The sequence below is a fragment of the Ruegeria sp. C11 genome (genome assembly GCF_056537725.1).
The window spans coordinates 168,391-226,061 of the sequence record NZ_JBQFSB010000005.1; the positions used below are offsets into that span (position 1 = coordinate 168,391).

Annotated in this window: 52 protein-coding genes (1 of these 52 running past the window's edge); 16 read left to right on the forward strand and 36 right to left on the reverse strand. The window is 59.4% G+C overall.

Annotated elements, in window-relative coordinates:
- Nucleotides 1-63: 63 nt before the first annotated feature.
- Genes ybgC through ruvC form a run of 5 tightly spaced genes read right to left on the reverse strand, consistent with a single transcriptional unit; the run spans nucleotide 64 to nucleotide 3,325 of the window.
- Nucleotides 64-447: a tol-pal system-associated acyl-CoA thioesterase gene (ybgC, locus tag ACR0NA_RS11440; protein WP_480728968.1), complete on the reverse strand. Its 384-nt coding sequence runs from the start codon at nucleotides 445-447 to the stop codon at nucleotides 64-66.
- Nucleotides 447-1,067, reverse strand: a complete 621-nt coding sequence (locus ACR0NA_RS11445; protein ID WP_480728969.1) for a hypothetical protein — start codon at nucleotides 1,065-1,067, stop codon at nucleotides 447-449. The genes ybgC and ACR0NA_RS11445 overlap by 1 nt, the downstream gene beginning before the upstream one ends.
- Before the next feature lie 59 nt (nucleotides 1,068-1,126).
- Nucleotides 1,127-2,146 (reverse strand): Holliday junction branch migration DNA helicase RuvB, encoded by a 1,020-nt coding sequence (gene ruvB, locus ACR0NA_RS11450; protein ID WP_480728971.1) that lies wholly within the window; start codon nucleotides 2,144-2,146, stop codon nucleotides 1,127-1,129.
- A 7-nt stretch (nucleotides 2,147-2,153) separates the two neighbouring features.
- The gene (ruvA, locus tag ACR0NA_RS11455; protein ID WP_480728973.1) at nucleotides 2,154-2,831 is read right to left on the reverse strand and encodes a Holliday junction branch migration protein RuvA; all 678 of its coding nucleotides are present in this window, start codon (nucleotides 2,829-2,831) and stop codon (nucleotides 2,154-2,156) included.
- Entirely contained in the window at nucleotides 2,828-3,325 is a 498-nt protein-coding gene (gene ruvC, locus ACR0NA_RS11460) for a crossover junction endodeoxyribonuclease RuvC (protein WP_480728975.1), read from the reverse strand. The genes ruvA and ruvC overlap by 4 nt, the downstream gene beginning before the upstream one ends.
- A 333-nt stretch (nucleotides 3,326-3,658) precedes the next feature.
- On the opposite strand from ruvC, the gene ACR0NA_RS11465 reads away from it, so the two are divergent.
- A complete protein-coding gene (locus tag ACR0NA_RS11465) occupies nucleotides 3,659-3,871 on the forward strand; it encodes a DUF1127 domain-containing protein (RefSeq protein WP_170651385.1) in 213 nt (70 codons plus the stop codon).
- A gap of 98 nt (nucleotides 3,872-3,969) precedes the next feature.
- Here the strand turns inward: ACR0NA_RS11465 and ACR0NA_RS11470 are convergent, their stop codons facing one another.
- From ACR0NA_RS11470 to ACR0NA_RS11485, 4 genes are all read right to left on the reverse strand, one after another.
- Nucleotides 3,970-4,314 (reverse strand): hypothetical protein, encoded by a 345-nt coding sequence (locus tag ACR0NA_RS11470; protein WP_480728977.1) that lies wholly within the window; start codon nucleotides 4,312-4,314, stop codon nucleotides 3,970-3,972.
- Between the two features lie 96 nt (nucleotides 4,315-4,410).
- Nucleotides 4,411-5,289, reverse strand: a complete 879-nt coding sequence (locus ACR0NA_RS11475) for a 50S ribosomal protein L11 methyltransferase (protein ID WP_480728978.1) — start codon at nucleotides 5,287-5,289, stop codon at nucleotides 4,411-4,413.
- Nucleotides 5,290-5,355: 66 nt separating this feature from the next.
- Nucleotides 5,356-6,588, reverse strand: coding sequence for an MFS transporter (locus ACR0NA_RS11480; RefSeq protein ID WP_480728979.1), 1,233 nt, complete (start codon nucleotides 6,586-6,588; stop codon nucleotides 5,356-5,358).
- A gap of 80 nt (nucleotides 6,589-6,668) precedes the next feature.
- Entirely contained in the window at nucleotides 6,669-8,864 is a 2,196-nt protein-coding gene (locus tag ACR0NA_RS11485; RefSeq protein WP_480728980.1) for a primosomal protein N', read from the reverse strand.
- Nucleotides 8,865-8,955: 91 nt separating this feature from the next.
- On the opposite strand from ACR0NA_RS11485, the gene fsa reads away from it, so the two are divergent.
- The 4 genes from fsa (at nucleotide 8,956) to ACR0NA_RS11505 (ending at nucleotide 12,272) form a co-directional block, all read left to right on the forward strand.
- Nucleotides 8,956-9,609 carry a fructose-6-phosphate aldolase gene (fsa, locus tag ACR0NA_RS11490; protein ID WP_480728982.1) on the forward strand — a complete coding sequence of 218 codons (654 nt, stop codon included), beginning with the start codon at nucleotides 8,956-8,958 and terminating at the stop codon, nucleotides 9,607-9,609.
- Nucleotides 9,610-9,810: 201 nt separating this feature from the next.
- Nucleotides 9,811-10,518, forward strand: coding sequence for a DUF484 family protein (locus ACR0NA_RS11495; RefSeq protein WP_170651379.1), 708 nt, complete (start codon nucleotides 9,811-9,813; stop codon nucleotides 10,516-10,518).
- On the forward strand, nucleotides 10,515-11,435 hold the full coding sequence (locus tag ACR0NA_RS11500; protein WP_480728984.1) for a tyrosine recombinase XerC: 921 nt from the start codon (nucleotides 10,515-10,517) through the stop codon (nucleotides 11,433-11,435). Before ACR0NA_RS11495 ends, ACR0NA_RS11500 begins: the two co-directional genes overlap by 4 nt.
- 132 nt (nucleotides 11,436-11,567) lie before the next feature.
- On the forward strand, nucleotides 11,568-12,272 hold the full coding sequence (locus ACR0NA_RS11505; protein ID WP_170651377.1) for a CDP-alcohol phosphatidyltransferase family protein: 705 nt from the start codon (nucleotides 11,568-11,570) through the stop codon (nucleotides 12,270-12,272).
- 29 nt (nucleotides 12,273-12,301) lie between these two features.
- Here the strand turns inward: ACR0NA_RS11505 and ACR0NA_RS11510 are convergent, their stop codons facing one another.
- The 10 genes from ACR0NA_RS11510 to ACR0NA_RS11555 all read right to left on the reverse strand — a co-directional run bounded on the left by ACR0NA_RS11510 (nucleotide 12,302) and on the right by ACR0NA_RS11555 (nucleotide 24,833).
- Complete coding sequence (locus tag ACR0NA_RS11510) at nucleotides 12,302-12,769, reverse strand: alanine--tRNA ligase (RefSeq protein ID WP_170651376.1); 468 nt, start codon at nucleotides 12,767-12,769, stop codon at nucleotides 12,302-12,304.
- Nucleotides 12,770-12,845: 76 nt separating this feature from the next.
- Nucleotides 12,846-13,301, reverse strand: a complete 456-nt coding sequence (locus ACR0NA_RS11515) for a methylated-DNA--[protein]-cysteine S-methyltransferase (protein WP_480728987.1) — start codon at nucleotides 13,299-13,301, stop codon at nucleotides 12,846-12,848.
- A 100-nt stretch (nucleotides 13,302-13,401) separates the two neighbouring features.
- On the reverse strand, nucleotides 13,402-16,314 hold the full coding sequence (ileS, locus tag ACR0NA_RS11520) for an isoleucine--tRNA ligase (protein WP_480728990.1): 2,913 nt from the start codon (nucleotides 16,312-16,314) through the stop codon (nucleotides 13,402-13,404).
- A 164-nt stretch (nucleotides 16,315-16,478) separates the two neighbouring features.
- On the reverse strand, nucleotides 16,479-19,214 hold the full coding sequence (locus ACR0NA_RS11525; RefSeq protein ID WP_480728991.1) for a DUF2339 domain-containing protein: 2,736 nt from the start codon (nucleotides 19,212-19,214) through the stop codon (nucleotides 16,479-16,481).
- A gap of 108 nt (nucleotides 19,215-19,322) precedes the next feature.
- The gene (locus ACR0NA_RS11530; RefSeq protein WP_480729217.1) at nucleotides 19,323-19,805 is read right to left on the reverse strand and encodes a DUF2269 family protein; all 483 of its coding nucleotides are present in this window, start codon (nucleotides 19,803-19,805) and stop codon (nucleotides 19,323-19,325) included.
- The gene (locus ACR0NA_RS11535; protein WP_480728993.1) at nucleotides 19,805-21,127 is read right to left on the reverse strand and encodes an SDR family oxidoreductase; all 1,323 of its coding nucleotides are present in this window, start codon (nucleotides 21,125-21,127) and stop codon (nucleotides 19,805-19,807) included. Before ACR0NA_RS11535 ends, ACR0NA_RS11530 begins: the two co-directional genes overlap by 1 nt.
- A gap of 81 nt (nucleotides 21,128-21,208) precedes the next feature.
- Nucleotides 21,209-21,919, reverse strand: coding sequence for a VIT1/CCC1 transporter family protein (locus ACR0NA_RS11540; protein WP_480728995.1), 711 nt, complete (start codon nucleotides 21,917-21,919; stop codon nucleotides 21,209-21,211).
- 61 nt (nucleotides 21,920-21,980) lie between these two features.
- A complete protein-coding gene (locus tag ACR0NA_RS11545) occupies nucleotides 21,981-22,973 on the reverse strand; it encodes a YcjF family protein (protein ID WP_480728997.1) in 993 nt (330 codons plus the stop codon).
- Nucleotides 22,966-23,421 (reverse strand): N-acetyltransferase family protein, encoded by a 456-nt coding sequence (locus ACR0NA_RS11550; RefSeq protein ID WP_480728999.1) that lies wholly within the window; start codon nucleotides 23,419-23,421, stop codon nucleotides 22,966-22,968. Before ACR0NA_RS11550 ends, ACR0NA_RS11545 begins: the two co-directional genes overlap by 8 nt.
- Nucleotides 23,418-24,833: a YcjX family GTP-binding protein gene (locus ACR0NA_RS11555; RefSeq protein WP_480729001.1), complete on the reverse strand. Its 1,416-nt coding sequence runs from the start codon at nucleotides 24,831-24,833 to the stop codon at nucleotides 23,418-23,420. The genes ACR0NA_RS11550 and ACR0NA_RS11555 overlap by 4 nt, the downstream gene beginning before the upstream one ends.
- 115 nt (nucleotides 24,834-24,948) lie before the next feature.
- Here ACR0NA_RS11555 and truA point away from each other — a divergent pair, with 115 nt between their 5' ends.
- On the forward strand, nucleotides 24,949-25,716 hold the full coding sequence (gene truA / locus ACR0NA_RS11560; protein ID WP_480729003.1) for a tRNA pseudouridine(38-40) synthase TruA: 768 nt from the start codon (nucleotides 24,949-24,951) through the stop codon (nucleotides 25,714-25,716).
- A gap of 18 nt (nucleotides 25,717-25,734) precedes the next feature.
- Here truA and ACR0NA_RS11565 read toward each other — a convergent pair whose 3' ends face one another.
- From ACR0NA_RS11565 to ACR0NA_RS11580, 4 genes are all read right to left on the reverse strand, one after another.
- Complete coding sequence (locus ACR0NA_RS11565; protein WP_480729005.1) at nucleotides 25,735-26,673, reverse strand: nickel/cobalt transporter; 939 nt, start codon at nucleotides 26,671-26,673, stop codon at nucleotides 25,735-25,737.
- Nucleotides 26,658-27,272, reverse strand: coding sequence for a DUF1007 family protein (locus tag ACR0NA_RS11570; protein ID WP_480729006.1), 615 nt, complete (start codon nucleotides 27,270-27,272; stop codon nucleotides 26,658-26,660). The genes ACR0NA_RS11565 and ACR0NA_RS11570 overlap by 16 nt, the downstream gene beginning before the upstream one ends.
- A 107-nt stretch (nucleotides 27,273-27,379) precedes the next feature.
- Nucleotides 27,380-28,183, reverse strand: coding sequence for a thioesterase family protein (locus ACR0NA_RS11575; protein ID WP_480729008.1), 804 nt, complete (start codon nucleotides 28,181-28,183; stop codon nucleotides 27,380-27,382).
- Between the two features lie 15 nt (nucleotides 28,184-28,198).
- Complete coding sequence (locus tag ACR0NA_RS11580; protein WP_480729010.1) at nucleotides 28,199-29,434, reverse strand: acyl-CoA dehydrogenase family protein; 1,236 nt, start codon at nucleotides 29,432-29,434, stop codon at nucleotides 28,199-28,201.
- A gap of 127 nt (nucleotides 29,435-29,561) precedes the next feature.
- On the opposite strand from ACR0NA_RS11580, the gene ACR0NA_RS11585 reads away from it, so the two are divergent.
- Nucleotides 29,562-30,497, forward strand: coding sequence for a 2-hydroxyacid dehydrogenase (locus ACR0NA_RS11585; protein ID WP_480729012.1), 936 nt, complete (start codon nucleotides 29,562-29,564; stop codon nucleotides 30,495-30,497).
- Nucleotides 30,498-30,535: 38 nt separating this feature from the next.
- Here ACR0NA_RS11585 and gcvH read toward each other — a convergent pair whose 3' ends face one another.
- Together gcvH and ACR0NA_RS11595 are read right to left on the reverse strand one after the other, a co-directional pair.
- Complete coding sequence (gene gcvH, locus ACR0NA_RS11590; RefSeq protein WP_170651361.1) at nucleotides 30,536-30,895, reverse strand: glycine cleavage system protein GcvH; 360 nt, start codon at nucleotides 30,893-30,895, stop codon at nucleotides 30,536-30,538.
- Nucleotides 30,896-31,016: 121 nt separating this feature from the next.
- Complete coding sequence (locus tag ACR0NA_RS11595) at nucleotides 31,017-31,373, reverse strand: hypothetical protein (RefSeq protein ID WP_480729017.1); 357 nt, start codon at nucleotides 31,371-31,373, stop codon at nucleotides 31,017-31,019.
- A 174-nt stretch (nucleotides 31,374-31,547) separates the two neighbouring features.
- Here ACR0NA_RS11595 and ACR0NA_RS11600 point away from each other — a divergent pair, with 174 nt between their 5' ends.
- The 3 genes from ACR0NA_RS11600 to ACR0NA_RS11610 all read left to right on the forward strand — a co-directional run bounded on the left by ACR0NA_RS11600 (nucleotide 31,548) and on the right by ACR0NA_RS11610 (nucleotide 33,853).
- Nucleotides 31,548-32,381 carry a bifunctional allantoicase/(S)-ureidoglycine aminohydrolase gene (locus tag ACR0NA_RS11600; RefSeq protein WP_480729020.1) on the forward strand — a complete coding sequence of 278 codons (834 nt, stop codon included), beginning with the start codon at nucleotides 31,548-31,550 and terminating at the stop codon, nucleotides 32,379-32,381.
- Nucleotides 32,382-32,489: 108 nt separating this feature from the next.
- A complete protein-coding gene (locus tag ACR0NA_RS11605) occupies nucleotides 32,490-32,813 on the forward strand; it encodes a hypothetical protein (protein ID WP_480451213.1) in 324 nt (107 codons plus the stop codon).
- Nucleotides 32,814-32,866: 53 nt separating this feature from the next.
- Nucleotides 32,867-33,853, forward strand: a complete 987-nt coding sequence (locus tag ACR0NA_RS11610) for a type I glyceraldehyde-3-phosphate dehydrogenase (protein ID WP_480729023.1) — start codon at nucleotides 32,867-32,869, stop codon at nucleotides 33,851-33,853.
- Between the two features lie 58 nt (nucleotides 33,854-33,911).
- Here the strand turns inward: ACR0NA_RS11610 and ACR0NA_RS11615 are convergent, their stop codons facing one another.
- The 3 genes from ACR0NA_RS11615 to puuE form a co-directional block, all read right to left on the reverse strand.
- The gene (locus ACR0NA_RS11615) at nucleotides 33,912-35,333 is read right to left on the reverse strand and encodes a nucleobase:cation symporter-2 family protein (protein WP_480729025.1); all 1,422 of its coding nucleotides are present in this window, start codon (nucleotides 35,331-35,333) and stop codon (nucleotides 33,912-33,914) included.
- Nucleotides 35,334-35,396: 63 nt separating this feature from the next.
- On the reverse strand, nucleotides 35,397-35,882 hold the full coding sequence (locus tag ACR0NA_RS11620) for an ureidoglycolate lyase (protein WP_480729027.1): 486 nt from the start codon (nucleotides 35,880-35,882) through the stop codon (nucleotides 35,397-35,399).
- Nucleotides 35,879-37,297 (reverse strand): allantoinase PuuE, encoded by a 1,419-nt coding sequence (puuE, locus tag ACR0NA_RS11625; RefSeq protein WP_480729030.1) that lies wholly within the window; start codon nucleotides 37,295-37,297, stop codon nucleotides 35,879-35,881. Before puuE ends, ACR0NA_RS11620 begins: the two co-directional genes overlap by 4 nt.
- A 213-nt stretch (nucleotides 37,298-37,510) precedes the next feature.
- On the opposite strand from puuE, the gene uraH reads away from it, so the two are divergent.
- Nucleotides 37,511-37,867 (forward strand): hydroxyisourate hydrolase, encoded by a 357-nt coding sequence (gene uraH, locus ACR0NA_RS11630; protein ID WP_480729032.1) that lies wholly within the window; start codon nucleotides 37,511-37,513, stop codon nucleotides 37,865-37,867.
- 6 nt (nucleotides 37,868-37,873) lie between these two features.
- Here the strand turns inward: uraH and ACR0NA_RS11635 are convergent, their stop codons facing one another.
- Nucleotides 37,874-38,794 (reverse strand): LysR family transcriptional regulator, encoded by a 921-nt coding sequence (locus tag ACR0NA_RS11635; RefSeq protein WP_480451222.1) that lies wholly within the window; start codon nucleotides 38,792-38,794, stop codon nucleotides 37,874-37,876.
- A 96-nt stretch (nucleotides 38,795-38,890) separates the two neighbouring features.
- Here ACR0NA_RS11635 and ACR0NA_RS11640 point away from each other — a divergent pair, with 96 nt between their 5' ends.
- The 4 genes from ACR0NA_RS11640 (at nucleotide 38,891) to ACR0NA_RS11655 (ending at nucleotide 48,026) form a co-directional block, all read left to right on the forward strand.
- Nucleotides 38,891-40,114 carry a urate hydroxylase PuuD gene (locus ACR0NA_RS11640; RefSeq protein WP_480729033.1) on the forward strand — a complete coding sequence of 408 codons (1,224 nt, stop codon included), beginning with the start codon at nucleotides 38,891-38,893 and terminating at the stop codon, nucleotides 40,112-40,114.
- A 186-nt stretch (nucleotides 40,115-40,300) separates the two neighbouring features.
- Nucleotides 40,301-42,082 (forward strand): autotransporter assembly complex protein TamA, encoded by a 1,782-nt coding sequence (locus ACR0NA_RS11645; protein ID WP_480729219.1) that lies wholly within the window; start codon nucleotides 40,301-40,303, stop codon nucleotides 42,080-42,082.
- On the forward strand, nucleotides 42,079-46,167 hold the full coding sequence (locus tag ACR0NA_RS11650) for a translocation/assembly module TamB domain-containing protein (protein WP_480729035.1): 4,089 nt from the start codon (nucleotides 42,079-42,081) through the stop codon (nucleotides 46,165-46,167). The genes ACR0NA_RS11645 and ACR0NA_RS11650 overlap by 4 nt, the downstream gene beginning before the upstream one ends.
- A gap of 74 nt (nucleotides 46,168-46,241) precedes the next feature.
- Nucleotides 46,242-48,026 (forward strand): gamma-glutamyltransferase family protein, encoded by a 1,785-nt coding sequence (locus ACR0NA_RS11655; RefSeq protein ID WP_480729037.1) that lies wholly within the window; start codon nucleotides 46,242-46,244, stop codon nucleotides 48,024-48,026.
- Here ACR0NA_RS11655 and ACR0NA_RS11660 read toward each other — a convergent pair whose 3' ends face one another.
- The 7 genes from ACR0NA_RS11660 to ACR0NA_RS11690 all read right to left on the reverse strand — a co-directional run bounded on the left by ACR0NA_RS11660 (nucleotide 48,027) and on the right by ACR0NA_RS11690 (nucleotide 56,185).
- The gene (locus ACR0NA_RS11660; RefSeq protein WP_480729038.1) at nucleotides 48,027-48,554 is read right to left on the reverse strand and encodes a thioesterase family protein; all 528 of its coding nucleotides are present in this window, start codon (nucleotides 48,552-48,554) and stop codon (nucleotides 48,027-48,029) included. It abuts the gene before it with no gap.
- A 16-nt stretch (nucleotides 48,555-48,570) separates the two neighbouring features.
- Nucleotides 48,571-49,347 carry a cyclase family protein gene (locus ACR0NA_RS11665; protein WP_480729040.1) on the reverse strand — a complete coding sequence of 259 codons (777 nt, stop codon included), beginning with the start codon at nucleotides 49,345-49,347 and terminating at the stop codon, nucleotides 48,571-48,573.
- 118 nt (nucleotides 49,348-49,465) lie between these two features.
- Complete coding sequence (gene fdhF / locus ACR0NA_RS11670; RefSeq protein WP_480729042.1) at nucleotides 49,466-52,249, reverse strand: formate dehydrogenase subunit alpha; 2,784 nt, start codon at nucleotides 52,247-52,249, stop codon at nucleotides 49,466-49,468.
- A gap of 11 nt (nucleotides 52,250-52,260) precedes the next feature.
- On the reverse strand, nucleotides 52,261-53,964 hold the full coding sequence (locus ACR0NA_RS11675; RefSeq protein WP_480729044.1) for an NAD(P)H-dependent oxidoreductase subunit E: 1,704 nt from the start codon (nucleotides 53,962-53,964) through the stop codon (nucleotides 52,261-52,263).
- 86 nt (nucleotides 53,965-54,050) lie between these two features.
- Nucleotides 54,051-54,932 carry a LysR family transcriptional regulator gene (locus tag ACR0NA_RS11680; protein ID WP_170652544.1) on the reverse strand — a complete coding sequence of 294 codons (882 nt, stop codon included), beginning with the start codon at nucleotides 54,930-54,932 and terminating at the stop codon, nucleotides 54,051-54,053.
- 124 nt (nucleotides 54,933-55,056) lie between these two features.
- Nucleotides 55,057-55,767, reverse strand: a complete 711-nt coding sequence (locus tag ACR0NA_RS11685; protein WP_480729046.1) for a maleate cis-trans isomerase family protein — start codon at nucleotides 55,765-55,767, stop codon at nucleotides 55,057-55,059.
- Entirely contained in the window at nucleotides 55,760-56,185 is a 426-nt protein-coding gene (locus tag ACR0NA_RS11690) for an SRPBCC family protein (protein WP_480729048.1), read from the reverse strand. Before ACR0NA_RS11690 ends, ACR0NA_RS11685 begins: the two co-directional genes overlap by 8 nt.
- A 167-nt stretch (nucleotides 56,186-56,352) precedes the next feature.
- On the opposite strand from ACR0NA_RS11690, the gene ACR0NA_RS11695 reads away from it, so the two are divergent.
- A protein-coding gene (locus ACR0NA_RS11695; RefSeq protein WP_480729050.1) for a trimethylamine methyltransferase family protein crosses the window boundary here: on the forward strand, nucleotides 56,353-57,671 show its 5' portion. The gene runs 163 nt beyond the window's last position; the window shows 1,319 of its 1,482 coding nt (coding positions 1-1,319); the start codon lies at nucleotides 56,353-56,355; its stop codon lies beyond the right edge, outside the window.

Genomic DNA, 57,671 nt, shown 5'->3' on the forward strand with positions numbered 1-57,671 from the left:
TTGCCGAACGCTAACGCAGATTGGGCCGAAAAGCCAACAGAACCACCCCCATGGGCCAAATTGTTACTTCAATGCGCGAATCTCTGCCGGAAGGCGGATCGGCTTGCCCTCGCTGTTGATGCAAACCGCTGTCACAGTGGCCCGGAAAATCTCGGTCTCACCACGCAGGACAAGTTGCGCCATCGTCAGCCGAACGCCGGACATCGACACCACCTCGGTCTCGACAATCAACTCATCGTCGAACTTGGCCGGGGCCAAATATTCGGCTTCGACCTTACGCACGACCCAGATAATCCCCGCATCGCGCATGGCGTTCTGGTCATTACCCAGATTGCGCACCCAATCGGACCGGGCTCGTTCGATGAACCGAAGGTAATTCGCGTGATAAACGACCCCGCCCATATCGGTGTCTTCGTAATACACGCGGATCGGGAAGGTGTGTTTCACTATGGACGCTCCAAACGGGCAAACAGACGCAATGCATGTGAAACGTCATGGGCCACTGCTGGCAAGACCGGATCGTAAGCGGACCGAATTAACGCTGCGATATCCGGGCGCAGAACAGTTGTGTCGGCCGCAACCGCCAGAGGAGACTTTTCACGAAATGCGCTATCGCTCCAAAGCAGAACGGTCTGGACAACCTGACTCAGTGCAAGCGTCTCGGCCGGAATCTTCGACAGCTCTTCATCCATTTTCAGGAATACGAAGGCCGCTTTGATCGCGCCAACTTCGTCAAACCGAAACACGCGATACTGATTGGCCTCTGCCTCGATCAAACGTTCAACCAAAGGCCCAAGATCCGCGATCAGGCGATCAAGATCGGGCACCTCAAGAAGCTCCTGCCATTCACGGAAAAAGAAGACCATGCAATTGGCCCCCAGTTCCGGATCGGTTTCGGCCATTTTGTGCCCGGCCAGCGCCACCACCGCCTCAAAGGCGCCTTTGACGACCGATAACGTCTGATCCTCGACCCCAAAAACGATCGGCACGATTGGCCGCCCCCAGCGGGCAAACAGAAACTCACCGCTTTCGCGCGTGAACAGCGCCTCAATCTCTTCCGGTGTCACGTTGCTTCCTCTTGCCTCAAATATCCACGTCGGAGGCATAAAATCTCTGGCGCGCCGCTTCAACCAAAGAGATCGCTTTGCCTCTTGGGCATAGCCATACCCAGATGCGCCCAGGCCTTTTGCGCCAGCATGCGCCCGCGTGGAGTTCGCTGAATCAGCCCTTGCTGAAGCAGAAAGGGCTCAATCACTTCTTCCAGCGAGTCCCGGCTTTCGGATAGGGCAGCAGACAATGTTTCAATTCCAACCGGGCCGCCGGAGTAATTTTCCGCGATCAGGCGCAAATACCGCCGATCCGCTCCGTCCAGACCAAGATTATCAACGCCAAGCCGCGTCAGCGCCCCATCGGCCAGCTCGCGCGTGATCCGGCCATTACCTTCGACCACGGCAAAGTCCACGACCCGCCGAAGCAAACGACCAGCGATCCGGGGGGTTCCGCGTGATCTGCGTGCAATCTCTCGCGCACCTTCGTCGTCGGCAGGCGCGCCCAGCTTGCGCGCATTGCGGGTGACGATCTCGTGCAATTCGTCGACCGTATAAAACTGCAACCGCGTCGGAATGCCGAACCGGTCCCGCAGCGGAGTGGTCAGCAAACCCATCCGCGTGGTGGCGCCAACCAGGGTAAACGGTTGCAATTCGATCCTTACCGTCCGGGCCGCCGGGCCCTCGCCAATTACAAGATCCAATTCGAAATCTTCCATCGCGGGATAGAGAACTTCTTCCACTGCCGGATTCAGCCTGTGTATCTCGTCGATAAACAGAACATCGCGCGCCTCGAGGTTGGTCAGGATCGCAGCCAGATCGCCCGCCTTGGCCAGAACCGGCCCTGACGTCATGCGAAAATTCACCCCCAGTTCGCGCGCAATGATCTGCGCCAGCGTCGTCTTGCCCAATCCCGGCGGGCCGTGAAACAACGTGTGATCCATCGCTTCATCCCGCTTGCGAGCGGATTGAATAAATACCCGCAGATTAGCGCGCGCCTCGGCCTGTCCGATGAATTCATCCAGCCCCTGCGGACGCAATGCACGATCATTGTCTTCAGGCAGCGGCTCGGGTCTCAGGGCGGGGTCCGCGTCAACCATCAATCACTCAACCTTTCGGAGCCAGAAGTTTCAGCGCAGCGCGGATGAGGTCCGCCTCGCCCGCATCCGGCAGATTGGCCGCAGCTTCGGCCACAGCTGAGGCTGCATCGGACGGACCGTATCCCAAATTGGACAGGGCCGAAAGCGCGCCAGCCGAGGCCGCAGCACTACCAGACGCCGGTTGCGGCGCACGCCTTGGGGCCGGGGCCGCATCCACCACCTCAACAACTTCCGGTGCGGGGCCGTCCATTGCCGAGGCAACCGTGCCACCCATTGCCATGACACCCGGAGCCTTGTCCTTGAGGTCCAGCACAATCCGCTGCGCCGTCTTGGGACCCACGCCCTTGGCCGCCTTGACCGCACCCCAGTCACCCAGCGCAATGGCCCGGCTGACACCATCCGGCCCCAGCGCCCCCAGAATGGCCAGAGAAACCTTGGCGCCCACCCCCTGCACGGAACACAAGAGCCGGTGCCATTCCTTTTCGACCAGCGAAAGAAAGCCGTAGAGCTGCATCAGATCTTCGCGCACGACCATGTCGGTATAAAGGGCTACGGCTTCGCCCACCCCCGGAAGCGCGGCCATCGTCCGATCCGAGCAGTAGACCAGATATCCGACGCCACGAACATCGATCAGAATGTGATCCGCCGCCCGATAATCCAGCCTGCCGGTCAGTTTTCCGATCATGCCCGCACCTCTTTCAATCGCGTTTGTTGTGCCTTGCCGTAATAGGCGTGACAGATCGCAATCGCCAGCGCATCAGCAGCATCGGCCCCCTTGGGCTGACATCCCGGCAATTGGAGCTTTACCATATGCAGGACCTGTTCCTTTTCGGCATGACCGACACCCACAACTGTTTTCTTAACCCGGTTCGGAGCATACTCGCCCACCAGCAAGCCGGCTTTCGCCAGTGTCAGCAAAGCCACACCCCGGGCCTGACCCAGCTTGAGCGTGCCCGCCCCGTCCTTGTTCACGAAGGTCTGTTCGATGGCGGCCTGATCGGGCCTATGCTCGGCAATCACTTCGACAATCTGATTGTGCAGCGACAACAGCCTCTCGCCTAGATCGTCCCCGTCCGAGTGGCACAGTCCGTTCGCAACGTGACTCAACCGGCTGCCATGCGATTCGATGACGCCCCATCCCAGGGTTCTCAACCCCGGATCAATGCCCAGAATCCGCATTTTTTGCCTCGGCCTGCTCGGGTTTTGTGACTTTTTTCATGCACTAGCACGAAACATGAACATTTTCCAAGCAATTTGACACGAAGGCAAAAACGACACGGGTTGTTCCAACGCGACAAAACCGGTCACTTCCCGACATGGAATATCCTGAATCCGACCAAGTTTATTAAGTTCAATTTACCAATAAATTAAGGGGACTTAACGCTCGGCGAGCCTTGCAAAAATCGCATAGGACACATGCATTTTCATCTCTTGTGAAACAAATATGACATCACTAGATGCCCGTCAGATCGCAAGATCGAAACGTTGACACAAACCAGAAGGAAACAGGATATGGCTGCACTGGACACCACCCGCACCACCACTGGCTCGTTCGGCCTCGTTGGCCGTATCGGCGCAATTTTTGCATCGGTCGTAAACACCGTTGTTGAATGGAACGATGCCCGCGTAACCCGCAACGCGCTGAACGGTCTGACTGACCGCGAACTGGATGATATCGGCCTGTGCCGCGGCGATATTGATATCGTGGCCGAAGGCCGCCACTAAACGCGCCACTCACAAAGTTGCCCTGCAAAAAGGGCTACAAGAACACCGCGGGCTATTCGGCACGCGGTGTTTTTTTTATCTCCGGACAGTTTTTAGGATCAGGGCAGAACTTTGCCCAACTGGGCCGCCAAAAAGCTCGATACCGGCTCGGTCTGCATCACCCATGCCCCGGCCTTTTCGACAGGCGTTCCATCATTCAGCCGCGAGACCCGCGCCTCGTAGGATGTCGTGCCCAGACTGGCCATCAAAAATGCCTTGAAGGCAAAAAAGCATAAAACACACAAGACCAGAAACCGCATCGGGATCGCCGACCGCACACGTTGCGGTTTCATCACCACCAGACCATCCGGGCGCATCTGGGTGCGATAGCCCCGGCTCATCTTTTGATGTTTCTTTGCCAGGCGACTCACGCGCTGGTCGAATTCCAGTTGTTTCCCTGTCATGGCAGCCTCCGAAAACCGCCCCCCTACGAATCTAGGACGGTAGACAGAGAATGCGTCAAAAGAGGGGCAAAAAACCACAAAGCTCCTCAAAACGACCTAATTTAAGCCTTCTTTCCTTAAAATCAGCGTTGTCCACTCACCAATCTCACCCTTATTGACCAGATTGACGCCATTTTCGGAATAAACGGAAATGACTTCAGCCGCCTGTTCGTTAAGGATTCCCGACAGGATCGCGTATCCTTCGGGGCGCAGGTTTTGTGCAATCTCGGGGGCAAGCGCGATCAGAGGCCCTTTGAGAATGTTGGCGAATATCAGGTCATAGGGGGTATTGGATTGCAAATCCGGGTGATCGAATCCCGCCGCTTCGATGCACCGGACGGTCCCTTCCATCCCGTTTGCGCGTAAATTGGCCTCGGCAACGTCCACGGCCACCTGATCGATGTCGCTGGCGATGATATCACCATCCCAGACCCGCGCGGCAGCCATTGCCAAAACGGCGGTACCGCAGCCGATATCGGCCACCTTGGATGCCGTGAAACCACCACTCAGCAGGTGGTCCAGTGCCTTGAGGCAGCCCAGTGTCGTGCCATGGTGACCGGTACCAAAGGCCATCGCGGCCTCGATTAACAGAGGGATGCGCCCTTCGGGTAGCTTGTCGGCGTCGTGACTGCCGTAGACAAAGAACCGCCCAGCTTCGACCGGGGCCAGCTCTCGGCGTACGTGGGCGACCCAGTCCGTTTCGGGCAGCTCGGACACCACAAACGGCTTGGCCTCGAACGCAGCGGCCAGAACGGCCAGCGCGGTTTCATCCGGTTTCTCCGTGAAATAGCCGCCGACCTCCCACAGGCCCGATCCGTCTTCGACCTCGAACACGCCAACGCCGGTGGGTTCCGGGTCCAGACGCTCCATCGCTTCGCCCAGACCTTCGGCGGCCTTTTTGCCGGTCAGAGTGGTAAGCGCGGTGAATGTGGGCATGGGGGCCTCCTGTCTCAGTTGCCACAGCGCCTAGGGCCATGGGCAACAGAGGTCAAGCCATGCCACTTATTCTGCAGGCGCCGGGGTGTATTTCGACAGGATGGTTTCGTTGCCCGGCTCCGGGTGGCGCGGGATCAGCAGGGACAGGGCCAGCGACACCATCGCCATGGCGGCAGCCAAGGCAAAGACTGCACCGGGTGAGACCACCCACAGCAAACCCAGCAAGGCGGGCAGGAACACCGCGGCGATGTGGTTGATCGTGAACGCGACTGCAGCCGTCGGCGCAATATCCGCCGGATCGGCGATCTTCTGAAAGTAGGTCTTCAACGCCAAGGCCAGCGCGAAAAGCACATGATCGATCACATACAAAGTCGCCGCCAGAACCACGCCCCAGCCAAACCAGTAAATACCGCCATAAGCTGCAAAGACGATAGCCAAACCGGCATACTCGAAGATCAGCGTACGGCGTTCACCGAACACCGAAACCGCTTTGCCCAACAGCGGTGCGGCCATCATGTTAATCATCAGGTTGATCAGGTAAAGGCCGGTCAACTCGTGCACTTCGAACCCGAATTTCTCGACCATCATGAAGCCCGCAAACACTACAAAAATCTGCCGCCGTGCCCCGGCCATAAACTGCAGTGCGTAATACAGCCAGTAGCGGCGGCGCAGCACGATTTTCTTTGTCTGCGGCGTGGGTGCATCGAATTGCGGATAGGCGATCAGGCAGAACAGGGCCAACAGCACTGTCACCCCGCCTGCTGCTATGAACACGAAGTTATACGACAGATCAAAACGATCCCAGGTCAGCACGATCAAACCATACACAACCGCCGTAGCCGCCGAACCCATGGCCACCAGCCAGCCCAGTACCTGCGGAGCCCGATCCTTGGGCAGCCATTGCAACTGCAAAGACTGGTTTACCGTTTCGTAATAGTGAAACCCGATTGAGCTGAAGAGCGTGACAAACAGCAACCCGCCAAGGCTGGGGAACCACGCGGTCACAGCGGTCGCCACGCCCAGCATCATCAGCGAGATCATCGCCAACACCTGTTCGCGGATGAATATGATCACCGCAATCACGCCCACGGCCAGAAAACCGGGGATTTCCCGCACCGTGTGAAGCAGGCCGATATCCGCGCCATCGAAACTCGCCACCTCGATGACAAAGTTGTTCAACAGCGCACTCCACGCGTTGAAGGCGATGGGCATGGTCAACGCCATCACGAACAGGAGCGTCACAGGTCGGCGCCAGAACGGAAGGCTCTGCGCCTCGGAAAGCGGCATGGGTTTCAGCATGGGACTCCGTCTACGCCCATTTTCCGGCTTTGGCGAGGGGGAAGCAGATCATGCACAGCCACCCTGCGTGAATGCAGACGTCAGTAGAAACTCTGCGGGTCGATATCCACCGTCAGACGAATGTCACCTTTCAGACGCAACGGTGCGATCCAGCGTGAAATGGCGTCCTGAATGGGTGCGCCCTTGGGAGCCTTGACCAGCAGGCGCACCCGATGCCGCCCCCGGATACGCGCAATTGGTGCCGGGGCCGGGCCGAAAACTTGTGCACCGATCTGCTGCAAGGGCGCATCATTGCGCGCCATGGCGTTGCCGATGTCGAAAACCGGGCCGACCTCGGGGCCGGACAGGACGATTCCGGCCATACGGCCAAAGGGAGGAACACCCGCCGCCTGACGCCCGGCGGCTTCGGCCTTCCAGAATCCTTCTTCGTCACCCGACAGGATCGCCCGGATCACCGGGTGCTCGGGCTGGAAGGTCTGCAACAACGCCTGACCCGGTTTATCCGCGCGGCCAGCACGGCCAGCCACCTGTCGCATCAACTGGAATGTCCGCTCGGCTGCGCGCAGGTCCGCGCCGTGCAGGCTGAGATCGGCGTCGATGACCCCCACCAGCGTCAGTTTGGGAAAGTTGTGCCCCTTGGCCACCAGCTGCGTACCGATGACGATATCTGCATCACCCTGGGCAATCTCTTCGATCTTGGCCTTCAGCGCCCGCGCCGAGCCGAACAGATCGGAGCTGAGCATGGCGATTTTCGCCTCGGGGAATGTCGCCTCGGCCTCTTCAGCCAGCCGTTCGATCCCCGGCCCGACCGGTGCCAGTTTGCCTTCGACCCCGCAGGACGGGCATTCTTCAGGCATCGGTTTGGTTTCGCCGCATTGGTGGCACATCAGGCGCTTCAGGAACCGGTGCTCGACCATCCGCGCATCGCAATGATCGCACGCGATTTGCTCTCCACAGGCCCGGCACAGGGTCACAGGTGCATAGCCACGACGGTTGATGAACAGCAGCGACTGCTCACCCCGTTCCATGCGCTGCCGCACCGCTTGCCGCAGCGACGGAGAAATCCACGTCCCCGGCTGCATCTGCTCGGCCCGCATGTCGATGGGCTTCATTTCAGGCAGTACCGCCTCTCCAAAACGCGAGGTCAGATCCAGCCGCTCATACTTGCCTGCCTCGGCATTGGCCCAGCTTTCCAGCGACGGCGTTGCGCTGGCCAGAATGACGCGCGCGCCACAAATGGCCGACCGCAGAACGGCCATATCGCGCGCACTATAATGCACTCCATCTTCCTGCTTGTACGAGGTGTCGTGTTCTTCATCGACAACGACCAGACCCAGATTGCGAAACGGCAGAAACAGCGCCGAACGCGCGCCCACAACCAGTTGCGCATCCCCCTGACCGACCATCCTCCAAACCCGACGGCGTTCGGTCATGGTCGCGCCTGAATGCCATTCCGCCGGACGTGCGCCAAACCGCGCCTCGACCCGGGTCAAGAACTCAGCAGTCAGGGCAATCTCGGGCAACAGAACCAGCGCCTGCCGCCCCATTCGCAGCGCCTCTGCCACGGCCTCCAGATACACTTCGGTCTTGCCGGACCCGGTGACGCCTTTCAACAGGGTCGTGCCATAATCGCCTGTCCTCTGCCCGGCTTGCAGCCGCGCCACCGCCTCTGCCTGATCCTCGGTCAGATTCTTCCCCGGCAAATCCGGATCAAGATGCGGATAAGGCAGATCACGTGGACTGTCCTCTTCCCTTACCGCGCCTTGTTTCACCAACCCTTTGACAACCGAGGAAGTCACCCCCGCCTGCTCTGCCAGTTCTTTCAGCGTAAAGGCCAGCCCGCCATAGTCACGTAAGACCTCCAACACGCGGGTCCGCGCGTCGGTCATCCGGTCAGGTTCACCCTTACCCAACCGATATATCTTGCGCATCGACGGCGGGTCGCCCAACCCTGGCGCGCGGGTGGCCAGCCGCAGCATCGCGGGCATCGGTGTCAGCGTATAGTCGGCCACCTTGCCCAGAAACACGCGCATCTCTTCGCGCATCGGTGCAACTTCAAGCACCCGAATAACCGACCGGGCCTTGCTGAGCTCAAAGCCGCCCTGCCCCGGCCCCCAGACCACGCCCAACACCTTTCGCGGCCCCAAAGGAACCTCGACAAAAGCACCCAGAAAGCACCCGCCCTCGGGCGCTTTGTAGTCCAGCGTCCGGTCCAGCGGCTGGGTGGTCAAGACCGCCACCAGTTCGCCTTGGTCGAAATACTCCTGACTGCTCAATGCGCGCCTTTCCTTGGCAGGGGTTTCGGCAGGTGTTTCTTTGAGGTAAAGGCATCCGCAACCAAGGCCAACCCATCAAAGGACTGCCCTCATGAAATTCTTCGTAGACACAGCCGAGATCGACGCCATTGCCGAGCTCAACGATCTGGGCATGGTGGACGGTGTTACCACCAACCCTTCGCTGATCCTGAAATCGGGTCGCGACATTCTGGAAGTAACCAAGGAAATCTGTGATCTGGTCGACGGGCCGGTCTCGGCCGAAGTGGTCGCAACCGAAGCCGAAGACATGATTGCCGAAGGCCGCAAGCTGGCAAAGATCGCCTCCAATATCGCTGTCAAAGTGCCGCTGACATGGGCCGGCCTGAAAGCCTGCAAGACGCTGACCGACGAAGGTCAGATGGTCAACGTGACCCTGTGTTTCTCGACCAATCAGGCGATTCTTGCTGCCAAGGCTGGCGCAACCTTCATCTCGCCCTTCATCGGCCGTCTGGATGACATCAATCTCGATGGAATGGACCTGATCGCCGATATCCGTCAGGTCTATGACAATTACGGGTATGAAACCGAAATCCTCGCTGCTTCGATCCGCACGGTGAACCACGTGACCGACAGCGCCCGCATCGGCGCCGACGTGATCACGGCGCCACCCGCTGTAATCAAGAAGCTGGCTGATCATCCCCTGACCGACAAAGGTCTGGAAACCTTTCTGGCTGACTGGGCCAAGACAGGTCAGAAAATCCTCTGATATTCAGAGCAACCGCGCGGTGCCGTTAGGCACCGCGCCTGGCCCGCTTGCTTTGCCTGATCTCTGATCGGGCCAAGCAGGCGGGAGCATTTGTGTTCTGATTGCAATGGCAAACCAATACCACGAAGTACGGAAAATTTTACCGAGTCAAAGCGGCCAACTCGTGCTATAAGTTGCCGCAACAACAAAATCGGACACAACATGAGCAGTAGCCCGACCCTCAAAGACGATCTGCGCGCCGCTATTCTGGCCAAGCCGGATGCGATTCTGGACGACAAGGATCTGATGCAGGCGCTTGTCGCCGCCAATGAGCGGGCGATGGGCGAGAACATCATCGACTTGCGCGGCATCGCCATGGAAAGGCTGGAAACACGGCTGGACCGGCTTGAAGACACGCATCGTTCGGTGATCGCCGCGGCTTACGAAAATCTGGCGGGTACCAATCAGGTCCACCGGGCCATTCTACGCCTGCTCGAACCGATGCAGTTCGAGGATTTTCTGCGCGCACTTGGCACCGATGTGGCCGAAATCCTGCGCGTGGACCGGATCACTCTGGTCCTTGAAACCACTCTGGAACACGAAGATCCCTCCATCAACACGTTGGACGGTGTGCTGACGGTGGCCGAACCCGGTTTTATCGACAGCTATCTGACCTATGATCGCGGTCGCCCGGCGCGTCAGGTCACGTTGCGCGAAATCCAGCGGGCTACACAAAAGGTCTATGGCGGCCTGTCGCAGCAACTGCGCTCCGAAGCCTGCCTCAAACTGGACCTCGGCAAGGGTCGCCTGCCCGGCATGATCGCCATGGGCTCGCGTGATCCGGGGCACTTTACACCACAACTCGGAACTGACCTTCTGTCATTTTTTGCCGGTGTCTTTGAACGGTCGATGCGCCACTGGCTGTCATGAGCCTGATCTCACCAGCCTGCCGTGACGCACTTGAACGGTGGCTGGACAGCCTTGGGGCACTTTCGGGCCGATCTGAGAATACACAAAACGCATATCGTGGCGACGTCGCTGAGTTTATGTCTTTCCTGACGCTGCACAAAGGCGCGCGCGAAGGTCTTGGTGCGCTTGAAACGGTGACCGTATCCGACATGCGCGCCTGGATGGCGCAGCAACGCGGATCGGGGGTCGGCGCCCGGTCGCTTGCACGCAAACTTTCGGCCGTCAAGAGTTTCTACCGGTGGCTGTCCGAACGCGAAGGGTTCGAACCAACCGCCGTTCTGTCCACTCGGTCCCCGAAATTCACGAAAAAGCTCCCCCGCCCTCTAGCCGAGGACGCGGCGCAGACAATGATCGAAACGATCGAAATGCAATCCGCCTCGGATTGGGTGGCAGCGCGGGACGTCGCGGTCGTCACCTTGCTTTATGGTTGCGGGCTGCGCATTTCCGAAGCACTTTCGCTGACCGGACGCGACGCGCCGCTGCCCGCCACACTCAGAATTGTTGGCAAAGGCGGCAAGGAAAGGGTCGTTCCGGTGCTACCGGCAGCGCGGGATGCAGTGGATACCTATCTGCGGCTTTGCCCTCATCCCAGGGCCCCGCAGTTGCCGCTTTTCCGGGGCGTACGCGGCGGTGCGCTGAACCCAAAGGCGATCCAGTCGGTCATGGCCAAAGCCCGCATGCAGCTTGGGTTGCCCGCGACCGCGACACCCCATGCCATGCGGCACAGCTTTGCGACACATCTGTTATCGGCAGGCGGTGACTTGCGGGCGATACAGGAGTTGTTGGGCCACGCCTCACTGTCGACAACTCAGGCCTATACTGCGGTCGATACCGCGCGTCTGATGGAAGTGTACAACCGCGCGCATCCAAAGGCGTAGATCGGCAGACCTTTCACCGCCGGATCCTGTTTCAGTCTGAAAATCCTACAAAAACCGATATTTCGATGCCCCCGCGACAAAAGCCGGGCTTTTTGCTTTGCATCTCGGTTGAGCATGGTTCATGAAACGGCCATGACCTCCAGATTCAAAGCTCTCTTTGTTCACCTTTTCACTGCAACCGGTGCCGTATTCGCCATGTTGGCCATGCTGGCGGCTGTCGAAGAGAAATGGAGCCTGATGTACCTGTGGCTTGTCGTTTCCTTCATTGTGGACGGTATCGACGGCCCACTGGCCCGCCACTATCACGTCAAAAAGAACGCCCCGGAATTCGATGGCGTGCTGCTGGATCTGATCATCGACTACCTGACCTATGTGTTCATACCCGCCTTTGCCCTGTTCAAGTCAGGGTTGATGGACGGCTGGACAGGGTGGTTCGCCATCATTCTAATCACCTTCGCCAGTGCGATGTATTTCGCAGATACACGCATGAAAACAAAAGACAATTCCTTCTCCGGGTTCCCTGGATGCTGGAATATGTTCGTCATCGTGATCTTTGCACTGGAACCGAATTTCTGGGTCATTCTGGCTTTGGTTACACTGCTGGCGGTTGCAATGTTCCTGCCGCTCAAGTTCATTCACCCGGTGCGGACAGAACGCTGGCGCGCCCTGTCGCTGCCGATGGCATTTGCATGGACCTTTTTCGCAGGCTGGGCAGCATGGGTCGATTTCCACCCGCAAAGCTGGGCGCATTGGGGTCTGGTAATCACCAGTCTCTATCTGGTTTCCGCAGGCATCGCACAACAGGTCATTCCGCAACGCACGGTCCCGGCCCGCTAATTCAGCGTGCTATTACGCAGGACTTGTCGCTAAAGAACGTCTTCGACCTCGAACTCGGTGCCGTTGTGGGTGAATACATCACCCTTCTGCAGCCCGGCCATGACCAGGTAGATCGGGCTTTGGGTTGAAATACCCATATAGGTCTTGCCGTCCACCTCGAACCTGGTCGTTGAGACGCAAACAACAAATCGGCGATTATTGAACTTGATGACAGCGCCTGGGCTTACTGTGTCGGTCAGTCCGAAATCAGTGTTTTCGATAACATCTATTTTGGCGTGGTGCGCCTGTACCGGGGCGTCAAAGGCCGCCGCCAAATCGGCATTCTCGCGAGATGCGGCAATATCATCCTTGTCGTGACCTTCCCGGTCGTCCAGTTGGGATTCCTTCATGAAAGCATCATAATGCGCCTGAGCCGTTGCCAGTTCCTGCTCCTCAAGCGACATCAGGCGATCAATAATAGCTTTCTTTTGTCCAGCGCGATCTTGCTCGGCAGTCATGAAATGCGGTCCTTCATATTCGATCTTTTGAACAGGTTGTGTCGCAAACGGTGGGAATGCAACATGTTTCGGTCTATCAGATCAGCAAGCCCGCAGCCCGCTCGTGCTTTAGCAGCTCGACTTTGGTTTCGATCCCGCCCTGCCCCGAGAACCCGCCAAGCCCATTTGCCGCCAGCACGCGGTGGCATGGAATAATGACGGGAATGGGGTTTGCACCACAGGCCTGACCAACCGGTTGGGCCGGTTGCCCCAGCTCCTTCGCGATATCCCCGTAAGTCCGGGTATGGCCAAAGGGGATTGCGTACATCAGGTCGCACACCTGACGCTGGAAATCCGAACCTGCGACCCGATAAGGCAGATCAAACTGCTCCAGCCGCCCCTCATCATACGCTTTCAGCTGCCCTGCAGCCTCGATCAGCAAAGGGGTATCCGGTTCATCGTCCGCGCCATTCCAGACCAGACGGACAATCGCGCCGTCGGCCTCTTCGACCCCAAGACATCCAAACTGAGTTTCAACGGCGATCATAGGCATGAACGCAGGCTGGCAGATCAGCTGAAACAGTGCAAGCGGGCAAAGAAAAACCCCCGCTGCAACATAGCAACGGGGGTTTGAATGACAATACCGTCTGCGATCAGGTCAATGCTTCGTCGCAGCGACCGCAAACATCGGGGTGCGCGTGTCGGCCGACATCCGGCAGGATTTTCCAGCAACGCTGACATTTCGCGCCTTCGGCTTTTTCAAACACTACGCCCACACCTTCGATTTCGGGAACACGGAAAGCCTCGGCCGGGGCCGGATCGCCGGTCACGGTCAGGCCCGACGTGATGCACATGTCGTCCACATCAAATGTGGACAGCAGATCGCGCGTTTCCTCATCTTCGACATACACAATCGGCGCAGCCTCAAGGCTGGAACCGATCACCTTGTCCTGACGCTGAACCTCCAATGCGGCGGTTACGGCGCGGCGGACACGGCGCACCTTGGCAATACCGGCCTCAAGTTCGGTGTGACGCCAATCGGCGGGCGTATCCGGGAAATCGACCAGATGGACCGAGCTGTCATCGCCCGGGAAGCGCTCCAGCCAGACCTCTTCCATGGTGAAGACCAGAACCGGGGCCAGCCATGTGGTCAGGCGATGGAACAGGATGTCCAGCACGGTGCGCGCCGCACGGCGTCGCACGCTGTCGCCGTCGCAATACAAAGCGTCCTTGCGGATATCGAAGTAGAAGGACGACAGATCGACCGTGGCAAAGGTGAACACCGCGCTGAACACGCCCTGAAAGTCGAACTCGGCATAGCCCTTACGCACCTGTTCATCCAGATCGGCCAGACGGCTGAGAACCCAGCGTTCCAGACGCGGCATTTCGGCCGGGTCGATCCTGTCAGTCTCGGTGAAATCGGCCAGCGAGCCCAGCATGAACCGCATCGTGTTGCGCAGACGGCGATAGCTATCGGCAGTACCTTTCAGGATCTCCGGTCCGATCCGCTGGTCGGCTGTATAGTCGGTCTGTGCCACCCACAGGCGCAGGATATCGGCGCCGTACTGTTTCACGACTTCATCCGGCACAATGGTGTTGCCCAGCGATTTAGACATCTTGTTGCCCTTGGCATCCAGCGTGAAGCCATGGGTCACCACATTGCGATAGGGCGCGCGACCTTTGGTGCCACAGGCTTGCAGCATGGACGAATGGAACCAACCGCGGTGCTGGTCGGTGCCTTCCATGTAGACATCGGCGATGCCGTCCTCGGTCCCGTCCTCGCGGTCGCGCAGAACAAATGCGTGGGTTGAGCCCGAGTCGAACCATACGTCCAGCACGTCGAAGACCTGATCGTAGTCGTCCGGGTTGGCGATGCCATCCAGCACCTGAGCCTTGAAGCCATCGGTGTACCAGATATCCGCACCGTCCTTTTCGAACGCAGCCTTGATGCGTGCGTTCAGGTCTGCGTTGCGCAGCAGATAATCCGCATCGGTGGGCAGAGCGCCCTTCTTGGTGAAGCAGGTCAGCGGCACGCCCCACGCGCGCTGGCGCGACAGAACCCAATCCGGGCGCGCTTCGATCATGGAATATAGACGGTTACGACCGGTCTGTGGCGTCCATTTTACCAGTTCGTCGATGGACCGCAGCGCACGTTCGCGGATGGTGTCGCCCATCTCGCCCATACCATCGTCCAGCTTGCGATCAACGGACGCAAACCACTGCGGTGTGTTGCGATAGATGATCGGCGCTTTTGAGCGCCACGAATGCGGATAGCTGTGCTTGATCTTGCCGCGCGCCAGCAAGCCGCCAACCTCGACCAGCTTGTCGATGACGGCCTTGTTGGCATCGCCCTCACCACCCTTGCGGGAAAGGATGTATTTGCCGCCAAAGAACGGCAGATCGGCGCGGAAGCTGCCATCGTCCATCACGTTGTAGGTGATGACCTGCTCGAGCATGCCCAGATCGCGGTAGAGTTCGAATTCCTCCATACCGTGCGAAGGCGCACAGTGGACGAACCCGGTGCCTTCGGTGTCGGTCACGAAGTCAGCGGCGCGGAAATCGCGGATGTCGTCCCACTCACCGTTGCCGCCTTCGGCCCCGGCCAGCGGGTGGGTCAGTTGAACATCTGCCAGCTCGTCCGTGGTCACATCGCGGACACGGGTCCACTGGTCGTCGTTCAGGCGCGCGCGGCCCAGCACGTCGGCGGCCAGATTGTCTGCCAACAGAAATTTGTCGCCGACCGAGGCCCAGCATTCGTCGGGCGTTCCAACGACCTCGTACAGACCGTAGGAGATATCCTTGCCATAAACGACCGCCTTGTTCGAAGGCATGGTCCAAGGGGTCGTCGTCCAGATCACCACATAGGCATCATCCAGATCGCCAGCGTTCACGACCTTGAACTTCACCCAGATGGTGAAGCTTTCCTTGTCGTGATATTCGACTTCGGCCTCGGCCAGAGCCGTCTTTTCGATGGGCGACCACATCACAGGCTTCGAGCCCTGATAGAGCGTGCCGTTCATCAGGAACTTCATGAACTCGTCTGCGATCACGGCCTCGGCGTGATAATCCATGGTGATGTAGGGATCGGCCCAATTGCCGGTGATGCCCAGACGCTTGAACTCTTCGCGCTGGATGTCAATCCAGCCCTCGGCGAACTTGCGGCATTCCTGACGGAAATCGACGACGTTCACCTCGTCCTTGTTCTTGCCTTTCTTGCGGTACTGTTCCTCGATCTTCCATTCGATCGGCAGGCCGTGACAGTCCCAGCCGGGCACATAGCGCGCATCGAAACCCATCATCTGATGGCTGCGCACGATCATGTCCTTGATGGTTTTGTTCAACGCGTGGCCGATATGCAGGTGACCGTTGGCGTAGGGCGGGCCGTCATGCAGGGTAAAGGGCTTCCTTCCCTCCTTCTCGCGCAGGCGGTCATAGACCCCGATTGTCTCCCACCGCTCCAGCCAGTTGGGTTCGCGCTTGGGCAGGCCTGCACGCATGGGGAATTCGGTTTTGGGTAGGTTCAGAGTGTCTTTGTAGTCAGGTGTTTGGGGTGTGTCGGCGCACATGGGGGGCGTCCCTTGGATGATCTGGTCGTGTATGGATCGAAGCGGTCAGTGCGAAATCTCAAGCACCTTTGCCCGGCGTCTCGCGTAGTCAGAGCGCCGGGGATATAATTCGAATAATGATGGCCAGACGGTCATGCATGGCCGCGCTTATAGGACGACCGCCCTCAATGGTCCAGAGGTTCCGCCCCCTGCGGTGATTGGCGCAATTTGGCCCACCTGTTCAGCCACGCCAGACCCGCCAGTGCGAGGCCCAGCGCAAGCAGAGAAAAGACGCGGATCAAACCGCCCAAGCCAGCGATGTCGATCAGAAACACCTTGGCCACGGCCAGACCGATCACAGCCAGCCCGGCCTTGCGCATCAGGTCCGACTGGCGGGCAAGCGACTGATAAAACAGAACCGCACCAATTATCAGTAGTGCCAGCGTGTATGTATAGAGCTCGGGCTGGGTGACGCCGTTACCTTCGTACATACCCGCTGAACCCTGCCAGACATGGCGGATCGCAAGGCCTAGCCAGAACGCCGCCAGTCCGGCGCCAGTAATGTAGCAGAGCTTTCTCAGCCAATCGGGTGTGAACGAGATCCGCCACGCGGAAAAACCGATGACCAGAGCAGGCAAAAGATAGGCCACTGCCAGCGTGTTCAGAATTGGCAGGCCAAGCACTGGTTCGGCACCCGGGCGTGTCAATGGGTTGGCATCGACCAGCGCCTCCCCCAGCAGTGCGATGCCATGGAGTGCAAAAAACCCGCCCAACAGCGCCCGGAAAATCCGCAGCTTGCCTTCGATTTCCAAACGCTGAAGCTGCGTGAACGCAAGCAACAACCAGATAACTGCCAGCAATCCCAGCCCCCAATGGCTGTCCCTTGCACCACCTTCCCCAAAGCTTTCCAACCATCGCAGCAACAGCAGGGTCAGCAGGATACCTGCTGTTGACCACGCGGCACTTTCCAGCATCAGCGCCGCGACAGGGCGGGTCAAAGGTTTCAGCAGCCAAAAGGCAATCAGGAACCCGATCAGTGCGGCCCCGTACACCAACGTCATCTCATGAACCGGAACCGTGTTGGCCCAGTCGATACCGGGGTCCAGAACCAGACGAACGCCGACCGTCACGACGCCAGCCCAGATGAACCAACTCATCGGCGGCAGGTTAAACCTGCGGTCCAGCGCGGCAGCAGCGACGATGGCCGTCACAAAGGCGATGGTCAACGCAGCCGAACTCAGCACGATGACACAAGCAAAGGTTAGGCAGGACAGGGCCGACAAAGTCGCCAGCGACGGTCGCATCCGATTATCGCCGTCTACACGCGCAAACCGCTCGGCTATCACCACCATCAACGCACCCAATGCCACAGCGTGCAGTGCCCAAGGGTAGGCGCCGATCACGTCTGCGGGATGCCACCCAATCTCAAGCGCGACAGCCATCACCGGCGCGGAAAGCGCCGCTGCTCCGGCCCAGATAACCGCTGTGCGTTCGGCCTGGAATGATCGCCACGCAGAAACGATCGATATCAACCCTGCCAGTACAACCAGAATTGTTACTGACATGGGAAAATCGGCCTCGGCAGTCTCAAGATAGGTAGCGGCAAATGCACGGCTTACTGCGCCACCGTCCAACCCATGCACCAGAACGAACCAGATCAGACCTGCCGCCGGAAATAAGTTCGCGTCCTGCAGAGCACGCGCATCCCGCGCCCATGTCATCAGCGACAATGTCAGGCCGGACAGCAGAATAATCGCAAGCCAGAATTCGCTGCTCGTGTCGGCCCAGTGCAACGTCAATATGGCCGAGGTTGTTGCAACGGCACCAAAGGCCAGCCGCGTTGGAAACTCGGGCCAGACGTCGCCTTTTTTTCGAAGCAGAATTTCACTGATCATCGGGCCGGAGTGATCGGGCCAAATACGGCGCACAGGGATCACGATGGCAGCCAGCGCAAGTGCTGTAGCAAACACCAGATACGCCCATTCGGTCAGCGGCGAGGCAAGAACAAGCAACAATGCGGACGCATAAGCTCCAAGCAGCGCCAGAACCGATATCCACGCCCAGCGCCGCACGGTGTCTATGCCCAACCCCAAAACGGAGATCACAAAGAAATACCCATAAAGCCACGACGGATCGTCCGACGCGCCGCCCACCAGAAACGGTGCGGAAAAGGCGCCTATCAGACCCACGGCAGCCAAAAGCGGACCATGAAACCATCCTAGCACCAGACCTGTAAGGGCGATCAGGGTCAAACCAATCAGGGCCGTTTCGGGTCCGATCAGGCCATAAAGCTGCCGCGCCGCCAGTACGCCGCCAAACAACGTGACAAGGCCCGCGCCCGAAAAGACCGATGGCAAATAGGCCGTGGCCGAGCTTTCGTCGTCACCATATCTGCGCCGCACAAACTCGCCTGCACAAATTAAAGCAGCGCCAAAGATCAGGGCAGCGGCGACTCTGGCGACCGGGGGCAAAAGACCGTTTTCCACGCCGTATTGGACAAGGAATATACCCGCCAGCGCCAATGACAGCGCAGAGACCGCGTAGAACCAGTTTTCGCGCAACCACGCACCAAATGCCTCGAACCGGTCATGTCGAAAAACCACCGCCTTGGGTGTTGCCTCGTCTGATGGTTCGATCTCCGGACCCTGCGTTTCAACCTCATCAGGCGGTCTCGGCTTTGACGCCTTTTGAGGTGCCCATGGACCGGAAGAGGATTTTTCTTTTACGGGCTCCGGCAATGGAGCCGTTGGACGTTTCTCTTTCTCCGGCGGGCCAACAATTGCGGCACCCCGCGACGCAGCGATCTGGCGCTCCAGCTCCTCCACCCGCTTGCGAAGGCGCGCCTGTCCGATCAGGAGAACAACTATGGTTACCGGAATGGCCAGAACAACCAGACCAACAAGAACAAGCAGTGACTCCAAAACAAACCTCCGGGTGGTATCGGCACAAGGTACTCTGGCCTGCAGCCGTGTGACAGTCCGGATATCCTGATGATATCAATATGTTGCGATCCTGCAGGGCATTCGATCCTAATCCAGGAACGGTATTTCCGGGCGCGCGAGCATTAGCCATATGATCGCCAGAACGGAAAAGAATGCCGGAAACCCGCAGGCAAACCAGATACGGAACAAGCGAAAATACTCGCCCGGCAATTCCGACGCCCCCTCTAGGGTGCGCTTCGCCAGATCGCGCATTTTCAGCTGAATCCAGACCACGGGCAGCCAGAAAGCACCTGTGACGACATAAAGAACCAGCGAGAGTGCGAGCCAACCTTCGGTCAGGTTCCAGCCCAACCGCCAGGCCAAAAGAGCACCGGTAACAGGCTGCAGAATGACCGCAGTCGTTGTAAACACCAGGTCGGCCACGACCACGGTCCCGGCAGTATGGGCAATGACCCTCGCATCATTGCTTCGATGTGCCATCAGCATGAAAAAGGCTATTCCGGCCCCGGTGCCCAACAGCACGCAAGCACCGATCACATGCAACCAACGCAACAGAAGGTCAGGATCTATCATCGGCTCTCCAGCATTTGACGGGCCAGCAAGGACAGGACGATGGCTGGCAGAACCTTGACCAGCGGCCCCAACGGATCGGCCCACAGTTCAGGGACAAAACAAGTCGCAGCGATCAGATAGAAACCGGCGACCAGTGTCTGTAAAAGACAGACACGCGCAGCCCACGGTCGCCACAAAATGGCCAACCCCAAGGCCAAGTCGACCAGCGACCAGAACGCGACACTGGCAGCCGCCGCAGCGGCCGGCCAGCCCGATGCCGTCAATACCTCTTTGGCCGCAGAGAGGCTGATAAGGCCCACAACACCGGACAGCGCCCAGAAAAGGCTGAGTGCTCCGACAACGAAAGGCATGAACAGAGACATCCGTGCCGCAAGCCTATACTCGCGACCACATGCGAAACCGGCATAGATTTCGGGCAGCGCGGACAGTCCGTGACCTGCAACCGTACGGTACGGTTCGGGGTCACCCAGAATGCCTTTTTTCATCACCTTCAGGGACGTGCTGCGCAACGGGGATCGCCAACCAAGCTTCCCCAGAAAATCAGCCGCGGAAGCAATCAGCCGAACGATCCAATGTGGCATGCTGAACGTGATACGCGCCGATGAGAACCCAAGCCAAGTCCGTGTTAGCGCGACGACCTCTGCCAATGAGTGCGCGTTGTCTTCTACCAGATCATAAGATCCTTGCGGGAGATTATCGGACACAGCAGCAGAGATGACGTTGCAAAGATCGTTCATACCTACAGACTGAATAGGAGCATCGGCAAAGGCGAGTGGTTGAAACAGCGGGACCGCCGCGATCATCCGCAGCATCGCCGTGCCGCCATAGTCGCTCTGACCGATGACAAGCCCGGGTTTCAGAACCCACAGGGAAGCGCCACACTTGGCCAGCGCCGCGTCTCCAGCGGCTTTTGTTCGCATGAATGCCGTGTCAGCATCAGGCACGGCACCAATGGCCGATACCTGCACCACCGCAATTCCCCTGTCCGCACAAGCCTGCCCCATCGCGGCAATCGACAGGTGATGCACGGCCTCAAGATTGTCCTCGGGACCGTCCTGCAAAGCTCCCGCGCAGTTCACAACGACGTCGATACCTTCAAGCGCCTCTTCCCAATCCTGTGAACGGGTAAGAGACCTCAAGTCCCCCTGAACTATATCTACCCCCGGCAGGACCCTTGCACCTGTCCGCACATTTCGCACCATGCCCCTGACGACATGGCCATTTTCCCGCAGTGTTCGTACGACCGCGCTTCCGATGAACCCGTAAGCCCCCAGAACCAGTACATGCCTTTTGATCAATGTTTCGCCCAAGATGCGCATCCATTTTCCCGCCCGCGCATCATCAGACCTCGAACCGATACTTACCAGAGAATAGCTTACCCCTGCGACATCAATACCTTGTCAGGGGTGAAACAGCGTTCCGACCAGATAGGCGATGGATGCCGCAAACCCGCCGATCAGGAACGTTTCAAGCCCCGAACGCCACCACGGTGCCAGTGACCAGCGGCTTTTGAAGGCGCCGATGGCAAAAAAAACGCCCATCGTCGTCCATGCCGACAGCGCAAAGGCCTGCTCCATACCAAGAAGAAACGGCAACAACGGGATCATCCCCGCGACGAGGAAGGCCAGAAAAGTGGCCAGCGCAGCCTTGATGGGATGCGGATCGACACTGCCCAGCCCGTATTCCCCTTCGATCATGAGGCTGATCCAGTTCTCGCGATCTCTGGTTATTGCGGTTGTCGCATCCTCCAGCACCGGTCCCGAAAGACCCTTTTGGGACAGGATCTCGCGTACCTCGTTTCGCTCCCCTTCGGGGTAGAGCAGGATGTGGCGTTCCTCGATCGCGCGGATACGGCGAATATTGTCCAGTTCGGCCTTCGTGCCCGAATAGTTTCCCGCCGCCATGGAAAACCCGTCGGCCAGAACATTTGCCAGACCAAGCGCAACAATGACAAACGGCGATAACCCTGCCCCCGCAACCCCCGCGACAATGGCAAAGGTGGTCACCGATCCGTCAATGCCACCGTAAACCACGTCTCGCAGCACCCCTCGCCCCGGCGGAGCGTTGATCCTGTCTGAAATCTCCTGCTGGCTGTGCCCGTGGTCGGTCATGGCTGGCTCCCCCTGTTCCCGTCAATGTCGGGTATGGGCGGGCCTTTGGCGTTGCGTCAGATCAATCCTTGCTGAAAAGCCCGCTTAGCGCACGTTTTACCATACCCCGCGTCGATGGCTTGTGTCGTGCCGAGAATGGCATCGGACGGCACACTTCCATCGCAGCAACCCCAACGCGGGCACTGAGGGCGCCGTTCACCAGACCTTCACCAAACCGGCGTGACAACTTGCTGAGGATGGATCCCCCCAACACAGGCTCAAGCAGATCATCCCCCACCGCCACGGCGCCGGTTGCCACAAGATGAACAAAGACCGCGCGGGTCAGACGCCAGCTGCCCAGGAACCCGGCACGCCCGCCATAAATTTCGGCGATCCGCCGTATCATCCTGAGCGACGCGGCCAGGGCCGTGACCACATCAGCCAGAGCCAATGGAACCAGCGCCGTCACCGTTGCAACCTGCCGTGCCGCAGCCTCGACCTCACGGCTCGCGGCGGCATCAAGGGGGGCGAGCAGTTCGTCCTCGGCCAGGGATAACAGCGAGGTCGCATCGAACTGCTCCGACGCACGCTCAGTCAGTCGCTCCCGGCCCCAACGTGTTTCCTCACGCCCCTTGTAGAAAGCGATCAGGCGGCTGGTAACATTCCGAGCCTGCGCCAGATCTTCTTCGGCCAACGCCGCGTCCGCCGCCCGGCGCAACCCGTCCACGCGCGACAGCCGACCAATGGCCGCCAGCTCCCGGATGGCGACGATCAGGGCAACCAGAACAAAAGCCGCGATCAACCCGGTGACGGCCCAACCCAATATCGGTGCGCGCAACAATAATGATGTCGCAAAATCCCATGCGGCAACCGAAACCACAGCTCCAACGACCGCCAAGGCCAGCCCCCAGAACCATCTGGACAGCACCGATGGCCTGCGGGCCGCAAACCGGGCTGCGGCCTGCATCGCCTCGCCTCTTGGTGGCGCGACATCAGGCACAGGGGGCGCTTCGGACACGTCCTGAGCAGGCGCTGCGTCGTCTTCAAGATCAATCAGAACGGGACCCTTAGCCATTTGCGACCCTCTCCAGCCGCCAGACATACTTTATGTCAGGCAGGCATTCATCGTTGTCCGAACCATCCCTGCGCGCAGCCTCGACAAACCCATTGCGCTCGTAAAACCGGCGCGCGCCAAGATTGGCCTCAAATGCAAAGAGGGACAGGTTTGGGCTTTGCAATTTCGCCCGCTCCAGCAACTGCTGTCCGACCCCCTTCCCCCGCGCAGAGGGCTTGAGGTAGAGCGAATGAATTTCGTCCCTGTCTAGCGCCAGAAATCCGGCAATGCCGTTACTTGTTTCAGCCACAGTGACCCAACCCCGGTCAATCATCGTACCGCAAAAGGAAATCGTCTCGGCCAGGGAATGAAGTTCGGGCATCCACGCATTCTCGCGCGCGAAGCCATGCAGGATGTCTCCGGTCTGACCCGCATCCAGACTGCGCGCAGGGCGAAGGGTGACGGTCATAGGCGGTCTCCGATCAGAAACTGGGCCGAACGGTCCAGACGGATATGGGGCGGTCCGTCTCCGGGTCGCAGAGTCAGCGGCGCAGGTGCAAAATCCATGAATCCGTAGTCCTCGCCCAGCCATGTCTCGGCCCCGTCGCGTGCGGGGGACAACAAATGCATGGGGTCTTCGGGCAGGTCTCCGGGATAAAAAGCCGCCTGCTTGCCGGTTTCCAGCAAGGTTCCCCGCACACAGGGCAACTCGACGCCGTTATGGGCGCGCATCTCTTCGGTAGTCGCCCGCAGCGACGCCAATGACAGGGCGGATGTTTCGGCCCCTGCAAACTTTGCCCGGTCCCTTGCCTCGCGTGTCAATGCCTCCATGATCGCGGTCAGGCGCGCATGTTGCAGATGGTGCAGATGATCGGCCTTGGTGGCGGCGAACAGGATGCGTTCAACCCTTTTCCCCAGCAAAAGCTGGCTGAGCAATGCGTTGCGCCCGGGGCGAAAGGCAGACAAGATATCGGCCATCGCGCGTCGCATATCCTCGACCGCCTGCGGCCCCTTGTGGATCGCACCCAGCGCATCCACCAGAACAACCTGCCGGTCAATACGGGCGAAATGATCACGGAAGAAGGGCTTGACGACCTGCGCCTTGTAGGCCTCGTAACGACGCTCCATTTCCCGGTGCAGAGTCCGACGCCGCGCGGGACCACTAACCGGCAGCGGCGCGAACGTCAGAACCGGTGAACCTGCCAGATCGCCCGGCAGCAGGAAACGGCCGGGTGTACAATCGTAAAATCCAGCCTCGCGTGCAGAATTCAGATAGGCGGTGAATGCCCGCGTCAGCCCTTGCGCGGTGGCTTCGTCGTGCGACCCTGCCGGATCGGCTTTGCCAGCCTCAGCCAAATATTCGCTGGCCTCAGCGCGTGGCCTGATGCGGGACAGCGTTTCCTGAGCCCATTCCTCGTAGGATTTGTCCAACAAGGCCAGATCCAGCAGCCATTCACCGGGGTAATCCACGATGTCCAGATGAACCGTCCGCGGCCCCTGCAAGCCCGATAGCAAACCCGCCGGCTGCACCCTGAGTGACAGGCGCAGCTCGGATACTGCGCGCGTACTGTCAGGCCAGTGCGGCGACGGCCCAGTCAACGCGCCAAGATGAGCCTCATAGTCAAATCGCGGCACAGTATCGTCAGGCTGAGGCTGCAGATAGGCGGCCACGATCCGCCCCTCCTGTTGCGCAACAAGGCCGGGCATGCGCCCGCGATCCAACAGATTGGCCACCAGCGATGTGATGAATACCGTCTTGCCGGATCGCGCCAAGCCCGTGACGCCCAACCGGATCACCGGCTCGAAAAACGTCTCGGACACCCGGTCGCCTACGGTTTCGACGCCGCGCACAAGACTGTCTGCCAGTGAAGAGATGACCAAACTGCCGCCCCGCTTTTTTCGTTTCAACCAAGATAGGTAGCACGAGCCCGCGTTGCCAGAGCTTTTGGCGCAACCCGGTCTTGCCCGTTGGCGCGGCGCAGGATACCAGCACGCCATGCCAAGATTTGCTTTGAAAGTCGAGTATCAGGGGGAACCGTTCGCCGGGTGGCAACGGCAAAAGGAATTGCCGTCGGTGCAGGGTGCAATCGAACAGGCGTTGTCCCGGATCGAAACGGGGTCGCACACCATTGCGGCGGCGGGGCGCACGGACGCAGGTGTTCACGCGTTGGGACAAGTGGCGCATTGCGACCTGACCAAGGACTGGGATCCGTTCCGTTTGTCCGAGGCGCTGAACTATCACCTCAAACCGCAACCCGTTGCGATCCTCAAGGCAGCGCGGGTCGATGACGACTGGCACGCGCGGTTTTCAGCGCTTGAGCGGCAATATCTGTTCCGCATCCTGATCCGGCGTGCACCCGCGACGCATGACAAGGGGCAGGTCTGGCAGGTCAGCCACCCACTGGATGCTAACGCGATGCAGGCCGGGGCCGATATGCTGATTGGGCGGCACGACTTCACGACCTTCCGGTCATCAATCTGTCAGGCGGCCAGCCCGGTAAAGACTCTGGATGAATTGCGCGTAGAGCAGGTCAACGGCTTTTCCGGCCCCGAGGTGCATTTTCACGTGCGTGCCCGGTCGTTCCTGCACAATCAGGTGCGCAGTTTCGTCGGTACGCTAGAGCGTGTCGGCGCGGGCGCGTGGTCACCCGAAGATGTCCGCGATGCGCTTGAAGCTGCTGACCGCGCCGCCTGCGGGCCGGTCTGCCCACCGCAGGGGCTGTATCTGGCGCGCGTCGGATATCCGGAACCAGTATTCGACTGACCTGCATCAGTCTGCAATTCAGATTGCGCGCAACAGCAAACCCGTCGCGATGACAACAATCAACAGCCCGGCTACAAGTTCAATCGTCGGGGCCAGCACCGCCGCAAAACGCGTAGTCGCGGCCGAGGTCAGCAGCCCCCCGCGCAACCCGAAAGACGCCCAGCCGACCAATGTCGTGACAGTCGCGGTCCCCAGCGCCATCGCAAACGCCCCGGCAATTCCAAGCATTGCGATACCCATTTGCCAGGTAAGGATCAGCAGGAACAAAGCGCCTGTACAGGGGCGCGCGGCAATCCCTGCGATCAGAACCAGCGCCTCACGCACGGTACCCACCTGCGCGACTTCCTCCGGGCTTGGCCCATGCTTGTGACCGCAGTCAGAGCACGTGCCTTCACCGTGATGAAGGTGTTCATCGTGATGATGGTGCACGTGCTGAGACGACGCACTTTGCCGCTGGCTGCGATGACGCCGAAAAAAGGTTCTGGTGGCGCGTACAACCAACCATAAACCGATGACTGCAATCGCTGCATAACTGGCCGGTGCCATGATCTGTTCCGTTGTTCCGACAAGGCTTTCACGGGACATCTGAAACACCAGAACACCGGCATAGACCAGCACGATGGCGGTCACTGCCTGACCAAGGCTGGACAGCACGCTGATCGCCGACAAACGCAGGAACGCGACCTGCCGCCCCAGCCCGTACCCGCCGATCAGGACCTTGCCATGACCGGGGCCTACAGCGTGAAAGAACCCGTAGGCAAAACAGACGGTCAGCAAGGTTGCAACTGCTTCAGGTTGTTGCGCACGCGTAGCTCTCAGGGCCAGTGCGATCTGGTTTTGAAACGCGCGCTGTTCACCCGCGGCCCAGGCGGCCAACTGGTCAAACCCGCCGCTGCCCCAGAACCAGAGCAACAATCCGCAGGCGACAGCAACAGGAACGATCAGGTAGCGGGACATGACAGACGAATTTCAGCCGCAAATTCGGCCCCAATTAGGGGGATATCATTTTCCTCAAGATCGTAATTCGCGTCGAGCGTTTTCAGGAATGCCTGCATCTGCGCCAGTTGCCCATCAATGTCGGGATCTTTTTTCTCGATCTTACAAGTGTCTTGCCCGGTCACGATGACAGGGCGCGTAATCTCGTATGCGGTGTAGTAGGTCTCGTCATAGGCTTTGATTGACAGCGCGTTGGCTGCAACCGGGCTGCCCTCAATCCTCCGCAGATGGGACGTCACGATGCGCCCGTCCTCCATTACCGCCGTTGGCTCGTTCGGGCCTGACAAAGGAACGGTTACGTCACCGTTCATGATCACCAGATCGCCGTTATATCCTTCGACCCATTGCGCATCGAAACCGGCAAGCATGTCCGTTTCCTCGGCCGTCAGAAGACCGTCGGCATCCGGGTCCAGCCCCATATCCTCGAGCACCAGCAGCGAATAAAACGCATCATAGGCCCATGTTACGCGGACATGCGTCAATTGCCCCGCCTCGTCGACAACGAACTCCAGTCCGGTGTCGATGAAAACATGGGGGTGCGCAGTCGCCGTTACAGGCAACAAACACGTCAAACATGTGGCCAACCATCGCATAGGCGCAAGTTAGTGCAGGTCACCCCGATGGGCAATCCGATTGGCAGACAGGCGCGAAATCCGGCCAAGGGCAACTACTTTGGCGGAAACAAAACCAGCGTTTGCAATGCCGTGCCAACCGGACCTTCGGTATCATAGAGAACCGATTGCGACATACCGATCCCGGTTGAATGCCAATGGGATACCGACTCCGAAGCGAGCCAGTCCGAAACGGGTTCTCTGTGGATATGAACCGTCAGATCCGTGTTCATGAACCCCATTTCCGTTAGCGGTGCATTCCACGAGATTCCATTCCCGCAATCGGCAAGCGGGCACAGAGACTGAATTGGCGACTGATCCTCACCATCAAGCAGCGGTGGTGCGCGCATCCAGATTGTCTTTGGCCCGGGTCCCTGATTTCCACCTTCGGGATAGGCTACATCCACGAAATGAGCAAAGACGGGCAGATCGTGCCGCATCTGACGAATTGGAAATGGCCCGACGCCCGAGTTGCCGAAATCGGGGCCTTGGGTATCCGGCGTGGGGACCTGACCCAGCTCCTTGCGGGCCAGATGCATCGTTGTTGCCGTTGCGCACAGCGTGTCGTCAAGGTCATGCACTGTGACCCGCGTCATCGCCAGCGTCTTGGTATGGCGCACGGTTTCAGCGGCCACTCTCAATCCCGCCAGAGGCAGCGGGCGCAACAGATCGACGGTCAGGCGCGTCAGCATCTTGCCTTCGCCGACCTCAATTTCAGCCGCGCGCGCAATCAGTCCCGTTACGGGTCCCGCATGGCAGTGATCGGCCGACCACGGCCCCCGAACCGGGTCGTTTCCTATGAACGCCCCATCCGGACCGATATGGAAATAGGATTGGACGGCCGGTTCAGGTTGCATCATACCGCGCTCTCCGGTTCAGACCTTTTCCTGTGTGTATTTCCGCAACTCGGTGCGTGCGACCTGACGGCGATGCACCGCGTCCGGACCGTCGGCCAGTCGCAGGGTACGCACATGCGTCCATGCGGTCGCCAGCGGCGTATCCTGACTGATCCCCTGCCCGCCATACATCTGCACCGCCTCGTCGATCACCTTCAGCGCCACCCGCGGAGCGACAACCTTGATCTGGCTGATCCACGGCGCGGCGGCCCGGGCGTCGCCCTGATCCATGTACCACGCAGCCTTGAGGCACAGCAGGCGCGCCATCTCAATCTCCATCCGGCATTCCGCGATGATGTCGTAATTTGCGCCAAGCTGGGCAAGCCGCTTTCCAAATGCCTCACGCTGCATCGAGCGTTTGCACATACGCTCCAGCGCGATCTCGGCCTGACCGATTGCGCGCATGCAATGATGAATGCGCCCCGGCCCAAGACGGCCCTGGGCAATCTCGAACCCGCGCCCTTCGCCCAGCAGGATGTTTTCCGCCGGAACCCGTACATCCGTAAACCGGATGTGCATATGGCCGTGCGGCGCGTCGTCGTGGCCATAGACCTGCATCGGGCGCAGAATCTCGATACCCGGTGTGCCGGCGGGAACCACGATCATCGACTGACGCTTGTGCACCGGCAATTCCTCTCCGCCGGTTCGGACCATAACGATATAGACCTTGCAGCGCGGGTCCCCTGCCCCTGACGCCCACCATTTCTCGCCGTTCAGAACATAGCTATCGCCATCGCGCACGCAGGACATCGAAATATTCGTTGCATCCGAAGAGGCGACATCCGGTTCGGTCATCAGATAGGCCGAACGAATTTCACCTTCGAGCAGCGGCTTCAGCCAGTCGGCCTTCATCTTGTCCGAACCGTAACGCTCGAACACTTCCATATTCCCGGTGTCCGGAGCTGAACAATTGAACACTTCGGCCCCCAGTGGGGTCTTTCCCATTTCCTCGGCAAAATAGGCATATTCGACGGTTGTCAGACCAAAGCCCTTGTCGCTGTCGGTCAGCCAGAAATTCCACAGCCCAGCAGCTTTGGCCTTGGCCTTGAGCCCTTCAAGGATTTCGGCCTGTCGTTCGGTATACTGCCAGCGGTCGCCATTGCCGATCTCGGCCTGGTACTCTTCCTCCAGCGGCATGACCTCGTCCCGTATCATATCCGTGACACGTTGCAGAAGCTCTCGGTTTTCGTCCCGCATTCCAAAAGTCATATTCATCAAATCAACTCCTCTGACCAGCAGACCGGTCTTTACCTTTGCCCCGAAGATGACTTAGCTGCGGTGGCAAAGTCCAGTTGCGTGACGGGACGTAACACCAAAGATATTCAGGGGAGAGAGCACGCTGATGGCACTACTGGTCGAAACAGGTCTGTCCGGATGGATGAGCGATGCGCAAATCGCCGAGGAAATCGCCGATCTGCTACCGGGAGCGGATATCCGCACGCCGCAAACGGTCGGAAATTCGGCAGAGATCACAATGATCGCCGTCGTGGGCCTGCAGGACGACCACCCGGCACGCCTGCCCAATCTGCAACTGGTGCAAAAGCTTGGCGCGGGTGTGGAAACCATTGTTGGTCACCCGGCTTTGCCCGAACATGTCCGTATCACCCGGCTGAAACCGGACGCACCTGCGCAGGGCATCGCCGAGTGGTTCCTGGCTTATATCCTGCGTGCCCAGCGCAACATGGTTTTTCATGATGCCGAACAGGGCAAAAGTGCATGGACGCCTCTTGCCCCCAAATCCGCATCGGAAACAGTCGTCGGTATTCTAGGCCTTGGACATATCGGCAGCCGCACGGCGGGTATGATGCGCGATGTCGGGTTTCAGGTTAAAGGCTGGAGCCGCTCTCCCAAGGAACTTTCAGGCGTCGATTGCCGCCACGGTGCTGACGCCCTGCCGGAACTTCTGGGTGAATGCGATCATGTTTGCGCGATCCTGCCTTCCACTCCGGATACAATCGGCCTGTTCGATGCGGATCTTCTGGCGGCCATGAAACCGGGCAGCCAATTGTTGAATGCCGGGCGCGGTGATCTGATTGACGAAACGGCGCTGTTGGCTGCGCTGGGTCGGGGCACACCGGGACATGCCGTTCTGGATGTAGTCCATCAGGAACCGCTACCTGCGGACAGCCCGCTCTGGCAGCATCCCGGCGTAACCATCACGCCGCACGTGTCAGGCTGGCATCTGGGTGATGCGATCAGGGATGTGGCGGAAAACTTTCGCCGGCTGAGCGCGGGAGAATCCTTGCTGCACGAAGTCGACAGGCAGCGCGGGTACTGATTGCAGTGGCGGGCTTGTCCCGCCACCTGCCTTGGAGGTCAGCCGATAAAGTCGTTATACCCGGCCTCGTCCATATAATCGTCCATCTGCGATAGGTCCGTGGCCTTGACCTTGAAGAACCACCCGTCGCCGGTCGGGTCTTCGTTGACCAAACCGGGATTGTCAGCCAGCACCTCGTTCACCTCAATGACTTCACCATCCAGCGGCGCCAGAATGTCCGACGCGGCCTTGACCGACTCGATCACGACGATCTCGTCATCCTTGCCGACTTCGGTGCCGGTTTCGGGCAATTCGACAAAAACGATCTCACCCAGCTGTTCGGCGGCATGGGCGGTAATGCCCACCGTCACCACATCCCCGTCAGCCACTAGCCATTCATGTTCTTCGGTAAACTTCATATCCCTGTTTCCCTTAGGTGCGTTTTCGATATTTCATACCCGCGCACTGTTTGATTTCAACACTTTCCACGACTGACCAGAGATTCTCTGCCGACCCGACCACAACCGCGCTGAAACAGGGTCAGGGCGTCAAAATCCAATTCCCGTTCGCATCCCGGCATCTGCGCGTGCGAATCTCGCGCGCGGTATCCTCGCCCGCGGGCTGAACGAAGTTCTGCAGGTGCACGCAATTGTCGCGCACGTCCCGCACGCGGACGGTCCCTTTTGATCCCGTATCCTCGTTCACCCACGATCTTTCCTTGCCGACGCTGGGTGTGCCGCTCTTTAACAGCGCATTCGAGGTGGCATTCAGCACCTCGAAATCCGCAGGGCTCAACCCCATCTCGGCAATGATACGAGAGATTGACTTGGCTTGTGCCATAGGCGCCGCTGCCAGCAATGCCAGCGCAACCAAAACTGTAGTAATCCGGGCTTTCATGTTTGCCTCACGAAAATGAATTCCATTTGGCCTCAAGGATATACGCCTGACAGAGTCGGGCCAAGACCCGGCTTTGAATCTTCAAATAATTCCGAACAAACCTATTGCGATGGCGCAGCTAGGACCGGCGCCGTGTTCTGCCCATATTGCAGGCGAAACGAACAGGGGCTTACGATGGCAAAACCGACCTATTACGCGTCCATGGGCGGACATCCCGGACAGGAACAACTTTTGACCGACCGTGCCATGTTCACGGATGCCTATGCCGTGATCCCCAAGGGCACCATGCGCGACATCGTCACCAGCTTTCTGCCTTTCTGGGAAGGCACGCGTCTTTGGGTTCTGTCCCGCCCCCTGAGCGGCTTTGCCGAGACATTCTCGCAATACATCATGGAGGTGCAGCCCGGAGGCGGCAGCGATAAACCTGAAACCGATCCGCAGGCAGAGGGGGTGATTTTCGTCGTTGAGGGCACGGTGGTGCTGACGCTGAATGGCGAAACTCATGAACTGGAAACCGGCGGCTATGCCTATATCCCGCCGGGCAGAGATTGGGCGCTGCATAACCGCGCCGGGTCCGTTGCCCGATTCCATTGGGTCCGCAAGGCCTATGAAGCTGTTTCCGGCCTGCCCACCCCTGACCCGATCATCACCAACGAAAATGACATTGCGCCCATCCCGATGCCGGGGACCGAGGGGCGCTGGGCCACAACCCGTTTTGCCGACCCACAGGACCTGCGCCACGACATGCACGTCAATATCGTCACCTTCGAACCGGGCGGCGTGATCCCGTTTGCCGAAACACATGTGATGGAACACGGTCTCTATGTGCTGGAAGGCAAGGCGGTCTATCGGCTCAACCAGGATTGGGTCGAGGTCGAGGCAGGCGATTACATGTGGCTGCGCGCCTTTTGCCCGCAGGCCTGCTATGCGGGCGGCCCGGGGCGGTTCCGTTATCTGCTCTACAAGGATGTGAACCGTCACATGCCGCTGTCGCTGTCTCGTCGCTGACTTGTAAATGCCCCACATCCCAAGGGTTTTTTCCCGGCAGGGCTTCACAGGGGCGGGGAAATTTGCTCAAATCGGACAAGGGTATTGATAAGCTTTGGAGATTGTTCGATGAAACTGCGCAACACGATGGTGGCGCTGGCCGCCTTGCTTTCCTTTGCAGCGATCGACACGGCTCCGGTTGCGGCAAAGGAAGAAACCAAATCCGTCTTCGTTATGAGCCGGACCTGGGCGATAACACAGGTATCGGATGAGCCTGTGATCTATCGGGCCACACGCGACAACAACAACCTCAACCCCTTTGGGCCGCCGCCACGCCTACGCACCATTCAGGCCATTGCCGCGATTCAGCAGGCAACCGGGTGCAAACCAATCGTGGCCAGCATGTATCAGAACATCTCGGGCCAGTTCTTTTCGCAGGTCAGCTGCAACTGACGATGACCAGAACGGGCATTGAGGTCGCCCCTTTGCCCTGACATAGCTTGCGCATGAAACTCGCGATCAACGGATTCGGCCGCATTGGCCGCACGATCCTGCGGCAGGTCCTCGCCCTGCCGCAGGGATCGGGAATCGAGCTGGTGCTGATCAATGACATCGCGCCACTGGAAACCTGCGCCTATCTTTTCAAATACGACAGCACCTTTGGCCCCTATCCCGGTACTGTGCTTGAGGGCGAGGAAGCACTGATCGTGGATGGGCACAGCGTTCCGATGACCCACAGCGCCGATCTGGCGCGGGTCGATCTGTCGGGTGTCGATGTCCTGCTGGACTGCACCGGCATCGCACGCACCTCGGACGTTGCCAGCCGTGGCCTGACGGCTGGCGCGGGCAAGGTTCTGATCTCAGGCCCTTCGCCTGCGGCCGAGGTGACCGTGGTTCTGGGCGCCAACGAGGATGAGCTCGGCAATGCAAGGATCGTCTCGAACGCGTCCTGCACAACCAACGGACTGGCCCCACTGGCCAGAGTTCTGGACGAGATCGGCGGCATAGCCTCGGCTCATATGACCACCATCCACTGCTACACCAACAGCCAGCCCATGGTTGACGCCCCGCGCGGCGATCTGGCCCGGTCGCGCGCCGGTGCGCTTTCAATGGTCCCCACAACGTCAAGCGCCACGCATCTGATCGACGTGGTACTGCCGAACCTCGCGGGGCGCATCTCGGGCGCAGCCGTCCGCGTACCCACCGCCAGCGTGTCTGCCGTGGACCTCGTGGTGCAACTGGAGCGCGGATTTGAGGCTGAGGAATTCGAAAAGGCGCTGCGCAGTGCCGTTGCATCCTCGCCAGTGCTGGGCTGGACCGACTTACCGCTGGTATCTTCCGATCTTCGCACGAGGCCCGAATCCCTGATCATCGCTGGCCCCGAAACACGAATGGTCGGAGGCAATCAGGCGCGGATTTTCGGATGGTACGACAACGAGTGGGGGTTCTCCGCCCGAATGCTGGACGTCGCCCGGATCATGGCCGAAGGCTGATCCGGATCTGTTGCAGCGCGCAGGTCGACCCCGCGCGCTGCCTGTTCAGGATCGCAGGTCAGTGCAGGCTGCCGGAACCATGGCCCGCCATACCGCCCGAGACTTCTTCGGTTGCTTCGTCCGCCAGTTCTTCCGGCAGAAGAAGGTTCAGCAGAATGGCAATCAGGGCTGCCGGCAACAGGCCGCTTGTCATCAGAATGCGCATCGTATCCGGCAGATGCTGGACCGCTCCGGGCTCTAGCTGCAGGCCAAGACCTATGGACAGTGAAATCGCAAAGATCACCATGTTGCGCCGGTTCCAGTTTACATCGGACAGCATCGAGATACCTGCCGCGACGACCATACCGAACATGACGATCACACCGCCGCCTAGTACTTCGATCGGAACGGTCCGGATGATCGCGCCTACCTTGGGCACAAGGCCGCACAGGATCAGGAACAAGGCGCCGCAAGTCACGACATGGCGGCTCATGACGCCGGTCATCGCGATCAGGCCGACATTCTGACTGAACGACGTGTTGGGAAAACCGCCAAAGATACCGGCAACGGCCGAGCCCAGACCGTCCGCGTAAGTAGCCCCGGCGATCTCGTCGTCAGTCGCTTCGCGCCCTGCACCACCCTTGGTGATGCCCGAAACGTCGCCGACGGTTTCAACCGCCGAAACAATAGCCATCAGGCAAAAGCCGATAATCGCGGCGGCCGAGAACTCAAACCCGTATTTGAACGGCACGGGCAAGGCGAAAGTGGACGCGCGGCTCCAGCTGTTGCCTATTGCTTCGAATGTGACCATTCCGGCCATCAGCGCGTAGACGTACCCGACCGCAAGCCCGATCAGCACTGCGGAAATTGACAGCATGCCCCGCGTGAAGAACTTCAGCGCCAGCGTGACAACAACCACAACCAAAGCCGCCGACCAGTTCAGAAGCGAACCATATTCAGGCGTGCCAATGGCCGGAACACCGCCCGCCGCATATTGAATGCCCACTTTGACCAGCGCCAGACCGATCATGGTCACAACAAGGCCAGTAACAAGCGGCGGCAGGGCAAAGCGGATCTTACCGATTACAAGGCCCAGACAGGCGTGGAACAAACCACCGATGATGACACCACCAAACAGCGCCCCCAAGGCATCGACGCCTTTCCCGGCAACCAGCGGGATCATGATCGGCAGAAAGGCAAAACTGGTCCCCTGCACGATGGGCAGGGCCGCGCCAACGGGGCCAATCGTGATGGTCTGCAGCAAGGTCGCGACCCCTGCAAACAGCATCGACATCTGGATCAGGTAAAGCAATTGCGGAAAATCGGGTGAGTTCGATCCAAACCCGAACCCGGCCGCCCCTGCGACGATGATCGCGGGCGTGACGTTGGATACGAACATCGCCAGAACGTGTTGAATGCCCAGCGGTATCGCCTTGTGCAATGCCGGGGTATAGTTTGGATCTCGGAGCTGTTCCGGCGTTCCTATCGAAGTTTCGGCCATGAGTTACTGTCCTCCCTGTCAGTTTTCATGGGGGTCTTGCCGCTTATTCCGCGGCTTCGCTGGTCATTCCTCCACCAGATACGGGGTGTCGAACCAGTATTCTTCAAGATTGCTTCCCGCACCGATCCGATCGACGACGGCAAACAGACCGGGCCCGGACAGGGGCGTCAGCACACCGTGCCATGTACCCCTGTGATAATTCACGGCCTGGCCCGGTTGCGTCACGAAAGCGCGCGGGCGGGCGGGCGTTCCGTCCTTATCCGCAGCAACAATGACCAGAAACGGTTGGTGCGTCATAGGAATGAACGCCTGACTTCCCTCCGGATGACGCTCAACCATATCCAATTGATAGGGCAAGGTACGCGGGTTTGCATCAAACAGGCTGATCCCTGCACGGCCGTCTGCAAAATCCAGCTGCGCGCGGTCGTGATACCTGCCGCACTGACCCTGATTGATGATCTTGTTCGGCTCGCCCGCCACTTCAATCAGATCACCGAAGGGCGCGAACGCTTCTACCGTGATCGGCTCGATTGTTATCCGCGCGCTCATGAGGGCAGCAGGTCCCGCAGCCGGAATTCGGCAATCCGTTCAACCTGTCGGCAGGCTTCAGAGAATTCAGTATCCCTGTCCTGATCAATCCGGCGTTTGAATGCGTCCAGAATGGACGCCTTGTCGTGGTCACGCACCGCAATGATGAAGGGAAACCCGAACGTGTCGACATACCGTTGGTTCAGATCGGTGAATGTCGCCCGTTCCTCATCGGTCAGTGCGTCCAACCCGGCCGAGGCCTGCTCGGACGTGCTTTCCTGCGTCAACCGTTTCGCCTGCGCCAGCTTACCCGCCAGATCGGGGTGGGCCGTCAAAACGCCCAGACGCTCTGCCTCGGATGCAGACCGGAACATGCGCGCCAGTGCGTTGTGCACTCCTCCGGCGGTGTCGTGCGCGGGGCCGAGTTCCAGATCAAACGCCCGCTCGGCGATCCAGGCGGAATGTTCAAAGACGCCGCCATAGGCCGCAACAAACTCCTCGCGCGTCATCTGTGACGGGCGCGGGCGCGCGACGGGTGGATGCGTTGCCGCCCAATGTTCAGCAACCTGCAGACGGGTCGCGAACCAGACATCCTGAAAGCTGCTGACGTAGTCCAGAAAACGCCGCAGGGCCATGACTCGGCCGGGGCGTCCAATCAGACGGCAATGCAGCCCGATGGACAGCATTTTTGGCGACCCCGCTTCACCTTCGGCATAAAGCGCATCGAAACTGTCCTTGAGGTAGGACAGGAACTGGTCGCCGGAATTGAACCCTTGCGGCGTCGCAAAGCGCATGTCGTTGCAGTCCAGCGTATAGGGCACAATCAACTGATCCCGATCGCTCACGTTCATCCAGTAAGGTAGATCGTCGGCATAGGTATCGGCCACATAATCAAAACCACCCTCTTCCGCCGCCAGCCGAACGGTGTTGACCGAACAGCGGCCCGTGTACCAGCCGCGGGGACGCTCACCCACCACCTCTGTATGCAGGCGAACGGCCTCATTCATCTGGGCGCGCTCGTCCTCCTCGGTCATGTCCTTGTGTTCGATCCACTTCAGCCCGTGGCTGGCAATTTCCCAACCTGCGGATTTCATCGCCGCCACGTGATCCGGCGAACGTGCAAGGGCCGAGGCCACACCATAAACGGTGATCGGAAAATCCTTGAGCAGGCGATGCAACCGCCAGAAACCGGCCCGCGCGCCGTATTCATAGATCGATTCCATGTTCCAGTGCCGCTGCCCCGGCCATTGCGCGGCCCCTACGATCTCGGACAGGAACGCCTCGGACGCGGCATCCCCGTGCAGCACGCAGTTCTCGCCGCCTTCCTCGTAGTTCAGTACAATCTGCACTGCTATTTTGGCGCCATCCGGCCAACTCGCATCGGGTGGATTGGCTCCGTAACCAATCATGTCACGGGAATAGCGGGGTGGCTGCATTACGTCATCCGTTGTCAAAGTCATCACTCAAGAATTCTATATCTCAGAAAAATGTATCTGATTATCAAATCAAACCGAACGCTGTTTCCAATTCTTTTGATGCGTCTCACAGGTTCAAAACCCTTACAAATCGGTATCAGATGAATCTTGTCCACCGGTTGAGGTGCCAAACGGCACTTCCGGACATGGCAGAATGAGACAGAGGAGACGACTGTGGCAGGTTACCTGACAACCCATGTTCTGGATACGGCGCGGGGCCTGCCCGCTGCAGGTATGAAGATCGTGCTTTATCAGATTGACGGGGACACGCGCACCCGGCTGGCCGAATGCGAAACCAACTCGGATGGCCGCACTGACAGCCCGATATTGCCGCAGGACAGGTTTGCCACCGGTCAGTACGAGCTGATGTTTCATGCCGGTGACTATCTGCGTTCAATCGGATTGAGTGGTGAAGAACCCCTTTTCCTCGACCAGATCCCGATCCGCTTCGGTTTGTCCGATCCGGATGCCCATTACCACGTGCCGCTATTGCTATCGCCTTACGGCTTTTCGACCTATCGCGGCAGCTGATTGCGATCAGCTCTGGCTTTCCGCGCTTTTGATCACTGAACTGATGTGCGGGACCATGTAGTCCATGAACAATCGCGCCTTGGGGTCCTGATGACGTCGATGCGTATAAAGACAGGCCATCTGAACGGGGACCGGCGGAGTTTCGTTGGCAACCGTAACCAGACGGCCTGCTTTCAGGTGCTCCGCCACCTCGAACACCGGTTTCATCGCAATCCCCTGCCCTGACAGCGCCCAGTCGGTCAGGACGTCCCCGTCATCGCATTCGAACCGTCCTGATACTGCGAACTTTTTCGGTCCTTCGGGCGTTGTCAGCACCCACTGGAATTCAGTCGCACCCGGGAACCGCAGGTTCAGACACTCATGCCCGCCCGAGATCAGATCGGCGCCGGATTGCGGCATGCCCCTTTGTTTCACATAGCCTGGTGCGGCGCATAATACGCGCTGGCAATCTGATATCTTGCGAATCCGCAGCGTGCTGTCCTCGGGCTGACCGATGAAAAAGGCCAGATCCAACCCCTCGGTCGTCAGGTCCACCGACCTGTCCGTCAGCCGTAGTCGCACATCAATTTCCGGATATTGCGACAGAAAATCAGGGACGTGCGGCGCTAGCAACCTGCGCCCGACCCCCAACGGAGCTGCCACAAACAGTGATCCGCGCGGGGCTTCGGTCAGGTGCATGACCTGCGCTTCGGCCTCATCCACAGCGTCCAGAACCGCCACTGCACCGGGATAAAACGCCCGCCCCTGTTCGGTCGGCGTCAGGTTTCGTGTCGTGCGCTGAAACAGACGTACACCCAGATGATCCTCAAGCTGAGAGATACGCGCCGATGTCACCGCCGGAGATATACGCAGGTCGCGCCCCGCAGCTGACATGCTGCCCAGATCATAGACCCTGACGAAGGTTCGGATGTTGTCGAGATAGGACATCTTCTCGTTTTTTTTGATACAGTTTGACAATATACGGGAATACCGAAGAAAAGCCCGCTTGCCTAGTGTGGCAGCAAGCAATCGGAGACCTCACGCATGTACGACTTCGCCGTGTTCTGGGACTGGATGGCATTTGCCGTGCGCTGGCTGCACGTCATCACGGCTATCGCCTGGATCGGATCATCCTTTTATTTCATTGCGCTGGACCTTGGCCTGAACCGGGATATCCCCGGCCCCGCAGATGGCGAAGAATGGCAGGTCCATGGCGGCGGCTTCTATCATATCCAGAAATATCTGGTCGCACCCGAACGGATGCCCGACCACCTGACCTGGTTCAAATGGGAAAGCTATGCGACATGGCTCAGCGGCGCGGCGCTGTTGATGATCGTCTATTGGGTCGGCGGAGAGCTGTATCTGATCGACGCTCAAAAGGCCGATCTGGCGCTGTGGCAGGGCATTCTGATCTCGGCAGCTTCACTGACCGTTGGGTGGCTGATCTACGACTTCCTTTGCAAGTCGGGGCTTGGTGAGCGCCCCACCCTGCTGATGGTGCTGCTCTTTGTTCTGCTGGTTGCGATGGGCTGGGGATACAACCAGATCTTTACCGGCCGTGCGATGATGCTGCATCTGGGCGCCTTTACCGCTACAATCATGACAGCCAACGTGTTTTTCATCATCATGCCCAACCAGCGTATCGTGGTTGACGATTTGAAAAACGGTCGCACGCCCGACCCCAAATACGGCAAGATCGCCAAGCTGCGCTCGACCCACAACAACTACCTGACGTTGCCGGTCGTGTTCCTGATGCTGTCGAACCACTATCCGCTGGCCTTTGCCACCGAATACAACTGGATCATCGCCAGCCTTGTATTCCTGATGGGCGTAACGATCCGGCACTATTTCAACACACGTCACGCCCGTGCAGGTAATCCAACCTGGACCTGGCTGGTTACCGCCCTGTTGTTCATCGCAATCATGTGGCTGTCGACCGCCCCGATGTACAAGCCACTGGAAGAGGCCGAGGCCCAACCCCTGACCCCGTACGAACAACGTTTCGCTGCGGCCCCCGGTTTCGAAGAGGCGCACGACGTGGTGCTTGGACGCTGCTCCATGTGCCACGCACGCGAACCCGTGTGGGAAGGCATCCTATGGGCCCCAAAGGGCGTTCTGCTTGAAACCGAGGCCGATATCGCGCGCAACGCGCAGCAGATTTATCTGCAGGCAGGTGTCAGTCACGCCATGCCGCCTGCCAACGTGACCTTCATGGAGCCCGAAGACCGTGAGGCCATCATCCGCTGGTTCAAAAGCGTCGGATCGTAACGCGGGCGTACATTCAAGGCTCAGGCTGCCGGAAATTACCTGAAAACCCTAAATTTCCTTTCCATCGACCTGCCCAAATGTTCTAACATGAACGAGAGCAGCCGTGATGTTGAGTATTTCGCGGCAATAATGATTTCGACTTGGGGCAGTTGGAGCCGGGTAATGAAGCTGAACAGGCCATCGGGCATGGTAAAATGCTGGCTGTTCACACTGATTTCTTTGTCACTTCCCAGTGCGGTCGCGGCTCTTGAGACAACGCTGTCCGCCCCCGGCACCTCCGAGCAGTTGCAGGAGAGGATCGAAGAGACCTCCTCGGTCCTGACGGCCAATTCCCGTGGCCTGGACACGCCTCTGGAAATTCTGTCAGCCGCACTTTCGGATTATCGGACCGTGGTGCAGATTTTGTATGATGAGGGGTATTTCAGCCCGGTCGTCAGCATCAAACTGGATGGTCAGGAAGCCGCAAGCATCGACCCGCTGGGCGTTCCGAAACAGATCAACCGCGCCGTGATTTCTGTTGAGGCCGGGCCGACCTTTACCTTTGGCACTGCTATTGTCCAACCGCTGGCCCCAGAAACGGAAATGCCAGAAGGGTTCGCGCCGGGCAAACTGGCGACGACCGCTATCATTCAACAAGCCACCACCGTTGGCGTCCAATCCTGGAGAGACGCGGGCCACGCCAAGGCGGATGTGGCGGATCAAAAGATCATCGCGCGCCACGCTCAGTCCAAGCTGGATGCCGAGATTGACCTGGCCCCCGGCCCGCGGCTGACCTTCGGCAAGATGTTCATTCACGGCGACACGAGTGTTCGGCATCGCTCGATCGAAAAGATCGCCGGTTTTCCTACCGGCGAGGTTTTTTCGCCCGAGCAGGTGCAAAGGGTCGGCACCCGACTGCGTCGCACCGGCACCTTCAACGTGGTTTCGATCAAAGAACGCGACGAACCAAATCCGGACGGCACACTGGATTTTGACGCGACCTTCGAGGACATGCCAAGACGCCGATTGACCTTCGGGGTCGAAGTTGCTTCGCGTGATGGTGTCGATGTCACGGCGACCTGGACCCACCGCAATGTCTTTCGCCGCGCCGAGCGCTTCCGGTTCGAGGCCGCAATCCGAAATATCGGCGGGGCCGAAGACATCGATGGCCGGATCGGGATGCGTCTGGATCAGCCGGACAGGCTGGGTCCGGATGACAACACCTTCTGGAGCGCATTGCTGGAACGTCGCAACACCGAGAACTACAACGTGTCGGTCGCTTCGCTGGCCTATGGTGCGCGCCGGACATTTTCTGATCGCCTCTATGCCGAGGCATCAGCGGGTTTCTCGTTCTCGAATGCCGATGATGCCTATGGAAGCGGCCGTCAGTTCAGATATTTCATCCTCCCGTTCCGTTCTGAATGGGATCGACGCGACAGCAAGGTCAGCGCCACGCGCGGGTTCTATCTGGATTCCAACGCAATGCCATTTGTCGGCGTCTCGGGCACAAAATCCGGCCTGCGCCTGTTTTTTGACGGGCGCGGATACTGGGATTTCGGCAGCTCAGGGCGGGTCGTCGTGGCCGGGCGTGTCCAACTGGGATCGGTCATCGGCCCGCCGGCGGATGGCGTAACGCCCGACTTCCTGTTCTTCTCGGGCGGTGCGGGCACAGTGCGTGGTCAACCTTATGAAAGCCTCGGCATTCCGGTTGGAACAGGAATCGCGGGGGGCAAATCCTTCCTTGGTCTTTCCGGCGAGGTTCGCGGCAAGGTGTCCGAAAAACTCTCTCTTGTCGGGTTTTACGACTACGGCACTGTGGATACGGCGTCGTATATTACCAGCAACGCTGTTTATCATGCGGGTGCCGGATTGGGGATACGGTACGATCTAGGCGGGTTCGGCCCGCTACGCTTTGATCTTGCCTATCCGGTCTCGGGTCCCACCGGGGACGGTTTGCAATTCTACATTGGGATCGGACAGGCATTTTGATCGGTCGCGCTTCATATCCTGTTCTGATCGTCAGTCTGACGATCGGGTCCCCTGTGTTCGCGCAGGACCAGTCCGAAGATGAAGGCGGGCTGTTGGTCGATTTCCTTCAGAACACGCTTTCGACCGACGGCCGGAACATCAGGGTCCGGGGCCTGACCGGCGCATTGAGTTCCCGCGCCACGATCGATGAGATCACCGTATCGGATGACGAAGGTGTCTGGCTGACCATCAAGAATGCCGAGCTTGACTGGAACCGGCTCGCCCTTCTGCGGGGGCGGTTCTCGGTCAATGCCCTGACTGCAGGGGAAATCGATGTCGCCCGTGCGCCAGAGCCTGCTGAGACACAGACCCCGCCCCCAAGCGCGGAAACGCAACCGTTCCAACTGCCTGAGCTACCCGTGGCAATTGAGGTCGGTCAGTTGCGTGTCGACAAACTGGAACTTGGCGAGCCGCTGATCGGACTTGCGGCCGAGCTTTCAGTCGATGGTAAGTTGAACCTTGCCGATGGCGCGCTGGACACGTCACTGGGCGTCACCCGGCTGGATCGCCCCGGCGACTCGATCAGCTTGACGGCGCAGTTCCAGAACGAGGGCAGCGAGATCAACCTTGATCTGCAGGTTGACGAAGATGCAGGCGGGCTGATTTCCACGGTTCTTAAAATCCCGAATGAGCCTCAGCTGAGCCTGTCGGCAAAAGGCAACGGGCCGATTACCGATTTCACTGCGGATATATCCGTCAGCAGCGATAGCACACAGCGAATTTCTGGGCAGGTCCGCCTTCGCGAAGCTGCTACCGATGACGGCGACTCAACAGCGGGCATCGCATTCACGACCGATCTGTCCGGCGATCTGACCCCGTTCCTGACCGATGATCTTGATCCGTTCTTTGGGACCGACACGCGGCTTTATGTGGACGGTAAAACCGGCCCTGATGGTCAGGTCGCCCTGACTGATCTTGATATCACCTCCGAGGCTCTGAAGCTGGAAGGCGAGATGAACCTTGCTGGCGGCCAACTGGAAAAGGCCGCCTTGCAGGCCCGAATTACTCCGCCACAGGGTGAAACCGTTGTTCTGCCCGTCACCGGAGGCGATACATCAATCGGTGCAGCACAGCTTTCAGGCCTGTTTGATCAGACCAATGGCAACCTGTGGGACCTGAGCCTGACGGCAAACGACGTCGCCACACCGCAACTGAATCTGGACCACGCCCGACTGACCGCGCAGGGAACGTTCGAACAGGGCGGCACCCTGCTGCTTGACGGTGATGTTCAGGCGGCTCTGGACGGTCTGAGCATGTCCGACCCAGCGCTGAGCACAGCCTTGGGCGAACGCGTCACTCTGGACGGCGTGTTCAATCTGCGTGACGACAACGCATTGGAAATCTCGGACCTCGAACTGCTGGGAACAGACTATACCCTCGGCGCGGAGGCCGTGATCAGCGGGTTGGACAGCGGTCTGAAGGTCGACGGATCGGCCTCGCTTGTGGCCTCGGACCTGTCGCGGTTTTCGGGGCTGGCGAAGATGGATCTGGGCGGCTTCGTGTCAGCACAGGTTCAGGGCAGCGGCTCACCACTGGAGGGGAGTTTTGACGGCAAACTGGATGTGACGGCGCAAAATTTGTCGGCCGGTCGTGACGAAGTAGACTCCCTTATCTCCGGCGACACACAGATTTCGGTGAATGCCGTACGTGGCGGTGACGGCCTGACGATCCGAGATTTTTCGATCACCGGAGACGCTTTGACAGCGCAGGCCAGCGGTGTCGTCACCACCCCCAACGGGCTACTTACAATCGACGGCAAAGCGGACGTCAGCGCGCCGGATTTGTCGGTCTTTTCGGGATTGGTGCAACAAGATCTCGGTGGCTCCGTTCAGGCGTCCGTCCAAGGCAAAAGCACCCCCGAAACACTGGAATTCGACGCAACGGCCAACCTGACAGGACGCAACCTGCGGACCGGCCTGACCGAGATCGACCCGATCATAACCGGTCGGACGCTGATCGAACTGGACGCGGCGCGGGCGGGTGATCAGGTGACGATCCGCAAGGCAAACATAAACGGGTCGGCCCTGACTGCCGAGGTCGTGGCGACAATTGACGACCCGGCAGGTGCACTCGCCATCGACGGCGAAGCCAGTATTAATGCGCCTGATCTTTCGGTCTTTTCGGGGTTGGCCAAACGCGATCTTGCCGGGTCGGTGCAGGCAAAGGCGAAGGGTAAAGGCAACCGGAAAACCTTGGAATTCGATGTTCAGGGCAATCTGGACGCCGACGACATCCAGACCGGGATCGATCAGCTTGATAATCTTATCCAGGGCAGAACGACCCTTACAGTCGACGCTGCAAACAATTCCGATGGTCTGAACATCCGCAACTTCCGCCTGTCCGGCACGGCTCTCTCGGCGCAAGCCCGCGGTGTACTGAACGACGAGACAAGTGGGTTGAATTTCTCGGCCGAACTCGACGATCTGGCGCGTGTATCCAAAACCCTGACGGGGCCGCTTACCGCCAGTGGCGACGTTTCCCCGACCGACACAGGGCTTCAGGGCAATGTTCGGCTGAACGGGCCCGACAGCTCTTATGCCAATCTGGTGGGTACAGTAGAAAGCTCAGGCGCCGCCGATCTGGATTTCGACGCCAAGCTGAATCAGCTTGAACGGTTCGTTCCCGATTTCCCGGGAACAGTTTCAGCCACAGGAAACGCAAAGCGCAGCGACGGTGTCTGGACAGTGGATGGCCGCGCACAGGGACCTGCCCAGATTGACGCGACAGTGACGGGAACCTTTAACGAAACCGACACCACCGCCGATTTGAACGCAAAGGGCAACATCAACGTTGGTATCGCCAACAGGTTCATCACACCCAACAAGATCGACGGAGCCGCAAGGTTCGATATCTCGCTGAAGGGCAAACCCGGTTTGGATGCACTCAGCGGAACCGTGACAACCTCGGGCACCTCGATGGCGATCCCGTCTGTCGGACAGACACTCACTGACATCGGCGGAACTGTCAGGCTGGCGCAAAGCCGGGCCACGATCGATCTGCGCGGAGGCCTGCGCGCGGGCGGCAACTTTACGGTGAGCGGGCCGCTGGACCTGACACCGCCATTCAATGCGCAAATCACCACCGCGCTGAACGAACTCGTCCTGACTGACAAGCTGCTCTATGAAACGGTTCTGAACGGGCAGATCGCCATGTCGGGCGCTCTTGCGGGCAACAGTTCTATCGCCGGTCAGATCGTTTTCGGCGAGACCAACATCAATCTGGCAGCCGCAGCGGGGGCAGTTGGCGCGGCTCCAATCCCGCCCATGACCCATGTCAACGAGTCCCAGGCCGGGTTCGTCACCCGTGAACGCGCCAATCTGGTCGCAAAAGAAGACAAATCAGCCAATCAGTCCCGGATCGCACTGGATGTGGGGCTGCTTGCACCCAAAGCTGTGTTTGTACGCGGGCGGGGCGTCAATGCGGAGCTGGGCGGCAGCATCCAGATAGGCGGAACCACAACTTCGGTCGTGCCGTCCGGACAGATCGAACTGATCCGAGGTAATATCGACATTTTGGGCCGCAGGCTTGCACTGACCAAGGGGCTCGTGACCCTGCAGGGCGATCTGACGCCTTATATCGAGTTTGCTTCTTCAACCAGCACCTCTGACGGCACCGCAACCATCGAAATATCCGGACCGCTCGATTCGCCCGAGGTCGATGTCTACTCTGACCCAGAACGCCCCGCCGAAGAGGCGCTGGCCATGCTGCTGTTCGGCAATCGCTTTTCTGAACTGTCACCCTTTGTCATTGCCCAGATGGCGGCATCCCTTGCGCAACTCAGCGGGGCCGGAGGTGATGCGACCAAGGGAATTCGCGATGCTACGGGTCTGGACAATGTCGATGTCGGCACATCCGAAAGCGGCGCGGGGCGGCTGGGGGCCGGGGCTTATCTCAGCGATAACCTGTATACCGATTTCACCGTCAACACCGAGGGCGATACCGAGGTGAATTTGAATCTGGATGTCACCGACAATTTCACGGTCAGGGGCACCGTGGACGGCCGTGGTGAAACCGGCGTCGGTATCTTCTTCGAACGTGACTATTAAACGGCTCTCGCTCAGGTGACTTGACCCACGCGGTGGCCCATGCACCATCTGCACGAACAACAAAACGAGCCGCCATGACCTTTACCACCCGTCCGGAAATCACGGGGACCTTCGGGGTCGCCACAAGCACGCACTGGATCGCCTCGGCTGTCGGCATGAAAATGCTCGAACAGGGCGGCAATGCCTTTGACGCAGCTGCAGCAATGGGGTTCGTGCTGAACGTTGTCGAGCCGCATTTGAACGGCCCATTGGGCGATATGCCCATGCTGATCAAACACGCCGGGGAAGAAGCGCCCACCATGGTCTGCGGTCAGGGAACTGCACCGGCAGCTGCCACCATAGAACACTATCGCGACGAAGGGCTGAGCCGTATTCCCGGGACCGGTTTACTGGCAACGGTCATTCCGGGTGCATTAGACGCATGGATGATCACACTGCGCGACCATGGCTCATTGCCATTGCGGACAGTGTTGGAACCGGCGATCCACTATGCCGAAAAGGGCCACCCTGTTTTGCCGCGTGTGGCGCATACGATTGCCGGGCTTGGCGACTTCTTCCGAGACGAGTGGCCGACGTCCTATCAAACCTGGCTGCCCAACGGCACGGCCCCGCAACCGGGACAGTTGTTCAAAAACCCGCAACTGGCCAGCACCTGGCATCGGTTGCTGCTCGAGGCCGAGGCGGCGACCGGGCGAGAAAACCAGATCGAAGCCGCGCGGAATGCTTTCTACCGGGGCTTCGTGGCCGAGGAAATCGACAGCTACCTGCACAACGCCTGCGTCATGGATGCCTCCGGCACCCCGCATCGCGGCGTTCTGACCGCGCAGGACATGGCAGGTTGGCAAGCCCACTACGAACCGCCGCTTTCCACCGAATACAAGGGATGGACCGTCTGGAAGGGCGGACCATGGACGCAGGGCCCGGTTCTATTGCAGTCGCTGAACATTCTGGCTGGTTTCGATCTTGTCCCCCAGAACCACGAGGATTTTCTGCATCTTGTCACCGAGGCGATGAAGCTGAGTTTCGCAGATCGCGAGGCATATTACGGTGATCCCGACCATACAGAAATCCCGGTCGAAAAACTGCTGTCCCAATCTTACGCCGAGGAACGACGCAACCTGATCCGTCAGACCGCTTCCACCGAACAGCGCCCGGGGCTCCTGCCTGGTCTCGAACGCTGGGCCGACGCGTCTATCGCCCATGCCGCCGAAACGTTCAGGACGGATGGGCAGATCGGTGCCGGGGAACCCACGATGGCACACCTGTCGGAAAAGCGTGGGGATACCGTGCATCTGGATGTCATCGATCGGTGGGGCAACATGGTATCGGCCACACCATCGGGCGGATGGCTGCAATCATCACCCGTTGTTCCGGGGCTGGGGGTGCCCCTCAACACGCGGGCACAGATGTTCTGGCTGCAAAAGGGTCTGCCAAATTCGCTGGCCCCGGGGCGTCGCCCACGCACAACGCTTTCCCCTTCGATGGCGCGCGACCCAAATGGTACCGAGCTAGCTTTTGGCACACCCGGCGGCGATCAGCAGGATCAGTGGCAACTAATCTACCTGCTGCGCCTCATTCACGGCGGCATGAACCTGCAGGAAGCCATCGATGCGCCGCTGTTTCACACGGCCCATTTCCAAAGCTCCTTTTACCCGCGCGAGGTGCGCCCGGGGCATCTGATGATCGAACAGAGTTTCGGCAGGGAAGTGATCGAAGGTCTGAGGGCACGTGGCCACGACGTTGAGGTGGCCGAGCACTGGACAGTAGGGCGCCTGACAGCAGCCAGCCGTTCACCAGACGGGCTGCTGCGTGCTGCGGCCACGCCGAGGCTGATGCAGGCCTATGCTATCGGGCGCTGATCAAGCCTGTTTACGGCGAATACCGATGGGCCGCCCAATCTGCGGATCTGCCTGTAGCCCCTTGTGATCGGCTACCATCCGCGCCAACCGTGCGACGGCCCAATCCGGATAGGGGGCCGAGCGGCCTGTCTCATGACTGACATTCATGAACAGCCCCTCTTGCGTCGCGCAGACCTGGTCATCGGCTTCCGACAACATCCGGGCAAAGTAGTGACCTCGCTTTTCATCCGAATCCAATAGGACGAACTGAAAATAGAAACGCTCGCCTTCGCGTATCTCGCGCAGAAAATGCAGGTGGGATTGCAACATATACGGCCCCTGCCCCGACGCCTTCACCTGTACTTCACCCAACCCAAGCTGGCGCACCATCACTTCTTCAAGCGCCAGATCAAAGGCAACGCCATAGAAGCCCACGTTCATATGGCCATTATAATCGATCCATTCCGGGCGAACTTCAAATCCCCAGACCTCGACCGGAGCGGGATAAGGGCCATCATGACCTTCGGCCGCAGTGTTATCCGTGGACACGTGTTTTCTCCTCGTCTCAATCTTCGAAAATTGCTACTGCCCTGACAAACCCAGCAGACGCGCCTTTGATCTTGAACGGAAAGCACGAAATTTCGAACCCCGTTGGCGGCAGGTCTTCAAGGTTGGTCAGCTTTTCGATGTGGCAATACCCGACCTCCATCGATGCCCGGTGCCCTTCCCAAATGATACCCGGATCGCCCGATTTCGCGTATTCCTGCGCGGTCAGAGGAAACGGCGCATCCCAGCTCCAGGCGTCGGTACCGGTCACGCGCACGCCCCGCTCGGTCAGGTACAGAGTCGCCTCGCGCCCCATCCCGCAGCCTTTCATAAGATAATCCGGCTGGCCATACCGTGTCCCGGCCGATGTATTCACCACCACGATATCCAACGGCTGCAGGTCGTAGCCGATACGCTTCAACTCTGCCTCGACATCTTCCGCAGAGACGACATATCCATCCTCGAAATGCCGGAAATCCAGTTTGACGCCCGAATTCATGCACCATTCCAGCGGCACCTCATCAATGGTAATCGCGCGTTCGCCTTTGTTCATCGTGGAATGGTGATGATACGGCGCGTCCAGATGTGTGCCGTTATGGGTGGCAATCTGCAACCGCTCGATGGCCCAGCCTTCTCCGCCCGGCAAATCCTCTTTCTTCAATCCCGGAAAAAAGGCCATGACCTGCTCGGCGGTCTGGTCATGGGTCATGTACTCGATCTGAGGCAACATGATCGGTGGGTCCGATATGATGCCGGTTTCCAGCGGTACAGACAGGTCGACAAAGCGGCGGGGCATGGAAAACTCCATTGTTTGCGAGACCCGCAAAGGGTTGGCCGCGCGCGAGCCGGTGTCAAGCAACGAAAAAGGCGACCTTTTGGGGCCGCCTTTTTCAGGTTCGTGAGTGGTAGTGGAATTACTCCGCCGCGATGGCGTCTTCGATTTTTTCGACCCGGATCGCCGAGAACTTGAACTCGGGGATTTTGCCATAGGGGTCGATTGCAGGGTTGGTCAGGATGTTCGCGGCCGCTTCAACATAGGCGAATGGAATGAACACCATGTCCTCGGCAATCGCCCGGTCGGCGCGGACCATGATTTCGATCGAACCGCGACGCGTGGTCAAACGGATCATTTCGCCCGGCTCGATCCCCATCAGCTTCAGCGTCCGGGGGTTCATAGAACAGTTCGCTTCCGGTTCGACCGCATCCAGAACCAACGACCGGCGCGTCATCGAGCCGGTATGCCAGTGCTCCAGTTGACGACCCGTCGTGGCAATCATCGGGTATTCGTCATCCGGCGCCTCATCCGGCGGGATCACACTGGCAGGCGTGAAACGGGCGCGGCCATCAGGACGCGGGAAGCCATCGCCAAACACAATTGCCTGCCCGGGATCGGTTTCGCTGAGCGACGGATAGGTGATGGTTTCGGTCTTCAGACGCTCCCACGTGATGTTGTTGAGCGAATTCATCGTCAACTTCATCTCGTCAAAGACCTGAGACACGTCAGTGTAATCCCAGTTCAGCCCGATACGCTGCGCCAGTTCGACGGTGATCGCCCAATCCTCGCGCGCCTCACCCGGAGGTGACACGGCGGGGCGTACCCGCTGCACCTGACGGTTGGTGTTCGACACGGTGCCGTTCTTTTCGTACAGCGCCGAGGCGGGCAGAATGATGTCGGCATAGTTCGCGGTTTCCGTCAGGAAGATATCCTGTACGATCATCAACTCCAGCTTGGCCAGCGCCTCGCGGGCGTGACCGGCATCCGGGTCGGACATTGCCGGGTTTTCACCCTGAATGTACATGCCCTTGATATTGCCAGCATAAATCTGGTCGATGATCTCGGTAACAGTCAGGCCCTTCTCGTTCGAGAAATCCTCGGACTCCCACACGTTGTTGAACTTGGCGCGAATACCGTCATCCGTCACCGACTGGTAATCCGGCAGGAACATCGGGATCAGACCCGCGTCCGAGGCACCCTGAACGTTGTTCTGACCACGCAGCGGGTGCAGACCCGCACCCGGTTTGCCAACGTTGCCGGTCATCAAGGCCAGCGAGATCAGGCAGCGCGAGTTGTCGGTGCCGTGGATATGCTGGCTGACGCCCATACCCCAGAAGATCAGACCAGCCTTGGCCTGCGCAAAGGTGCGGGCCACGCGGCGCAGCTGATCCGGTTCGATACCGCAGATCGGCGACATCGCCTCGGGCGTGAACTGGCGCAGATGCTCTTTCTCGGCTTCCCAATTCTCGGTCCAGCGGTGGATGTACTGACTGTCGTACAGCTCTTCTTCGACGATCACGTTCATGATCGCGTTCAGCATCGAGACGTCAGCACCCGGACGGAACTGCAGCATTTCATCGGCAAACTTGCGCATGCCAACGCCACGCGGGTCCATCACGATCAGCTTGCCGCCGCGTTTGGTGAACTGCTTGAAATAGGTTGCAGCAACCGGATGGTTCTCGATCGGGTTCGAGCCGATGATGATCGCCACATCCGCGTTTACGATCTCGTTGAAGGTCGCGGTCACGGCGCCCGAACCCACGTTCTCGATCAGCGCAGCCACCGACGACGCATGACACAGGCGGGTGCAGTGGTCGACGTTGTTGTGCTTGAAACCCTGACGGATGAACTTCTGGAACAGATAGGCTTCTTCGTTGGTGCATTTGGCCGAACCAAAGCCCGCGACATTGCGCGGATCCTCGTCGCGCAGCGCCTTCAGCTTGGTCGCGGCCAGATCCATCGCCTCTTCCCATGTCGCTTCGCGGAAATGGGTCGACAGGTTGCCCGGATCGACGTTCAGCCCCTTCTCAGGTGCATCTTCGCGCCGGATTAGCGGTTTGGTCAGGCGGTGCGGGTGGTGGATATAGTCAAAGCCAAAGCGGCCTTTGACACACAGACGGCCCTCGTTCGCGGGGCCGTTGATACCCTCGACATACTTGACCTTACCGTCCTTGACCTTCAGCGAGACTTTGCAGCCCACGCCGCAGAACGGGCAGACGCTTTCGGTCTCGGAATCGTAATCCTTGCTATCGCCCTGCTGTTTATCATCCAGCACGGTGGCAGGCATCAGGGCCCCCGTCGGGCAGGCCTGAACACATTCACCACAGGCAACACAGGTCGATGTGCCCATCGGGTCGTTCTGGTCAAACACAACCTGTGAAGTGTGACCGCGACCGGCCATACCGATCACATCGTTCACCTGCACTTCGCGGCACGCGCGGACGCAGAGATTACAGTTGATGCAGGCGTCCAGATTGACGCGCATCGCAACGTGGCTGTCATCCAGCAGCGGGATCTTCTCGGCTTCTTTTGCCGGGAAACGGCTGTCGCTGACATCGTTCAGCTTGGCCATGTCCCAGAAGTGGCTGGAGACGTCGTGCGGTTCCTTGGGCTGGTCGGCAACCAGCAGTTCCATGACCATGGCGCGCGATTTCTCGGCACGATCCGAGTCCGTTTTCACCACCATACCGTCAGCGGCAGGGCGGATGCACGAGGCGACCAGAGTGCGCTCACCTTCCACCTCGACCATACAGGCGCGGCAGTTGCCGTCGGGGCGATAGCCCGGCTGCGGCTTGTGGCACAGGTGCGGAATGGTAAATCCCTGCCCCTTGGCGGCTTCCCAGATGGTCCAACCTTCGGGGACGGTGACATCTTCGCCGTTCAGGTTGAAGGTGACGGTCTTGGTTGGGCTTGCATCAAGCATGGCTGTCTCCCTCAGATTTCGTCAGCGAAATGTTTCATGACCAGGCGGATCGGGTTCGGGGCCGCCTGCCCCAGACCGCAGATGGACGCATCGCCCATGACCTGACACAGGTCTTCCAGCAGGTCCTGATCCCACTTGTCGGCCTGCATCAGCTTCACCGCCTTTTCACAGCCCGCCCGGCAGGGCGTACACTGACCGCAGCTTTCATCCTCGAAAAACCGCAGCATATTCAGGGCCGCATCGCGGGCGGTATCCTGATCGGACAGAACCACCACGGCAGCGGACCCGATGAACGTGCCCAGCGGCTGCAGGGTGTCAAAGTCGAGCGGGACGTCGTCGATACTAGAGGGGAGAAGACCTGACGACGGCCCGCCCGGTTGATACGCCTTGAAGACATGACCATCGGCCATACCCCCGGCGGCATCAATCACGTCAAGAATGGTCGAGCCTGCAGGCAGCAGGTAAACACCCGGCTTCGCAACCCGGCCCGAGACCGAATAGCTGCGCAGACCCTTGCGGCCATTCTTTTCAACTGAATTCAGAATCTGCGGCCCTTCGCGGCAGATCTTCGAGACCCAATACAGCGTCTCGACATTATGCACTAGCGTCGGGCGGTTAAAGACCCCAACCTGCGCTACGAACGGAGGACGATGGCGCGGCAGGCCCTTTTTGCCTTCGATCGACTCGATCATCGCGGATTCTTCACCGCAGATGTAGGCACCGGCACCCCGGCGCAGGTCGATATAGCCTTTTTCGACAATCCCGGCCTCTTCCAGCGCGGCAATCTCGGTTGCCAGAATTTCCAGCACCGCCGGGTATTCGTCGCGCATGTAGATAAAGCAAGTCTCGGCCTCGACCGCCCATGCGGCGATCAGCATGCCTTCAAGGAAGACATGCGGCGTGCGCTCAAGATAGTAGCGGTCCTTGAACGTACCTGGCTCACCCTCGTCGCCGTTCACGGCCAGATAGCGTGTGCCCTCGTTCATTCGAACAAAGCCCCACTTCTTGCCGGACGGGAAGCCAGCACCGCCCAGGCCGCGCAGGCCCGAGGACAGGATGTCCTCCTGCACCTGTTCCCAGTTACCGCCCTCGCGCAGCTCTTTCAGTTTTGCGTAGCCGCCATTCTCGACATAGGTCGAAAATGTCTCATAGTCGGGCAGATGGGCGTGGGTATCGCCAGCCGCGATGGCCGCGTTCACTTTTTCAGGAGTGGCATGATCGATATGGTTGTGACCGATCTCCAGCACTGGCGCGGTGTCGCAGCGGCCCATGCAAGGCGCGCGCACCACACGCACCTCAGAAGCATCAAGACCGTCCTCCAGCGCCTTCTGCAACTGCTGGGCACCAGCCATTTCGCAGGACAGGGAATCACAGACACGAATCGTCAGCGCGGGCGGGGGCGTCTCACCCTCTTTCACTACATCAAAATGGGCATAGAACGTGGCGGTTTCATAAATCTCCGCCTGACCGATCCGCATCTCAACTGCCAAGGCGGCAATATGGTCGGCGCTGATGTGGCCGTGTTCGTCCTGAATCAAATGCAGGAATTCGATCAGCAGATCGCGGCGGCGCGGGCGGTCGCCCAGCAGGCGCGCAATTTCGGCCTGTGCTTCATCCGTGAACTGCCGGCCCTTGGGCGTGTGCCGCCCCTTGCCTTTACCTGACTTCCAGACGCCTTTTTGCGCGCCCGATGGCTTGGTATCCAATGGTGCCATGATGCCCTCCGATTGAGGCCCCCGTCTCTCATCAGCAGATCATATCGTCAAATCTCAAAATACAATCGCACGATAACGACACCTTATCACCGTAAAGACGTCACGACGGCCCGCAACGCATCCACGGTCGGCAATTCCGGGTCGCGAGTGAGGGTCGCAAGGCAAATCGGTTTGCTGACAACGGGGTCGATCAAAGGCAGCACTCTTGTCCCCTTCAGATCCCCCAGTGCACGCACCAGCACACGCGGAACCACCGTCGCCGCCAACCCTTCGCGCGCCATCACCATCGAAGCCGTAAATCCGCTGGTTTCTGCTACTACATGCGGATGTAGCCCCTGTTCCGCAAAAATCCTGTCCAAAATCCTACGGTTTTGCATCTGAGGCTCAAGCAGGCTGATCGGAAACTCCGCAACCCGCGCCCAGGGAATCGGGCCGGTTTCGTCCGTCATGTGGGCGGGGACCAGCAGAACATAGGTTTCCTCATACAAAGGCTGCACCTGTCTCAGGTCCGCGCCGATACTGTCGCCATAGGTCACGCCCGCATCAATGCTGCCTTCATCCAGACGGTGCTGGATGGACGAAGCCGACATCGTTTCGATTCGGGTCAGAATGCGTGGATGCGCTTGTTGCAAACGTTTGATCAATCGTCCCGTAAACGCGATGGCCGTCGGGATAACACCCAGAATCAGTGTTCCGGTAATCTCGCCACGCGCGGCCAAAACCTGTTGTTCCAACGCCTTGGTGTCGTCTAGTATGCGCCGCGCTCGGCGCACGATCATCTCGCCCTCTTCCGTCAGCCCCTGAAACCGATTGGCCCGGCGCACGATGGACACACCCAACCGATCCTCGAGGTTCTTGATCCGCATGGAGAACGCCGGCTGAGAAATACCGCATTCTTCGGCCGCCTTGGCAAAATGACGATGCCGCGCCAGCGCGTTCAGCAATTGCAGGTCTCGAAGTTCGATCACGGCGGTCAGCCCCGGTTTTGAGTGACAGATCACCAACTTAGCGCAGCGCCCGCAAAGTGAAAGGCCCGGCGCCCGGGCCCAGATCACTCAGGTTTCGCTCATTACCCCGACAAAGGCGGTCAAGTCAGGTGCAGTGATCGGCCAGCAACGTTCCAAAACCTGTAAGGGCCTCTGACACGCCAGCCTTGCGCAGGACCTGCCAATAAACCGCAGCATTGCAGGCAACAACCGGCTTTCCCGTTTCAGCCTCTATCTCGCTGATGATCCCGACGACCGGCAGGGCCGTGCCGACCTGCAAAATCGCGTCGCAGTCGGCTGCCGCTACTTCCCTGAAAACCGCCCTGATCTGATCAATCGGGGTCTCGCAAATCTCCGGCAGTGACGGAGCACAGGTACCCTTGATCGAAACAACCGTGAACCCCGCAGCCTCGACATTGGCTTTCACGACCTGATCCACCTCAGGCGCGAAGGGGGTGACGACTGCGACCCGGCTGGCACCGAGCTGATGCAAGGCCGCGTGGTTGGCAGTCGATGCATTCACGACCGGAACGCCGATGGCCTCTTCCACCTCGGCGCAGCGTCGTGCCAGCTTGTCGACACCGCCGGGCGCGGCATCTGTCGTCAGTCCGATGGCAATCGCAACCGGGTTGCAATCCATCAGCTTCTGCGCCTCTTCAATCAGGTCGTCGGATACATTTTCTCCGCCCAGCCGGAACCTTTGCATCTGGTTGGTCACGCCTGCAGGGCGCAGCAATTCCAGTTCGGGCTGCACGACGGTGTTCATGGCCGGGGTCATCACCCCGATCAGGGCGCGGGGGGCAAGCGTGTCAGCCATTTGTAACCCCCGCAAGAGTAGCGTTCAGCCCGGTCATGCCGCCGATATAGATCTGGTCACCCACCACTTCGTTCATCTGCGCCGCGACATCTGCATCGCAGTCAAAGTGGCTTTCCCAGATGCCCAGTGTCCTGCTGCCATGCGTGATTGGAACAAACCGGTGGGTCGCCACATAATTCCGAACTGGCAGCGGACAGTCGATAATATCGTAGCTGTAGTAATAATCGCGGTCCGACAGGGCCAGCAGAGTTTCACGAAAGACCGACCCGTCAACGATATCCAGATGCCGGATACTGCCGGGCGTGATTGCGGAACCGCTTTCCATCCGTGCCGACGACACAGCCGGGTTCCATCCGGCCACCCCGTCAAAGGACCGCACAAGGGACCAGACCTTGTCTATCGGGGCGTCCAAAACCATGCTGCGGAATACGTGCATTTGCGACCTCGTTCGTGATGGTGACCAGCACCATGCTAGCGAACCGGCGTAGTACGTCCAGTCTCAAAGGCGACGTAATTCCTGTCGCATTTGAAGTAGATAACGATCCCGAACGCGCGTCCCCTGTTGCAAAAGGATGGCGGAAACTGATGGCGCGACGAACACGAAAACCGGCTGAATCGCCCGCGCACCGGACCGTAGCCCCGCCCGCGGGCGGCAGGTTTCAGCCTCTCGGCCCAGCCAGAGTTTCGGCAATCGTCGATGCGGCCTTCGCCATCCTTGCCCGGACCGGTATCGGGGATTGCCCGCCGGATATTGCTGCCGCGGCCATCGAAAACGGGGCAGGACTGCGATCTGACGGACGCCTTTGCTTCCCGCGTGGAATGGTCGAAAAGGCGATAGGCCGTGCCACGAAATCTGTGAACCTGCCCGGATTTACCAATGATCACGGCCTTACCATCGGTGGCGGTCACGTGCACATCGGCACAGGCGGTGCCGCTGTTGAAGTCCCTGATCCAACGGGTGGCTTCCGCGAGGCGCAATTGCGCGATCTCACTCAGATGATGACGCTCGTCGGCCGGTGCGAGAATATACACTATGGCGTTCGGCCGCTGGTAGCGCGCGATCTTGATACGCCGCTGGCATTGGATGTGAACACCGCCTTTGCCTGCCTCAAGGCCTGCCCAAAGCCCATCGGTGTCAGTTTCGACACGGCTGCCCATGTCGGGCCGGTCACGCAAATGTTCGACCTGTCGCTGGGTGGCGAAGACCGGTTTCGACATCACCCGTTCTGTTTCGGCGTCATCGTGCACGCCGTCTCGCCGCTACGCTATGCGCCCGAAGGGGTGGACATCATGCGCGCCGCAATCGCCGCCGGAATGCCGCTGCAAATCTGCACGGCGGCACAGGCCGGGGCCACCAGCCCGGTGACGCTGGCCGGCGCTTTGGCGCAGGGTCTGGCCGAGGCTTTGGCCGGGCTGATGATCGTCGATACCCTTAACCCCGGCTTTCCGACCATTCTGGCCTTCATGCCCTTCATCAGCGATTTGCGGACCGGGGCCATGACGGGCGGCAGTGGCGAGGCCGCCGTTGCCAACGCGGCAGCGGCCCAGTTGCTGCTGCATCTTGGCCTTCCTTCGACCGTGTCCGCAGGCATGACCGATGCCAAGATGCCGGACGCCCAATCTGGCTATGAAAAAGGCTATACAGTTGCACTGGCCGCGCAGGCGGGGGCGGACATGATCAACCTCAGCGTCGGCATGCTGGCCTCGCTTATGGTGGCCTCGCCACAGGCGCTGATCATCGACAACGACATGTGCGGCGCCATCCTGCGTTCGGTTCGCGGCGTTGAAATGACGGGGGATGCGGTTGACCTGGACCTGATCGAGGCGGTCGCCACCGGGCCGGGTCACTATCTTGGCGAGGCGCAGACGCTGGCCCGAATGAAAAGTGAATACGTCTATCCCAC

Bases quoted from the DNA above. Each gene is read 5' to 3' on its own strand.
- ruvB (WP_480728971.1), bottom strand. From the start codon at position 2,146: ATGGTTGACGCGGACCCCGCCCTGAGACCCGAGCCGCTGCCTGAAGAC.
- ACR0NA_RS11675 (WP_480729044.1), bottom strand. From the start codon at position 53,964: ATGGCACCATTGGATACCAAGCCATCGGGCGCGCAAAAAGGCGTCTGG.
- ACR0NA_RS11475 (WP_480728978.1), bottom strand. From the start codon at position 5,289: ATGCCCACATTCACCGCGCTTACCACTCTGACCGGCAAAAAGGCCGCC.
- ACR0NA_RS11615 (WP_480729025.1), bottom strand. From the start codon at position 35,333: ATGGCCGAAACTTCGATAGGAACGCCGGAACAGCTCCGAGATCCAAAC.
- ACR0NA_RS11535 (WP_480728993.1), bottom strand. From the start codon at position 21,127: ATGCGCATCTTGGGCGAAACATTGATCAAAAGGCATGTACTGGTTCTG.
- ACR0NA_RS11605 (WP_480451213.1), top strand. From the start codon at position 32,490: ATGAAACTGCGCAACACGATGGTGGCGCTGGCCGCCTTGCTTTCCTTT.
- fdhF (WP_480729042.1), bottom strand. From the start codon at position 52,249: ATGCTTGATGCAAGCCCAACCAAGACCGTCACCTTCAACCTGAACGGC.
- ruvA (WP_480728973.1), bottom strand. From the start codon at position 2,831: ATGATCGGAAAACTGACCGGCAGGCTGGATTATCGGGCGGCGGATCAC.
- ACR0NA_RS11585 (WP_480729012.1), top strand. From the start codon at position 29,562: ATGGCACTACTGGTCGAAACAGGTCTGTCCGGATGGATGAGCGATGCG.
- ileS (WP_480728990.1), bottom strand. From the start codon at position 16,314: ATGTGCGCCGACACACCCCAAACACCTGACTACAAAGACACTCTGAAC.
- ACR0NA_RS11685 (WP_480729046.1), bottom strand. From the start codon at position 55,767: ATGGCTGACACGCTTGCCCCCCGCGCCCTGATCGGGGTGATGACCCCG.
- ACR0NA_RS11545 (WP_480728997.1), bottom strand. From the start codon at position 22,973: ATGGCTAAGGGTCCCGTTCTGATTGATCTTGAAGACGACGCAGCGCCT.
- ACR0NA_RS11645 (WP_480729219.1), top strand. From the start codon at position 40,301: ATGGTAAAATGCTGGCTGTTCACACTGATTTCTTTGTCACTTCCCAGT.
- ACR0NA_RS11470 (WP_480728977.1), bottom strand. From the start codon at position 4,314: ATGACAGGGAAACAACTGGAATTCGACCAGCGCGTGAGTCGCCTGGCA.
- ACR0NA_RS11510 (WP_170651376.1), bottom strand. From the start codon at position 12,769: ATGACTGCCGAGCAAGATCGCGCTGGACAAAAGAAAGCTATTATTGAT.
- ACR0NA_RS11655 (WP_480729037.1), top strand. From the start codon at position 46,242: ATGACCTTTACCACCCGTCCGGAAATCACGGGGACCTTCGGGGTCGCC.
- truA (WP_480729003.1), top strand. From the start codon at position 24,949: ATGCCAAGATTTGCTTTGAAAGTCGAGTATCAGGGGGAACCGTTCGCC.
- ACR0NA_RS11575 (WP_480729008.1), bottom strand. From the start codon at position 28,183: ATGATGCAACCTGAACCGGCCGTCCAATCCTATTTCCATATCGGTCCG.
- ACR0NA_RS11500 (WP_480728984.1), top strand. From the start codon at position 10,515: ATGAGCCTGATCTCACCAGCCTGCCGTGACGCACTTGAACGGTGGCTG.
- ACR0NA_RS11620 (WP_480729027.1), bottom strand. From the start codon at position 35,882: ATGAGCGCGCGGATAACAATCGAGCCGATCACGGTAGAAGCGTTCGCG.
- ACR0NA_RS11540 (WP_480728995.1), bottom strand. From the start codon at position 21,919: ATGACCGACCACGGGCACAGCCAGCAGGAGATTTCAGACAGGATCAAC.
- ACR0NA_RS11600 (WP_480729020.1), top strand. From the start codon at position 31,548: ATGGCAAAACCGACCTATTACGCGTCCATGGGCGGACATCCCGGACAG.
- ACR0NA_RS11480 (WP_480728979.1), bottom strand. From the start codon at position 6,588: ATGCTGAAACCCATGCCGCTTTCCGAGGCGCAGAGCCTTCCGTTCTGG.
- ACR0NA_RS11610 (WP_480729023.1), top strand. From the start codon at position 32,867: ATGAAACTCGCGATCAACGGATTCGGCCGCATTGGCCGCACGATCCTG.
- ACR0NA_RS11595 (WP_480729017.1), bottom strand. From the start codon at position 31,373: ATGAAAGCCCGGATTACTACAGTTTTGGTTGCGCTGGCATTGCTGGCA.
- ACR0NA_RS11515 (WP_480728987.1), bottom strand. From the start codon at position 13,301: ATGCCTATGATCGCCGTTGAAACTCAGTTTGGATGTCTTGGGGTCGAA.
- ACR0NA_RS11505 (WP_170651377.1), top strand. From the start codon at position 11,568: ATGACCTCCAGATTCAAAGCTCTCTTTGTTCACCTTTTCACTGCAACC.
- fsa (WP_480728982.1), top strand. From the start codon at position 8,956: ATGAAATTCTTCGTAGACACAGCCGAGATCGACGCCATTGCCGAGCTC.
- ACR0NA_RS11690 (WP_480729048.1), bottom strand. From the start codon at position 56,185: ATGGTTTTGGACGCCCCGATAGACAAGGTCTGGTCCCTTGTGCGGTCC.
- ACR0NA_RS11640 (WP_480729033.1), top strand. From the start codon at position 38,891: ATGTACGACTTCGCCGTGTTCTGGGACTGGATGGCATTTGCCGTGCGC.
- gcvH (WP_170651361.1), bottom strand. From the start codon at position 30,895: ATGAAGTTTACCGAAGAACATGAATGGCTAGTGGCTGACGGGGATGTG.
- puuE (WP_480729030.1), bottom strand. From the start codon at position 37,297: ATGCAGCCACCCCGCTATTCCCGTGACATGATTGGTTACGGAGCCAAT.
- ACR0NA_RS11550 (WP_480728999.1), bottom strand. From the start codon at position 23,421: ATGACCGTCACCCTTCGCCCTGCGCGCAGTCTGGATGCGGGTCAGACC.
- ACR0NA_RS11580 (WP_480729010.1), bottom strand. From the start codon at position 29,434: ATGAATATGACTTTTGGAATGCGGGACGAAAACCGAGAGCTTCTGCAA.
- ACR0NA_RS11565 (WP_480729005.1), bottom strand. From the start codon at position 26,673: ATGTCCCGCTACCTGATCGTTCCTGTTGCTGTCGCCTGCGGATTGTTG.
- ACR0NA_RS11465 (WP_170651385.1), top strand. From the start codon at position 3,659: ATGGCTGCACTGGACACCACCCGCACCACCACTGGCTCGTTCGGCCTC.
- ACR0NA_RS11635 (WP_480451222.1), bottom strand. From the start codon at position 38,794: ATGTCCTATCTCGACAACATCCGAACCTTCGTCAGGGTCTATGATCTG.
- ACR0NA_RS11665 (WP_480729040.1), bottom strand. From the start codon at position 49,347: ATGCCCCGCCGCTTTGTCGACCTGTCTGTACCGCTGGAAACCGGCATC.
- ruvC (WP_480728975.1), bottom strand. From the start codon at position 3,325: ATGCGGATTCTGGGCATTGATCCGGGGTTGAGAACCCTGGGATGGGGC.
- ACR0NA_RS11495 (WP_170651379.1), top strand. From the start codon at position 9,811: ATGAGCAGTAGCCCGACCCTCAAAGACGATCTGCGCGCCGCTATTCTG.